52 protein-coding genes and 1 riboswitch (2 of these 53 cut by a window edge) are annotated in these 57,292 nt (G+C 66.0%); of the genes, 38 read left to right on the forward strand and 14 right to left on the reverse strand.

Annotated elements, in window-relative coordinates; translation table 11 throughout:
- Positions 1-1,157: the 3' portion of an MFS transporter gene (locus GD627_RS01690; protein ID WP_152271089.1), read on the forward strand. The gene continues 178 nt to the left of window position 1, outside the view; only the last 1,157 of its 1,335 coding nucleotides appear in the window; its start codon lies off the left edge, out of view; the stop codon is at positions 1,155-1,157.
- 56 nt (positions 1,158-1,213) lie between these two features.
- On the opposite strand, the gene ald is transcribed toward GD627_RS01690, so the two are convergent.
- Both ald and GD627_RS01700 read right to left on the reverse strand, forming a co-directional pair.
- Positions 1,214-2,332, reverse strand: coding sequence for an alanine dehydrogenase (ald, locus tag GD627_RS01695; protein ID WP_152271090.1), 1,119 nt, complete (start codon positions 2,330-2,332; stop codon positions 1,214-1,216).
- 91 nt (positions 2,333-2,423) lie between these two features.
- Positions 2,424-2,882: a helix-turn-helix domain-containing protein gene (locus tag GD627_RS01700; RefSeq protein WP_152271091.1), complete on the reverse strand. Its 459-nt coding sequence runs from the start codon at positions 2,880-2,882 to the stop codon at positions 2,424-2,426.
- Between the two features lie 158 nt (positions 2,883-3,040).
- Here GD627_RS01700 and GD627_RS01705 point away from each other — a divergent pair, with 158 nt between their 5' ends.
- Both GD627_RS01705 and GD627_RS01710 read left to right on the forward strand, forming a co-directional pair.
- Positions 3,041-4,186, forward strand: coding sequence for an alcohol dehydrogenase catalytic domain-containing protein (locus GD627_RS01705; RefSeq protein ID WP_152271092.1), 1,146 nt, complete (start codon positions 3,041-3,043; stop codon positions 4,184-4,186).
- Positions 4,183-5,199 (forward strand): alpha/beta hydrolase, encoded by a 1,017-nt coding sequence (locus GD627_RS01710; protein ID WP_152271093.1) that lies wholly within the window; start codon positions 4,183-4,185, stop codon positions 5,197-5,199. Before GD627_RS01705 ends, GD627_RS01710 begins: the two co-directional genes overlap by 4 nt.
- Here the strand turns inward: GD627_RS01710 and aceB are convergent.
- Both aceB and GD627_RS01720 read right to left on the reverse strand, forming a co-directional pair.
- Entirely contained in the window at positions 5,196-6,794 is a 1,599-nt protein-coding gene (aceB, locus tag GD627_RS01715; RefSeq protein ID WP_152271094.1) for a malate synthase A, read from the reverse strand. The genes GD627_RS01710 and aceB overlap by 4 nt on opposite strands.
- A 103-nt stretch (positions 6,795-6,897) precedes the next feature.
- Entirely contained in the window at positions 6,898-7,542 is a 645-nt protein-coding gene (locus GD627_RS01720; protein WP_152271095.1) for an RNA polymerase sigma factor, read from the reverse strand.
- Positions 7,543-7,896: 354 nt separating this feature from the next.
- On the opposite strand from GD627_RS01720, the gene GD627_RS01725 reads away from it, so the two are divergent.
- From GD627_RS01725 to GD627_RS01745, 5 genes are read left to right on the forward strand one after another with little or no spacing between them, the layout of a single operon-like run.
- Positions 7,897-8,358 carry an Asp23/Gls24 family envelope stress response protein gene (locus GD627_RS01725; RefSeq protein ID WP_152271714.1) on the forward strand — a complete coding sequence of 154 codons (462 nt, stop codon included), beginning with the start codon at positions 7,897-7,899 and terminating at the stop codon, positions 8,356-8,358.
- Positions 8,359-8,388: 30 nt separating this feature from the next.
- Positions 8,389-8,568: a hypothetical protein gene (locus tag GD627_RS01730; protein WP_146360130.1), complete on the forward strand. Its 180-nt coding sequence runs from the start codon at positions 8,389-8,391 to the stop codon at positions 8,566-8,568.
- Complete coding sequence (locus GD627_RS01735; RefSeq protein WP_152271096.1) at positions 8,565-8,966, forward strand: Asp23/Gls24 family envelope stress response protein; 402 nt, start codon at positions 8,565-8,567, stop codon at positions 8,964-8,966. The genes GD627_RS01730 and GD627_RS01735 overlap by 4 nt, the downstream gene beginning before the upstream one ends.
- Positions 8,963-9,577: a DUF6286 domain-containing protein gene (locus GD627_RS16925; RefSeq protein ID WP_152271097.1), complete on the forward strand. Its 615-nt coding sequence runs from the start codon at positions 8,963-8,965 to the stop codon at positions 9,575-9,577. The genes GD627_RS01735 and GD627_RS16925 overlap by 4 nt, the downstream gene beginning before the upstream one ends.
- 31 nt (positions 9,578-9,608) lie before the next feature.
- A complete protein-coding gene (locus GD627_RS01745; RefSeq protein ID WP_152271098.1) occupies positions 9,609-10,232 on the forward strand; it encodes a hypothetical protein in 624 nt (207 codons plus the stop codon).
- A gap of 6 nt (positions 10,233-10,238) precedes the next feature.
- Here the strand turns inward: GD627_RS01745 and cycA are convergent, their stop codons facing one another.
- Positions 10,239-11,717 carry a D-serine/D-alanine/glycine transporter gene (gene cycA / locus GD627_RS01750; protein ID WP_425481888.1) on the reverse strand — a complete coding sequence of 493 codons (1,479 nt, stop codon included), beginning with the start codon at positions 11,715-11,717 and terminating at the stop codon, positions 10,239-10,241.
- Positions 11,718-12,002: 285 nt separating this feature from the next.
- A riboswitch (glycine riboswitch) is annotated at positions 12,003-12,108 on the forward strand.
- A gap of 151 nt (positions 12,109-12,259) precedes the next feature.
- On the opposite strand from cycA, the gene gcvP reads away from it, so the two are divergent.
- The 7 genes from gcvP (at position 12,260) to GD627_RS01785 (ending at position 21,874) form a co-directional block, all read left to right on the forward strand.
- A complete protein-coding gene (gcvP, locus tag GD627_RS01755) occupies positions 12,260-15,109 on the forward strand; it encodes an aminomethyl-transferring glycine dehydrogenase (RefSeq protein WP_152271100.1) in 2,850 nt (949 codons plus the stop codon).
- A gap of 11 nt (positions 15,110-15,120) precedes the next feature.
- Positions 15,121-16,245, forward strand: coding sequence for a glycine cleavage system aminomethyltransferase GcvT (gene gcvT / locus GD627_RS01760; RefSeq protein WP_152271101.1), 1,125 nt, complete (start codon positions 15,121-15,123; stop codon positions 16,243-16,245).
- A 255-nt stretch (positions 16,246-16,500) separates the two neighbouring features.
- The gene (gcvH, locus tag GD627_RS01765; RefSeq protein ID WP_152271102.1) at positions 16,501-16,878 is read left to right on the forward strand and encodes a glycine cleavage system protein GcvH; all 378 of its coding nucleotides are present in this window, start codon (positions 16,501-16,503) and stop codon (positions 16,876-16,878) included.
- Positions 16,875-18,182, forward strand: a complete 1,308-nt coding sequence (gene glyA, locus GD627_RS01770) for a serine hydroxymethyltransferase (protein ID WP_281349952.1) — start codon at positions 16,875-16,877, stop codon at positions 18,180-18,182. Before gcvH ends, glyA begins: the two co-directional genes overlap by 4 nt.
- A 10-nt stretch (positions 18,183-18,192) precedes the next feature.
- Positions 18,193-19,608 (forward strand): L-serine ammonia-lyase, encoded by a 1,416-nt coding sequence (locus tag GD627_RS01775; RefSeq protein ID WP_152271104.1) that lies wholly within the window; start codon positions 18,193-18,195, stop codon positions 19,606-19,608.
- 130 nt (positions 19,609-19,738) lie between these two features.
- Entirely contained in the window at positions 19,739-21,289 is a 1,551-nt protein-coding gene (locus tag GD627_RS01780; RefSeq protein WP_152271105.1) for an alanine/glycine:cation symporter family protein, read from the forward strand.
- Between the two features lie 162 nt (positions 21,290-21,451).
- The gene (locus GD627_RS01785) at positions 21,452-21,874 is read left to right on the forward strand and encodes a ChaB family protein (RefSeq protein WP_152271106.1); all 423 of its coding nucleotides are present in this window, start codon (positions 21,452-21,454) and stop codon (positions 21,872-21,874) included.
- A gap of 10 nt (positions 21,875-21,884) precedes the next feature.
- Here the strand turns inward: GD627_RS01785 and GD627_RS01790 are convergent, their stop codons facing one another.
- Complete coding sequence (locus tag GD627_RS01790; protein WP_152271107.1) at positions 21,885-22,655, reverse strand: SDR family oxidoreductase; 771 nt, start codon at positions 22,653-22,655, stop codon at positions 21,885-21,887.
- A 219-nt stretch (positions 22,656-22,874) separates the two neighbouring features.
- On the opposite strand from GD627_RS01790, the gene ctaD reads away from it, so the two are divergent.
- The 6 genes from ctaD (at position 22,875) to GD627_RS01820 (ending at position 32,491) form a co-directional block, all read left to right on the forward strand.
- The gene (gene ctaD / locus GD627_RS01795) at positions 22,875-24,629 is read left to right on the forward strand and encodes an aa3-type cytochrome oxidase subunit I (protein WP_152271108.1); all 1,755 of its coding nucleotides are present in this window, start codon (positions 22,875-22,877) and stop codon (positions 24,627-24,629) included.
- A gap of 203 nt (positions 24,630-24,832) precedes the next feature.
- Positions 24,833-26,653, forward strand: a complete 1,821-nt coding sequence (locus GD627_RS01800) for an L-lactate permease (protein ID WP_152271109.1) — start codon at positions 24,833-24,835, stop codon at positions 26,651-26,653.
- 75 nt (positions 26,654-26,728) lie between these two features.
- A complete protein-coding gene (locus GD627_RS01805) occupies positions 26,729-28,120 on the forward strand; it encodes an FAD-binding oxidoreductase (protein WP_210250436.1) in 1,392 nt (463 codons plus the stop codon).
- Between the two features lie 115 nt (positions 28,121-28,235).
- Positions 28,236-29,213 carry an aldo/keto reductase gene (locus tag GD627_RS01810; protein WP_194265924.1) on the forward strand — a complete coding sequence of 326 codons (978 nt, stop codon included), beginning with the start codon at positions 28,236-28,238 and terminating at the stop codon, positions 29,211-29,213.
- Between the two features lie 54 nt (positions 29,214-29,267).
- Positions 29,268-29,936 carry a TetR/AcrR family transcriptional regulator gene (locus GD627_RS01815; protein WP_246165259.1) on the forward strand — a complete coding sequence of 223 codons (669 nt, stop codon included), beginning with the start codon at positions 29,268-29,270 and terminating at the stop codon, positions 29,934-29,936.
- A 35-nt stretch (positions 29,937-29,971) separates the two neighbouring features.
- Positions 29,972-32,491 (forward strand): MMPL family transporter, encoded by a 2,520-nt coding sequence (locus GD627_RS01820; protein WP_152271110.1) that lies wholly within the window; start codon positions 29,972-29,974, stop codon positions 32,489-32,491.
- 309 nt (positions 32,492-32,800) lie between these two features.
- Here the strand turns inward: GD627_RS01820 and GD627_RS01825 are convergent, their stop codons facing one another.
- Positions 32,801-34,051 (reverse strand): multidrug effflux MFS transporter, encoded by a 1,251-nt coding sequence (locus tag GD627_RS01825; protein ID WP_152271111.1) that lies wholly within the window; start codon positions 34,049-34,051, stop codon positions 32,801-32,803.
- A gap of 91 nt (positions 34,052-34,142) precedes the next feature.
- Between GD627_RS01825 and GD627_RS01830 the strand changes: the two genes are divergently transcribed.
- The 3 genes from GD627_RS01830 to GD627_RS01840 all read left to right on the forward strand — a co-directional run bounded on the left by GD627_RS01830 (position 34,143) and on the right by GD627_RS01840 (position 35,454).
- A complete protein-coding gene (locus GD627_RS01830) occupies positions 34,143-34,598 on the forward strand; it encodes a MarR family winged helix-turn-helix transcriptional regulator (RefSeq protein WP_152271112.1) in 456 nt (151 codons plus the stop codon).
- A gap of 51 nt (positions 34,599-34,649) precedes the next feature.
- Positions 34,650-35,009 (forward strand): VOC family protein, encoded by a 360-nt coding sequence (locus tag GD627_RS01835; protein ID WP_152271113.1) that lies wholly within the window; start codon positions 34,650-34,652, stop codon positions 35,007-35,009.
- A gap of 73 nt (positions 35,010-35,082) precedes the next feature.
- On the forward strand, positions 35,083-35,454 hold the full coding sequence (locus GD627_RS01840; protein WP_152271114.1) for a VOC family protein: 372 nt from the start codon (positions 35,083-35,085) through the stop codon (positions 35,452-35,454).
- On the opposite strand, the gene GD627_RS01845 is transcribed toward GD627_RS01840, so the two are convergent.
- On the reverse strand, positions 35,451-37,322 hold the full coding sequence (locus GD627_RS01845) for an ABC transporter ATP-binding protein (protein WP_152271115.1): 1,872 nt from the start codon (positions 37,320-37,322) through the stop codon (positions 35,451-35,453). The genes GD627_RS01840 and GD627_RS01845 overlap by 4 nt on opposite strands.
- 92 nt (positions 37,323-37,414) lie before the next feature.
- Here GD627_RS01845 and GD627_RS01850 point away from each other — a divergent pair, with 92 nt between their 5' ends.
- From GD627_RS01850 to GD627_RS01860, 3 genes are all read left to right on the forward strand, one after another.
- Entirely contained in the window at positions 37,415-37,876 is a 462-nt protein-coding gene (locus GD627_RS01850; RefSeq protein WP_152271116.1) for a MarR family winged helix-turn-helix transcriptional regulator, read from the forward strand.
- Between the two features lie 749 nt (positions 37,877-38,625).
- The gene (locus tag GD627_RS01855; protein ID WP_194265925.1) at positions 38,626-39,435 is read left to right on the forward strand and encodes an alpha/beta fold hydrolase; all 810 of its coding nucleotides are present in this window, start codon (positions 38,626-38,628) and stop codon (positions 39,433-39,435) included.
- Positions 39,428-41,044, forward strand: a complete 1,617-nt coding sequence (locus GD627_RS01860) for a PAS domain-containing sensor histidine kinase (protein WP_152271118.1) — start codon at positions 39,428-39,430, stop codon at positions 41,042-41,044. The genes GD627_RS01855 and GD627_RS01860 overlap by 8 nt, the downstream gene beginning before the upstream one ends.
- Here GD627_RS01860 and GD627_RS01865 read toward each other — a convergent pair.
- Both GD627_RS01865 and GD627_RS01870 read right to left on the reverse strand, forming a co-directional pair.
- Entirely contained in the window at positions 41,028-41,492 is a 465-nt protein-coding gene (locus GD627_RS01865) for a MarR family winged helix-turn-helix transcriptional regulator (protein ID WP_194265926.1), read from the reverse strand. The two genes, GD627_RS01860 and GD627_RS01865, sit on opposite strands and share 17 nt — an antisense overlap.
- A gap of 1 nt (position 41,493) precedes the next feature.
- Positions 41,494-43,224, reverse strand: coding sequence for an MDR family MFS transporter (locus tag GD627_RS01870; RefSeq protein ID WP_152271120.1), 1,731 nt, complete (start codon positions 43,222-43,224; stop codon positions 41,494-41,496).
- 212 nt (positions 43,225-43,436) lie between these two features.
- Between GD627_RS01870 and GD627_RS01875 the strand changes: the two genes are divergently transcribed.
- Entirely contained in the window at positions 43,437-44,816 is a 1,380-nt protein-coding gene (locus GD627_RS01875) for a DUF2254 domain-containing protein (RefSeq protein WP_152271121.1), read from the forward strand.
- Between the two features lie 48 nt (positions 44,817-44,864).
- On the opposite strand, the gene GD627_RS01880 is transcribed toward GD627_RS01875, so the two are convergent.
- Positions 44,865-45,620, reverse strand: a complete 756-nt coding sequence (locus GD627_RS01880) for a sulfite exporter TauE/SafE family protein (protein WP_152271122.1) — start codon at positions 45,618-45,620, stop codon at positions 44,865-44,867.
- Positions 45,621-45,690: 70 nt separating this feature from the next.
- Positions 45,691-46,227 (reverse strand): rhodanese-like domain-containing protein, encoded by a 537-nt coding sequence (locus GD627_RS01885; RefSeq protein WP_246165340.1) that lies wholly within the window; start codon positions 46,225-46,227, stop codon positions 45,691-45,693.
- A gap of 182 nt (positions 46,228-46,409) precedes the next feature.
- Here GD627_RS01885 and GD627_RS01890 point away from each other — a divergent pair, with 182 nt between their 5' ends.
- Entirely contained in the window at positions 46,410-46,667 is a 258-nt protein-coding gene (locus GD627_RS01890; protein WP_146360189.1) for a metal-sensitive transcriptional regulator, read from the forward strand.
- A 61-nt stretch (positions 46,668-46,728) separates the two neighbouring features.
- On the opposite strand, the gene GD627_RS01895 is transcribed toward GD627_RS01890, so the two are convergent.
- Positions 46,729-48,126: an MBL fold metallo-hydrolase gene (locus GD627_RS01895; protein WP_152271124.1), complete on the reverse strand. Its 1,398-nt coding sequence runs from the start codon at positions 48,124-48,126 to the stop codon at positions 46,729-46,731.
- A gap of 174 nt (positions 48,127-48,300) precedes the next feature.
- On the opposite strand from GD627_RS01895, the gene GD627_RS16720 reads away from it, so the two are divergent.
- Both GD627_RS16720 and GD627_RS01905 read left to right on the forward strand, forming a co-directional pair.
- A complete protein-coding gene (locus tag GD627_RS16720; RefSeq protein WP_152271125.1) occupies positions 48,301-48,492 on the forward strand; it encodes a hypothetical protein in 192 nt (63 codons plus the stop codon).
- A gap of 49 nt (positions 48,493-48,541) precedes the next feature.
- Positions 48,542-49,102 (forward strand): GNAT family N-acetyltransferase, encoded by a 561-nt coding sequence (locus tag GD627_RS01905; RefSeq protein ID WP_152271126.1) that lies wholly within the window; start codon positions 48,542-48,544, stop codon positions 49,100-49,102.
- A 53-nt stretch (positions 49,103-49,155) separates the two neighbouring features.
- Here the strand turns inward: GD627_RS01905 and GD627_RS01910 are convergent, their stop codons facing one another.
- Positions 49,156-49,566 carry a VOC family protein gene (locus GD627_RS01910; RefSeq protein ID WP_152271127.1) on the reverse strand — a complete coding sequence of 137 codons (411 nt, stop codon included), beginning with the start codon at positions 49,564-49,566 and terminating at the stop codon, positions 49,156-49,158.
- A gap of 80 nt (positions 49,567-49,646) precedes the next feature.
- On the opposite strand from GD627_RS01910, the gene GD627_RS01915 reads away from it, so the two are divergent.
- The 7 genes from GD627_RS01915 to kce all read left to right on the forward strand — a co-directional run.
- Positions 49,647-50,771, forward strand: a complete 1,125-nt coding sequence (locus GD627_RS01915; protein WP_152271128.1) for a serine hydrolase domain-containing protein — start codon at positions 49,647-49,649, stop codon at positions 50,769-50,771.
- A gap of 226 nt (positions 50,772-50,997) precedes the next feature.
- Positions 50,998-52,044, forward strand: a complete 1,047-nt coding sequence (locus GD627_RS01920) for a LacI family DNA-binding transcriptional regulator (RefSeq protein WP_152271718.1) — start codon at positions 50,998-51,000, stop codon at positions 52,042-52,044.
- Between the two features lie 55 nt (positions 52,045-52,099).
- Positions 52,100-52,990, forward strand: coding sequence for an SMP-30/gluconolactonase/LRE family protein (locus GD627_RS01925; protein WP_152271129.1), 891 nt, complete (start codon positions 52,100-52,102; stop codon positions 52,988-52,990).
- A 15-nt stretch (positions 52,991-53,005) separates the two neighbouring features.
- Positions 53,006-54,343 (forward strand): MFS transporter, encoded by a 1,338-nt coding sequence (locus tag GD627_RS01930; protein ID WP_152271130.1) that lies wholly within the window; start codon positions 53,006-53,008, stop codon positions 54,341-54,343.
- Positions 54,344-54,396: 53 nt separating this feature from the next.
- A complete protein-coding gene (locus GD627_RS01935; protein WP_152271131.1) occupies positions 54,397-55,692 on the forward strand; it encodes an MFS transporter in 1,296 nt (431 codons plus the stop codon).
- A 40-nt stretch (positions 55,693-55,732) separates the two neighbouring features.
- Entirely contained in the window at positions 55,733-56,512 is a 780-nt protein-coding gene (locus GD627_RS01940; protein ID WP_152271132.1) for an SDR family oxidoreductase, read from the forward strand.
- A gap of 29 nt (positions 56,513-56,541) precedes the next feature.
- Positions 56,542-57,292, forward strand: partial view of a 3,5-dioxohexanoate:acetyl-CoA acetone transferase gene (gene kce, locus GD627_RS01945; protein ID WP_152271133.1) — the 5' portion only. 182 nt of this gene lie beyond the right edge of the window; the window shows 751 of its 933 coding nt (coding positions 1-751); its start codon is at positions 56,542-56,544; its stop codon lies off the right edge, out of view.

Below are 57,292 nucleotides of genomic sequence, written 5' to 3' on the forward strand. Positions count from 1 at the left end.
GCGCCGCACTGGTGGGAATGGCAGTGGGATCCATTTTCGTTTCCACGGTTTCGGACATCATCGGGCGCCGGAAAACACTACTGATCGGTGTCTGCATTGTCGCGGCAGGCATGCTGGCCTCGTTCTTTGCCCCCGGCTACGGAGTCCTGGTGATCCTGCGCTTCCTGACGGGCGTGGCCATCGGAACGCTGCAGTCCACCATCAGCGTGTTTGCATCCGAGTTCTCCAATGCCAAGCGCCGCTCCACCGCCTTATCCATCGTCAGCATCGGCCAGCCTATCGGCGGAGTTCTGGGCGGACTGATCAGCGGCATCCTCATCAGTCACTACGGCTGGCGGTCGGCGTTCCTGTTCGGCGCCGTCGTCACTTTCCTGATGATCCCGCTGGTGATGAAGGCCTTCCCGGAATCGGTGGATTACCTGCTGGTGCGGCGGCCGTCCGGCGCGCTGACCCGCGTTAATCAGAGCCTGCGTGCCATCGGCCAGCCCACGGTGGACGTCCTGCCCGAAGACGTAGCCTCCTTTGAGGCCAAGTCCCGTTTTGCAGACATTCTGACGGGCTACAACGCCCGCCGGACCATCCTGCTCTCCCTGGCCTACTTCGTCCTGATGGGAAGCTTCTACTTTGCGAATTCCTGGACTCCGCGCCTGATTACCGCCAGCGGATTCACTGCGCAGGACGGGATCAATGCCGGAGTGTTGTTCAGTGTCGGGGCGATTACCGGCGGCGTCCTGCTGGGTCTGCTCGGTGCGCGCTTCCCCATGCGCAAGGTCCTGGCCGTGTTCTTTGTCATCGGCGCCGCCACCTTCGTGGTGTTTGCCAACTCGACCACGGGCTCGCTCGGCTGGGCCCTGTTTGCGGCGGCGCTGGTGGGCTTCGGCTCGAACGCACCGATCGCCGGCATGCTGGCGATCAGCCCCACTTATTATTCCAGCGAGGTCCGCGGCACTGCTCTGGGGCTGGTCATCGGTATGGGCCGCGTGGGTGCCATCATCTCGCCGATCCTGGCAGGAGCGCTGATCGACGGCGGCTGGACGGCCGGGGATCTGTACTTCCTGTTCGTGATTCCGATGGCCTTGGGTGCCGTCATCATCTCGCTGCTGGGCCAACCGGTCCTGCGCGGCGCCACCCCCAAGGCTTCGGCCCCGGCCCCGTAGCTCCTTCCCGGTCCGACGCCCGAAGGTGCCGGACCGGGAAGGAGCAGCCGAAAAGGCTAGGAATTCACCACCTCCGGCCAGTCCGAGGCCAGCTCCAGTCCGTGGGCGGCAGAGACCGAGGAATGGGTGACGCGGCCGCCGGCGATGTTGAGTCCGTGGGCGAGGTCCGTGTACTTCTCAAAGGCACCCGCCACGCCGAGGTCGGCCAGCGCCACCGCGTAGGGCAGCGTTACGTTGGTCAACGCATAGGTGGATGTGTTGGGCACCGCGCCGGGCATGTTGGCCACGCAGTAGAACAGGGAACCGTGCACGCGGAACGTGGGATCCTCGTGCGTGGTGGGATGGCTGTCCTCAAAGCAGCCGCCCTGGTCCACGGCAATGTCCACCAGGACGCTGCCCGGCTTCATCCGCGACACCATGTCATTGGTGACCAGTTTGGGGGCCCGGGCGCCGGGAATCAGGACGGATCCGATGACGAGGTCCGCGTCCATGACGGCCCGTTGGATTTCGAAGGAGTTGGACGCCACCGTCTTGATGCGGCCGGCGTACAGCGCATCCAGTTCACGCAGGCGGTCAATATTGATGTCCAGGACCGTGACGTCGGCATGGGTGCCGACGGCGGCTGCAGCCGCGTTGGTTCCGGCCACGCCTGCCCCAAGAACCACCACCTTCGCGGGGCGGACTCCCGGAACGCCTCCGAGCAGCAGTCCGGGGCCGCCGGCGGGAGCCATGAGGGACTGCGCACCCACCTGGACCGAGAGCCGCCCGGCCACTTCGGACATGGGTGCCAGCAGGGGGAGGGCACGGCCGCGCTGCACGGTTTCGTACGCGATAGCGGTGACGCCGCTGTCCAGCAGTGCGGCAGTCAGTTCCGGTTCCGCGGCAAGATGCAGGTACGTGAAGAGAATCAGACCCGGCCGGAAATGGCGGTATTCAGAAGCGATGGGCTCCTTGACCTTGAGGATCATTGCGGCCTGGGACCAGACGTCGTCGGCTGAATCCAGGATCTGCGCTCCTGCAGCGCTATATTCCGCGTCAGTAATATTCGAACCGGTGCCGGCACCGCTCTGTACCAGCACCTGATGGCCGTGGGAGCGCAGTTCATGCACGCCCGAAGCGGTTATGGCTACACGGAATTCATTGTTCTTGATTTCCTTGGGGATACCGATGATCACAGTATGGCTCCGTCAGTAGGGTCAGCCGGCGGGGTGTCCGCCGTCACAGCCCCAGCATAAAGCCCCGGCCGAAAGGAGCAGCCCGTCGGAGTCAGCCGTCGGTGGCTCGCCCGGTGTCTCCGGCGGCTTCACCCGCAGCTTTGGCCGTTTTCGCGGCCTGCTGCGATTCAAGCCAGGAGGAGATGTCTTCCATCCGGATGCGGCGATGCGACCCCCGGTACTGCACCGGGATGATCCCGGCATCCGTCAGGTTCCGCAGGTACGTGTGGGAGATGCCGGCCGCCGCGGCTGCCTGGGAAGTCGTCAACAGCGGTACCGGGCCGGCGGGAAACGGCGGATCCGCCGGGGCGGACAGTTTGGATGACACCGTCACCGGGTTCCCCTCCGCGAGGCGGGACAGCAGGTCCAGTACCGCATCGCGGGCGGTCTCGGGCAGGCGCAGGGCGGTGCCGTCCACGAAGACGGTGACATCACCCGCGGCCAGCGCCCGTTTCAGCGCAAGGGTGTCTTTGTCCGGCAGTGCAGGTACGGTCCTGGAACTCTCACTCATGGTCCTCATCTTGCCAAAGGAATGGCGGGCGGGAGGCCACCGGCGCGGTGGGAGCGGGGCGGAATGGAGGACGGTGCGGAACGGTCGTGGTGGAATAGGGCTGTCACGGCGAAAACGGGGACCCGTTTCCGGTCCGGCAGATACTCGAGGGAGAGCTCATGGGCACCGACAGCAGCAGGTCCATCCGGGGTGCAGTCCTGCAGACCATCGGCGCTCCGCGTCCCTATGCCCGCTCCCGGCCGGTGGTGGTCCGGGACCTGGAGCTTCAGCCGCCGGGGCCCGGGGAGATCCTGGTCCGCATTGAGGCTGCGGGGCTGTGCCACTCGGATCTGTCAGTGGTCAACGGGAGCCGGATGAGGCCGCTGCCCATGCTGCTGGGACATGAGGCCGCCGGCAAGGTGGAGGAACTGGGCGAGGGCGTTGAGGACCTAGCCGTCGGGCAGCGGGTGGTGATGGCCTTCCTCCCGCGCTGCGGCGAATGTGCGGGCTGCCGGACCGAGGGCAAAATGCCGTGCATCCCCGGGTCCGCAGCCAATAATGCCGGCACCCTGCTTGGCGGCGGCATGAGGCTGCGGGGCGCTGACGGCGAAGAAGTGAGGCACCACCTGGGCGTTTCCGGATTTGCCACCCATGCCGTGGTCAACCGGAAGTCGGTGGTGCCGGTGGATGACGACATTCCGCCGGAGGTGGCGGCGCTGCTGGGCTGTGCGGTGCTGACCGGAGGGGGCGCGGTGCTGAACCCGGCCCGGCCGGGCAAGGACGACGACGTCGCCATCGTCGGGCTCGGCGGCGTCGGCATGGCAGCGCTGCTCACGGCGCTCTCCCTCGACGTGCACAGCGTCATCGGCATCGACGCACTGCCGGGGAAGCTGGCCCGTGCCCGGGAGCTCGGAGCGGACGCGGTCTACACCCCGCAGGAAGCGCTCGACGCCGGCATCCGCCCCGCCCTGGTCATCGAAGCCGCGGGGCATCCCCGTGCGTTCGAAACGGCCGTGCGGATCACCGCCCCCGGCGGCACCACCGTCACGGTGGGGCTTCCCGCCCCGGACCAGACGGCTGAAATTGCCCCGCTGACACTCACGGCGGAGGCACGGACCATCGTGGGCAGCTACCTCGGCTCCGCCGTTCCCGCCCGCGATATCCCCGTCTATGCGCAGCTGTGGCGGGAGGGGAGGCTGCCGGTGGAAAAACTGGTCTCCTCCACCGTTGCCCTGGAGGATATCAACGCGGCCATGGATACCCTGGCGGACGGCCAGGCCATCCGCCAGGTCATCCGCTTCGATCCGGACGGCGCTTCCGTATGAGTGCAGCAGAGTCCGGGCGCCGGTGGCAGCCTGACATCTTGGGCGAGGGGTTCGAGCAGCTGACCCTGGATCTGCCCGACGGTGCCGTCGCCACCCTGGTCCGCTACACGCCGCCGGCGCCGGAGGCACCATCAGGTGCCCTGCGGGGCCATACGCCGGATGTCCTTTATGTGCACGGCTGGTCCGACTATTTTTTCCAGACCGAGCTGGCACGCTACTGGGCCGGGCAGGGTGCCCGGTTCTTCGCCGTTGACCTGCATAACTACGGGCGGAGCCTGCGTCCGGGGCAGGAACCCGGCTACGTCCGGGACCTCAGCGAGTACGACGAGGATCTGGCCGCTGCGCTGGACGCCATGGGGCAAAACGCCCCGGATGCCGGGCCGCTGATCCTGCTTGGGCACTCCACCGGCGGCTTAACGCTGGCCGTCTGGGCGCACCGCCACCCCGGCAGGGCGGCAGCCCTGATCCTGAACAGCCCCTGGCTGGAATTCCAGGCCACGGAATGGGCCCGCCGGGTCATTTCCCCGCTGGTCAGCCTGCAGGCCCAGCATCATCCGCGCAGGCCGTTGCCGCCGATAGATCCCGGGATCTACACCCGGACGGTTTCCGCTGCGTTCGGCGGGGAATGGCACTACAACGTCCAGTGGCGTCCCGTCCGGGGATTTCCGGTCACTCTCGCGTTCCTGCACGCCGTGTTCTCCGCCCAGGCCATGGTGGCCGCCGGCCTGCAGCTGCAGCTTCCGGTCCTGGTGCTGCTCTCGGACAACAGCTACCTGCATCCGCGCTGGTCGGAGGATGCGGAACGTTCCGACGTCGTCCTGGATGTGAACACAGTGGCCCAACGCGCCCTCTCCCTCGGATCCTCCGTGACCGTGGGCCGGATCCCGCATGCGATGCACGATGTGTTCCTGTCCGCACCCGAGGTCCGGCGCCGGGCCTACGAGGCGATGACCCGCTGGGGCCGGGGCTATCTGCAGCCCGGGCCCCAGCGCGGCCCGGCGCCCGCCCCTTAGTCGATCAGCTCGTAGGCCGGAAGGGTCAGGAAGTCCGTGTATTCCCGGGACAGGCTGATCTCCCCGATCAGGCGGCTGGCCGGCTCAAAGTAGCCGGTGAACATGTCCGCGGAGACCTCCTGGCGCAGGCGTTCCGTCTCCTCGGCCAGGAGCCGGCTGACGAGTTCCTCGGTGACGGTTTCGCCGGTGTCTTCCAGGACGACGTTGTTGCGCACCTGCTGCCAGACCTGGGAGCGTGAAATCTCTGCAGTCGCTGCGTCCTCCATGAGGTTGCGGATGGCTACGGCCCCGTTGCCGGAGAGCCAGACGGCCACATAGTTGACCGCAACATAGAGGTTGGACCGCAGTCCGGCCTCGGTAATGGAGCCTTCGGCGGTGCTGACATCCAGCAGGTCCGCAGCCGTCACGGACACGTCTTCGCGCTGCCGGTCCACCTGGTTGGGCCGGCTGCCCAGGACGGCGTCGAAGACATCGCGGCAGACCGGAACCAGATCCGGGTGGGCCACCCATGAACCGTCAAAACCGTCGCCGGCCTCGCGGGTCTTATCCGCCTTGACCTTCTCCAGTGCGCTCGCGGTGATCTCCGGTTCACGCCGGTTGGGGATGAAGGCGGCCATGCCGCCCATGGCGAAGGCGCCGCGGCGGTGGCAGGTCTTCACCAACAGCTCGGTGTACGCACGCATGAACGGCGCCGTCATCGAAACGTCGGCGCGGTCCGGCAGCAGGTAGTTCTTCCCGGCGTCGCGGAAGACCTTGATCATGCTGAACAGGTAGTCCCAGCGTCCTGCGTTCAGCCCGGAGGCGTGGTCCCGCAGCTCGTAGAGGATCTCTTCCATTTCGAACGCGGCCGGAATGGTCTCGATCAGGACTGTCGCCCGGACGGAGCCCTGCGGCACGCCCACATACTCTTCGGAGAAGGAGAAGACGTCATTCCACAGGCGGGCCTCGAGGTGGCTCTCCATCTTGGGCAGGTAGTAGTAGGGGCCCTGTCCGTTGTCCAGGAGATGTTTGGCATTGGCGAAGAAGTGCAGGCCGAAATCCACCAGCGCACCGACGGCGGGTTCCCCGTCGATCAGTACGTGTTTTTCGGGAAGGTGCCAGCCGCGCGGACGCATCACGACGACGGCGAGCGGCGCATCGGTGCGCAGCGTGTATTCCTTGCCCTCGGGCGAGGTGAAGGAAAGGTCGTTGCGCGCCGCGCGGTAGAGGTTCACCTGGGAATCCACAACATTGTGCCAGGTGGGCGTGCAGGCGTCTTCAAGGTCCGCCAGCCAGACCTTGGCACCCGAATTCAGGGCATTGATAGCCATTTTGGCCGGGGACGCCGGGCCGGTCATTTCCACGCGGCGATCCTGCAGCGCGGCCGGCGCCTCGGCGACCTTCCACTCCCCGCTGCGGATGTCCGCGGTTTCGGGCAGGAAATCCAGCCTGCCGGTGGAGGCCGCTTCCTGCCGGCGCACGGAGCGGGCGGCAAGGCGCTCGTCCCGGGTGCTTCGGAAACGCCGGTGGAGTTCTTCGATGAATTCCAGCGCCCCGGGCGTCAGGATCAGGTCTGCACCCTCGGCGGGTGCGGGATCGGTTATTTCAATGGCCATAATGGATCTCCCTCAGGCAATGCCGGTGGACAGCCGGAACGTGACGCCGGCTACTTCTTCCGTATCGTGGATATTATTGTCTAGCCAGTGGAATTACAAGGGATTACCGCCACTGCACCATGGCTGTGGAGAGGTGTTCGCGGGCCCTGGCCAGCCGGCCGCGCACTGCCGACGGGGTGATCCGCAGCGCGGCACCGATCTCCGCATAGCTCTGCCCATGGATCTCGCGGAGCAGCCAGCAGGCACGCTGATCGGCCGGAAGCAGGGCAAGCGCCCGGCGCAGGGCCTGCAGTTCCGCCGCCACCTCGGCCGTATGATGCGGATCCGACTCCCGGTCCGGATCCCGGGCGGTGACGGCCGCAATCGCATCCGCCAGCGGATCGGCCCCGGGCAGGACCTGGGGGTGGGAGGTGCGGTGCCGAAGCACATCCAGGCAGCGGTTGGTGGCCGTCCGGTAGACCCAGCCGCCGAATGCTTCTTCCCGGTTCAGGGTGGGAAGGACCCTCCAGCCGGCCGTCAGGGTGTCCTGGACAACGTCTTCGGCGTCCCCGCGGTCCCGGAGCATCCGGTAGGCAAGCCGGAAGAGCCTGCGCCGGTAGATGGCCACCAGGTATTCGAAGGCGGGGAGGTCCCCGTCCCGTGCCTGGGCAACTAGGGCGGCCTCGTCCACATGCCCATTCCCCGGCTGCGTGGGCCGGAGGGAATTCCTGCCGTTGTGCGCCGCCTGCGGCAGCTCGGATCCTGCCATGGTGTCCCTGTTCCGTCCGGCAGCGGCCGGACCTGCAGCGATCTTCCCAGAACCGGGGAAGAAGCGGAACAACAGCGGGCCGGACCGGAGGAATGTCAGCGGAACTTTCCGTTGTGGCGTGACGATCGCTGATCCGCACCGTCACTACCTGTGTAAGGGACGTACGCGCACCATCCGCAATGAACGCAGGAGATGATTTCCATGGTCGATCCATCAAAATCAGCGGGGGCAACGTCCGCTACGACCGATCCGCACGGAGCCCAGGGAATACAGGCCGGGCCGGGCGCCCAGGGGCAGGGCTCAAGCAAGGGGCAGGGCATGCCGCAGGGACAGGGTTCAGCCCAGGGGCAGGGCATGCCGCAGGGATCGCCGTCGGTTGACGCCGACCGCCGGGAGGGGCCGCTGCAGACGCCCCGGGGCGACACCACCATCGAAGAAAGCGTGGTGCAGAAGCTGGCCGGGATGGCGACCCGGGAGGTTCCGGGCGTCTACGCCATGGGCAATGCGGCCCGCCGTGCTTTCAGCTCCATGACGGAGCGCATTCCGGGCTCGCAGACCAACGTCAGCAACGGCGTCACCGTGGAAAAGGGCGAACGTCAGGCCGCGATCGACGTCAGCATCGTGGTGGAGTACGGCTTCTCCGTGGTGGAGGTGAGCCAGGGTATCCGGCGCAACGTCATCCGGTCCGTCGAAAACGCCACGGGCCTGGAGGTGCTCGAGGTGAACGTCAACGTCACCGACGTGCACCTGCCGGAGGAGAACGAAGACCAGGGCGGCGACCAGCCGGCGCCCAGCCCGGCAAAGAACCTGCAGTAAAGGCAGTACAACAACCAAGAGGAGGGTTCCATGTCTGGAACACAGTGGTGTCTGGCAGTAGGACTGGTCCTGGGAATCGTGCTGGCCTTCGGCGGCTGGCTGGCTTTCCTGATAACGGTCCTGTTTGGCCTGGTCGGGCTTCTGGTGGGGCTGGTGGCTGACGGAAAGGTGGAGGTCCCCGGAGTCTTCGGCAAAGCGACAAGCCGATGACCGCCCTTGTCCCGGCCCTGGGGCAGATCTGGGACGTCGAGGACCGGGGGGAGACCGTCCTGGCCCGGCGGGTATTGGAAAAGACAGCCAGCCAGGTGGCGCGGGATGAAACCTTTGCAGGCGGAACCTCCGGCGGGTTCATGGGTATCGGGAGCCGGGCTGACCTTTCGGCGCGTCCGGATGCCAGCGTGGAACTGGCGGGAAACATCGCCAGCCTGAAGGTCACGGTGGGGCTTCCGTATCCCATGCCGCTGCGGCAGGCCACCGAACAGCTGCGCCGCCGGATCAGCGAACGGGTGACCGAGTTGACCGGAGTCCAGGTGCGGCAGGTGGACATTACGGTGTCCTGGTTGAAACCGCCCCAGCCCGAGCTGCGCCGGCGAAGGAAACTGCAGTGAGTACGAACATCCGCCCGCCGGTGTCCATGCGGCGCCGGCCCAGTCGGTCCGTTCCCGCCACCATCACCGCGCTCCTGCTGCTGGCGCTGGGCGTGGCACTGGTCTGGGGCGGCGTCGTCCGCCTGGCGCAGGGCGGGTGGCCGGTGTTCGTGACGGAACCGGTACGCGTACTGGGCGAGACCGGATGGGACAGCGCCTGGGGCTGGACCGGGGCGGTTGTGCTGCTGCTTATCGGGGTGATTCTGCTGTTGTGCGGGATGATCCCCGGTGACTTCTCCGCGCTGCCGCTGCGGGCCAAGCCGGGAAAGCTGACGGGGACCTCCGGGTCGGCGGAAGCGGGGGATCTTTCAGCGGTCCGGGGCGGGGAGAACGTGGTGATGAGCCGGCGGGCAGTTGCCCGGCTGGCGGCATCCACCTGCGACCACATTGACGGAGTGGCGTCTGCCTCCGCGTCTGCTTCGTCCCGCAAGGTTCATCTGGACGTGACGACGGCGCTTCACGACGCCTCGGATGTGCAGCATTGGGTGGAGGACGGGGTGCGCTCACGTCTTGCCGCGACCGGACTTGATCCGGTGCCGGAGGTTACGGCATCGGTCCGGGTGCGGAATTGAACGCGCGGACCAGTAGGGAAGGCAGCCGGACATGAGACATCATTCGGGTAAAGCCAATCGAACGTGGCTGATCATTCTGGGGATCCTCTTCCTGGCTGCCGGAGCGCTGGCCGCGCTCATCGCCAGCGGGACGCTGGCCCGCATGGCAAGCGGCAGCCCGGGGCAATCGGACCAGGTCCTCATCGGCGGCCCGGGATTCCTGGCCTGGGAGTACGCGTCCTGGTGCATGCTGGTGGCTGGACTGATCCTGGGCATCCTGGGACTGTGGTGGCTTCTGGCCCAGGTTCCGCGTGCCCGGGCGGCCGGAATGTTCCGGCTTCAGGGGGACCCGGCCCACGGAGCCACCGTGTGCGATCCGCAGGTGCTGGCCGCCGCCGTCGCCCATGAGACCGACCAGCTGCCCGGCGTGGTGGGTTCCAGCGTCCGCCTGCGCGGTACGGCGGACGAACCGGACCTGGCGATGAAGGTGACGGTCAATTCCGACACTGACGTGCAGGGAGTGATTGCCCGGATCCAGCAGGAAGTGGTGCCGCACCTGGCCTCCAGCCTGGAGGTTCCGCTCAACACGTTTGGCCTGGAGATCGATGCCAGCAGCAAGGCCGGGGCCCCCGGGGGAGGCTCGGCGGTCAGTTCCCGGGGGACGGTGGTCTACTAGGAGTGGCTACGGCTGGGCTGCATTGAGCGCCGCGCGCTCGCGGGCGACGTCGTCGTGGTGGGCGGCCACCCGGGCCTGGTGCACGGGCGTGCGCCGCAGGACGGAGTAGATGATGCCCAGCAGGAGGAACCAGACGGGGGTCACGAGCAGCGCCTGCAGGGTGTCGGTCTGGGTGGTGAGCGTCCACAGGATGAACAGGAAGAATGCCAACACCACGTAAACCATGACGACGCCGCCCGGCAGCGGGAATTTCGATGCCCTGTGCAGCTGCGGCCGGCGCTTGCGGTACACGAGGTAGCTGATCAGGATGATGGACCAGACGAACATGAAGCACAGGGCCGAAATGGTGCTCACCAACGTGAAGGCCGCACTGACGGATTCGCCCGCGTAGAGCAGGGCCACGCCCCCGAGCAGGAACGTGCAGGAGAAGAACAGTGCGTTTTGCGGAACCTTCCGGCGGGAGAGGCGGCCGAAGGGCCGGGGGGCATCGCCGTCGTGCGCCAGGCCGAACACCATGCGCGAAGTGGAATATATCCCTGAGTTCGCAGACGACGCAGCGGAGGTCAGCACCACAAAGTTCACGATGGCGGCAGCGGTGCCGAGCCCTGCCAGGGTGAACATGCCCACGAACGGACTCTCATCGGCGGAAAATTCGTCCCAGGGGATCACTGCCATCAGGACTACGAGTGCGCCTACGTAGAAGAGCAGGATGCGGATGGGAATGGAGTTCACGGCCCGGGGCAGGTTCTTTTCCGGATCCTTGGTCTCCGCCGCAGTGGTGCCCACCAGTTCGATGCCGACGAAGGCGAACACGGCAATCTGGAAGCCGGCAACAAACCCCATGGGGCCGGTGGGGAAGAAGCCGCCGTGGTCCCAGAGGTTGCTGAAACCGGCGGTTACGCCGTCACCGTGCGTGAAGCCGGTGAAGATCATCACCAGTCCCACCACAATGAGCGTCAGGATGGCGACGATCTTGATCAGCGCGAACCAGAATTCGGTCTCACCGAAGGCCTTGACCGTCGGCAGGTTCAACGCGAGCAGAACCAGGATGCAGGCGAGGGCGGGTATCCACAGGGGAGCATTGCCCCACCAGAAGGTGACGTAGTGCGCAATCGCCACCACGTCCGCGATGCCGGTGACCACCCAGCAGAACCAGTAGGTCCAGCCGGTGAAAAACCCCGCCCAGGGACCCAGCAGGTCCGCGGAAAAGTCGGTGAAGGATTTGTAGTTGAGGTTGGAGAGCAGCAGTTCTCCCATGGCCCGCATCACGAAGAACAGCATGAAACCGATGATCGCGTAGACGAAGATCACCGACGGTCCCGCGGCGGAAATGGTTTTGCCGGAGCCCATGAACAGCCCGGTGCCGATAGCTCCGCCGATGGCGAGCAGCTGGATGTGGCGGCTGGACAGCGAGCGGGCAAGGGCGGGTTCTTCGGCGCTGCTCTTCGCTGGGGAATCAGTGCTGCCGCTGGGTGGGCGGGTCATGCGCTCAGACATTGGAATCTTTCTTATAGGCACCCGCCGGCAGCTCATCCGCCGTCCATCACCTATGCCGCCCCAAGAGGCAGCCCCGGGATGTTGGCGCTGCCGCCGACATTTCAGTTTGGAAGCCCCTGAGAGCCCCCGTCAAATCAGCCGGTGTGTGACGTTTCGGGTCACACGGTCCGTTCCGGCGCGGCACCGGCGTCCGCGCCCGGGCGTGTCAGGAGGTTGAGGCGGTACCGGGGGCAGGCTAAAGTTGGCTGTGTCACAACTGCATATATGCCTATATCAGCCGTGGCGGGAGAGTCCCGCCGGATGCGCATCAGCATCGGCGGGCGCCGTAGGAGCAAACCCTCCCCGGGAATCTCTCAGGCCCCCGTACCGCCACAGTGAGGCAACTCTGGAAAGCAGTTCCGGGCACGGCCCGGAACTCACCGACGGTGCAAGCGGAAGTACACCCGCGGAATCTCTCAGGTCCAATACAGAGCGGGGAGGAGCCGACGTTAGTTTGGCGTACCCCCCGTCTGCCTTTCCTGGAGCCTCACATGCCTGCAGAACCGTCTTCCCCTACTCTTGCCGCAGCTTTCGCTGACAGGCACATCGGTGCCCGCGGCGATGCCGTCGACGCCATGCTCAAGGCCGTTGGTTACGACTCCCTTGACGGGCTGGTGGACATGGCCGTTCCCGCCGCCATCCGGCAGGGCTTCCCCCTGGTCCTGGATCCCGCGAAGTCCGAAGAGGAAACCCTCGTTGCCCTGCGCCGGATAGCCGGCAAGAACAAAACCGCAGTGCAGATGATCGGCCAGGGCTATTACGGCACCCACACCCCGCCGGTGATCCTGCGCAACGTGGTGGAGGATCCGGCCTGGTACACGGCCTACACCCCGTATCAGCCCGAAATCTCCCAGGGGCGTCTCGAAGCACTCCTGAACTTCCAGACCATGGTCCAGGACCTCACGGCCCTGCCCATCGCCAACGCCTCCCTGCTGGATGAAGCCACCGCCGTGGCCGAAGCCGTACTGCTGATGCGCCGCTCCAACAAGGCCCACAGCAACGGCGCCGTGGTGCTGGACTCGGAAGCCTTCCCGCAGACCATAGCGGTAGTCCGCGGCCGGGCGAAGGCGCTCGGCTTCGAGGTCATCGTCGCCGATCTGGCCAACGGCCTGCCCGAGGGTGAGCTGGCCGGCGTCGTGCTGCAGCAGCCCGGCGCCTCCGGCGTCGTCCGCAACCAGGCGGAGCTGATTGCCGAGGCCAAGGAACGCGGGGCGCTGGTCACCGTGGCCGCGGACCTGCTGGCCCTGACCCTGATCACCCCTCCCGGGGAGCAGGGCGCCGACATTGCCGTCGGCTCGGTGCAGCGCTTCGGTGTTCCCCTGTTCTTCGGCGGCCCCCACGCCGCCTACATGGCCGTCCGCAAGGGCCTGGAACGGTCCCTTCCCGGCCGGCTTGTCGGCGTCTCCAAGGACTCCGCCGGCACCCCCGCCTACCGGCTGGCCCTGCAGACCCGCGAGCAGCACATCCGCCGGGAGAAGGCCACCTCCAACATCTGCACCGCGCAGGCACTGCTGGCGATTGTGGCCTCCATGTACGCCGTCTACCACGGCCCCGAAGGCCTGACGGCGATTGCCCGCCGCGCCCACGAGTCCGCCCGGTCCCTGGCCGCCGCCCTGCAGGCCGCCGGCGTCGAGCTCCTGCACCGGAGCTTCTTCGACACCGTCACCGCCCGGGTCCCCGGCCGCGCTGCAGAGATTATTGCCGCCGCCGAAGCGAAGGGCATCAACCTGCGCTCCATTGACGCGGACACCGTGGGGATCTCCGCTGATGAGACGACGACGCCGGACGTCATCGCCGAGGTGGCCGCCGCCTTCGGTGCGTCCCCGGTGGATTCGGTGGAAGGCTTCGACCTGCCCGCGGAACTGCTGCGTACCTCGGAATTCATGACGCACCCGGTGTTCTCCTCCTACCGCTCCGAAACCCAGATGCTGCGCTACCTGCGCCGCCTCTCGGACCGGGACCTGGCCCTGGACCGCACCATGATCCCGCTGGGCTCCTGCACCATGAAGCTCAACGCCACCGCCGAAATGCAGGCCATGACCTGGCCGGAGTTCGCCTCCATCCACCCGTTCGCTCCGGATTCCCAGACCGAGGGCTGGCGCGAACTGATCGCGGACCTGGAAGAAAAGCTCGCGGTCATCACCGGGTATGACACGGTCTCCATCCAGCCCAACGCCGGTTCGCAGGGCGAACTGGCCGGGCTGCTGGCCATCCGCGGCTACCACCACTCCCGCGGCGAGGACCAGCGCACCGTCTGCCTCATCCCGGCGTCCGCCCACGGCACCAACGCCGCCTCCGCCGTCCTGGCCGGCATGAAGGTAGTGGTGGTGGCTACCGCCGACGACGGCGCCATTGACCATGCGGACCTGCGCGCCAAGATCGACGCGCACCGCGAAAACCTCGCCGCCATCATGATCACCTACCCCTCCACCCACGGCGTGTTCGACGACGACGTCCGCGACGTCTGCGAAGCCGTCCACGAGGCCGGCGGCCAGGTCTACATTGACGGCGCCAACCTCAACGCCCTGGTGGGCCTGGCCCAGCCGGGCGAATTCGGCGGCGACGTGTCCCACCTGAACCTGCACAAGACCTTCTGCATCCCGCACGGCGGCGGCGGCCCCGGCGTCGGACCCGTGGCAGCCAAAGCGCACCTGGCACCGTTTATGCCCGGCGATGCCGCCACCTGGACCGACGGCGAGGACATCCCCGTCTCCGCGTCCCGGTTCGGCTCCGCCGGCGTGCTGCCCATTTCCTGGGCCTATGTCAGCCTCATGGGCGGCGAGGGCCTGACCAGCGCCACTAAGCACGCCCTGCTCGCCGCGAACTACGTGGCCGCCCGGCTGAACGAGTACTACCCGGTGCTCTACACCGGCAAGGGTGGACTCGTGGCGCACGAGTGCATCCTGGACCTGCGCGAACTGACCGCGAAGACCGGCGTCACCGCCGAAGACGTGGCCAAACGGCTGGTGGACTACGGCTTCCACGCCCCCACCCTCTCCTTCCCGGTGGCGGGCACCCTGATGGTGGAACCCACCGAGTCCGAGGACCTGGGCGAAATGGACCGGTTCATCGACGCGATGATCGCGATCCGTGCGGAAATCGACCAGGTAGCCGCCGGGGACTTCACCCTGGAGCAGAGCCCGCTGCGCAACGCCCCGCACACCGCCGTCGCGGTGGCCGGCAACGAGTGGGACCGCGCCTACCCGCGCGAACAGGCAGCATTCCCGCTGCGCAGCCTGCGGATGGACAAGTACTTCCCGCCGGTGGGCCGCATTGACGGCGCCGCCGGGGACCGGAACCTGATCTGCTCCTGCCCGCCCATCGAAGAGTTCGAAAACTAGGGGATACTCCAGTGACTGAGAAATACACCGCGCTCTACGAGGCGCACAAACAGCTGGGCGCTTCCTTCACGGACTTCGGCGGCTGGCAGATGCCGCTCAAATACAGCTCCGAGCTGGCCGAACATCGGGCCGTACGCAGCGCCGCCGGGTTGTTCGACCTCTCCCACATGGGCGAAGTGGAGGTCACCGGGCCCGACGCCGGCGCCTTCCTGGACTACGCCCTCGTAGGCAAGCTCTCCGCCGTGAAGCCGGGACGCGCCAAATACTCGCTGATCACCAACAACGACGGCGGGATCATTGATGACCTGATCAGCTACCGCCTCGCGGAGGACTCCTACCTGGTGGTCCCCAACGCCGGCAACGCGGACACCGTCGCCGCCGAGCTGGCCGCTCGGGCGGATGGCTTCGACGTCACCGTGAACAACGTATCCGCGGACACCTCGCTGGTGGCCGTCCAGGGACCGGCCGCGGAGGCCATCCTGCTGACCCTGGTCTCTGCGCAACAGCACGACGCCGTCACCGGCATGAAGTACTACGCGGCGGACACCGTGGAGATTACCGCCGGGGAGAAAACACTTCGCCTGCTGGTGGCCCGCACCGGCTACACCGGCGAGGACGGCTTCGAGATCTACGTCCCCAACGACGACGCCGCTGCCCTCTGGGACGCGCTGCTCGCCGCCGGCGCGGACTCGGGTCTGGTTCCGGCGGGCCTGGCCTGCCGCGACTCGCTCCGCCTGGAGGCCGGCATGCCGCTGTACGGCAACGAGCTCACCCTGGACACCGACCCCTACGCCGCGGGCCTCGGCCCGGTTGTTGCCCTGTCCAAGGAAGGCGACTTCGTGGGCCGTGCCGCCCTCGAAGCCCGCAAGGAATCCGGCCCGGCGCGCCGCCTGGTGGGCCTGAAAGGCTCCGGCCGCCGTTCGGCCCGCAGCCATTACCCGGTCCTGGACGGTGACACGGTTATCGGCGAAGTCACCTCGGGTGCTCCCAGCCCCACCCTCGGCTTCCCGATCGCCCTGGCCTACGTCGACGCCGCCTTCACCGAGCCCGGCACGACGCTCTCTGTCGACCTTCGCGGCAAGCCGGAGCAGTTCACCGTCGTCGCCCTGCCGTTCTACAAGCGCAGCAAGCAGTAACGCCAAAAACAAAAGGCGCTTTTGACGGCGGCGCGAGCTGTGGCAAGCGGTATTGTCTCGAGCGCGGCTCCCGCAAGTAGGTGGATGCTATGGGGCTGGAACGTGCGCGCGGTGCGGCATTCGTGTAGCCCCGCATCGCCGAGCGAGGAACGAGCGAGGTGTCTAAGGGGCGGCGAATGCCGCCCCGCCAGCGCCCGGAACCTAGACTTTGAACTAATGAACGACCCGACAGAGACTTTCGAAAGGCTATCCAAGATGAGCAAAGTAAACGCAGGACTCCGTTATTCCGCCGAACACGAGTGGGTCGACTCCTCCAGCCCCGTCAAGGTCGGCATTTCAGCAGTCGCAGCGGATGCCCTCGGCGACGTCGTCTACGTTGACCTGCCCGCCGTCGGCGACACGGTCACGGCCGGCGAAACCTGCGGCGAGGTGGAGTCCACCAAGTCCGTCTCGGACCTCTACGCCCCGGTTTCCGGCGAGATCGTGGAGATCAACCAGGAGGCCATCGACAACCCGGCGCTGTTGAACGAGGACCCGTACGGTGCCGGCTGGCTGTTTACCGTCAATGCCACGAGCGAGGGTGCACTGCTCAGCGCCGAGGAATACGCGGAAAAGAACGGCGGCGAGCTGTGAGCGATTACCTGAACGATTCCCTGGCGGAAATTGACCCCGAGGTCGCGGAGCAGATCGATAACGAGTTGCGGCGGCAGCAGCGGGGCCTGGAAATGATCGCCTCGGAGAACCACACCGCGGTTTCCGTGATGGAGGCCCAGGGCTCGGTACTGACCAATAAGTATGCCGAGGGCTACCCGGGGCGGCGCTACTACGGCGGCTGCGAATTCGTGGATGTCATTGAGCAGCTGGCCATCGACCGCGCCAAGTCCCTCTTCGGAGCGAACTTCGCCAACGTGCAGCCGCACTCCGGCGCGCAGGCCAACGCCTCCGTGATGCACGCGCTGATCCGGCCCGGCGACACCATCCTGGGCCTGTCCCTGGCCCACGGCGGACACCTGACGCACGGCATGAAGATCAACTTCTCCGGCCGGCTCTACAACGTGGTGCCCTACAACGTCTCCGAGACGGACCACCGCGTGGACATGGCCGAGGTCGAGGCCCTTGCCAAGGAACACCAGCCCAAACTGATCGTGGCCGGCTGGTCCGCCTACGCCCGCCAGCTCGACTTCGCCGAGTTCCGCCGCATCGCGGACGAGGTAGGCGCCTACCTCATGGTGGACATGGCCCACTTTGCCGGTCTCGTGGCCGCAGGCCTGCACCCCAGCCCCGTGCCGCACGCCCACGTGGTCACCACCACCACGCACAAGACCCTTGCCGGTCCGCGCGGCGGCATTATCCTCTCCAACGACGCCGACATTGCCAAGAAGATCAACTCCGCGGTGTTCCCCGGCCAGCAGGGCGGACCGCTGGAACACGTCATTGCCGGCAAGGCCACCGCCTTTAAGATTGCCGCCACCCCTGAGTTCAAGGAACGCCAGGAGCGCACGCTGGCGGGCGCCCGGATCCTTGCCGAACGGCTGCTGGCCGACGACGTCGCCGCAGCCGGCATCTCGGTCGTCTCCGGCGGCACGGACGTCCACCTGGTGCTGGTGGACCTGCGCAACGCAGCCCTCAACGGCCAGGAGGCCGAAGACCGGCTCGCGCAGATCGACATCACCGTGAACCGCAATGCGGTACCGTTTGATCCCCGGCCGCCCATGGTGACCTCCGGACTGCGGATCGGTACCCCTGCCCTCGCCACCCGCGGCTTCGGCGAAGACGCGTTCCGCGAGGTCGCGGATATCATTGCCCAGGCCCTCATTGCAGACGGGGACTCAGACCTGGCACCGCTGCGCGAGCGCGTCACCGCCCTCGCCCAGGCCCACCCGCTGTACCCGCAGGTGGAAAATCTCTCCGCCGCCCCTGCTGCGGCAAACCGTTAGGAAGTACCCCTTGGCCGTCGGCGTTTTTGATCTGTTTACCGTGGGCATTGGCCCATCGAGCTCCCATACCGTGGGCCCGATGCGTGCCGCTGCCGTTTTCGCGGCGGAGCTGGTCGACGCCGGCAGCCTGCCCGCCGTCGCCGGCCTCCGCGTGGACCTGTACGGGTCCCTCGCGGCAACCGGCCGCGGCCACGGCACCATGACCGCCGTGCTACTCGGGCTGGAAGGGTTCGCGCCCGAACTGATCCTGCCCGAGCAGGTGGAGCAGCGGCTGGCGGATATCGAGGCCACACGGAAACTGCAGTTGTGCGCCCAGATCCCCGGAGCCGTCGCCTGCCCGCTGGAATACGGCGAGGCAGACATCGTGCTGCACCCGCTGACAGTGCTGCCGCGGCACACCAACGGCATGAAATTCGCCGCCCTGGCCGCAGACGGCTCCGTCCTGCAGGAGGCCACCTTCTTCTCCGTGGGGGGCGGCTTTATCGTCCGCGAGGGCGAGGAGCGGGCCGCCGCCCTGGAACTGGAAGCCAGCAAGTCTGACCTGCCGTATCCGTTCCGCACCGCCGTCGAACTGCTGCAGCACTGCACCGCCGGCGGACTGAGCATCAGCGAGGTCATGCTGGCTAACGAGCGGGCTTCCCGCCCCGAAGCCGAAATCCGTGCAGGACTGCTGCACATCCGCGACGTCATGGAGGAGTGCAAGAACTCCGCCATCCGCCGCACCGGCCTGCTGCCCGGCGGACTCAAGGTCCGCCGTCGTGCTCCGGCCTGGCACACCCGGCTGCGCGCCGAGGACCCGAACCGTGACCCGAAGTTCTGGCAGGAATGGGTGAACCTTGTGGCGCTGGCCGTCAACGAGGAAAACGCGTCCGGCGGGCGGGTGGTCACTGCTCCCACCAACGGCGCCGCCGGCATCATCCCGGCCGTCATGTTCTACGCCACCCATTACGGCCCCGGCATGGAGAATGCGACGCAGGAACAGAAGGACGACGTCGTGGTGCGCTTCCTGCTCGCCGCCGCCGCCGTGGGGGTGCTGTACAAGGAACAGGCCTCCATCTCGGGAGCGGAGGTGGGCTGCCAGGGCGAGGTCGGATCGGCGTCGTCCATGGCCGCTGCGGGACTCGCCGAAATCCTTGGCGGCACCCCCGAACAGGTGGAAAACGCCGCAGAAATCGCCATGGAGCACAACCTGGGCCTGACCTGTGATCCGATCGGCGGGCTGGTGCAGGTCCCCTGCATCGAGCGCAATGCCATCGGTGCGGCGAAGGCCGTGAATGCCGCCAAGATGGCGCTCTGGGGGGACGGGGAGCACCGGGTCTCGCTGGACGAAGTCATCGTGACCATGCGGGAAACCGGCAGGGACATGAGCTCCAAGTATAAGGAAACCGCGCTCGGCGGGCTGGCCGTCAACGTGGTGGAGTGCTGACGGCCCGTCTCACGTACGGCATGTGATTTGTGCAATACCACTGGGTTAAGCGAGGCTATGTTGTCGCATTCGACAGCACGCTTACAGAAAACAGGGGTTCGATCCAGTGAACGCAGCACGGGCAGTTTCCATGGCACCGGCATCGGAGGACGGTGGGTTGCTCGGGTCCATTGATGCCGCGGTCAACTCCTTTTTTGAGCCAATCACCACGGTGTTTTCGGGAATCGTGTTCTTCCCGGTCAGCATCGGAGATTTCAGCTTCCCGGTTGTCGTCGCCTGGCTGATCCTGGCCGGCATCATCTTCACCATCTATTTCGGCTTCATCCAGTTCCGCGGACTGAAGGTGGCGGTGCAGGTGATCCGCGGCAAATTCTCCTCCAAGGATGATCCGGGAGAAGTGCCGCACTTCCAGGCCCTCACCTCCGCCCTGTCCGGCACCGTCGGACTCGGGAACATCGCCGGTGTCGGCGCGGCCATGGCCCTGGGCGGTCCCGGTGCAACCTTCTGGATGATCCTGGCCGGGCTGCTGGGCATGGCGTCAAAATTCGCGGAATGCACGCTCGGCGTGAAGTACCGCGAAGTGCATGAAGACGGTTCCATCAGCGGCGGCCCGTTCAAGTACCTGCCGGTGGCCTTTCGGCGGCTCGGCAGGTGGCCGGCGAAGATCCTCACGGGTATCTTCGCCGTGGCGATCCTGATCTTCGGCATTGCCGGCGGAAACATGTTCCAGGCCAACCAGACCTTTGCGCAGATCCAGAATGTCACCGGCGGGGATGACGGCCTTCTGGGCAGCGCGGGGGCGGCCCTGATCTTCGGCCTGGTCCTGGCTGTCCTGGTGGCCGTAGTGATCCTGGGCGGCATCAAATCGATCGGTGCCACCACCTCCAAGCTGGTTCCCGCCATGGGCGGTATCTACATCCTGGCGTGCCTGTTCGTGATTATCGTGAACTTCGAGAACGTGCCGGCGGCGTTCGGCGCCATCATCGAGGGCGCCTTCCGGCCCGAAGGCTTTGCGGGCGGCGTCATCGGCGTCATGATTGTCGGTTTCCAGCGCGCGTCCTTCTCGAACGAGGCGGGCGTCGGCTCTGCGGCGATCGCCCACTCGGCGGTCAAAACCCGCCGCCCGGTCAGCGAAGGCTTCGTGGCCCTCTTCGAACCGCTCGTGGATACGGTCCTTATCTGCACCATGACCGCCCTGGCCATCATCATGGCTTCCACGCCCAGCCTGCAGGCCGGCATCGACCAGGTCCAGGCCGGCGGAGACGCGCCCGACGGCGTCATCCTCACCTCGGATGCCTTCGCCACCGTCCTGCCGTGGTTCCCGATCGTGCTGTCCATCGCCGTCGCACTCTTCGCCTACTCCACGCTGATCACCTGGTCCTACTACGGCCTGAAGTCCTGGGAGTACCTCTTCGGCCGCGGCCGTCGCCGGGAGATCACCTACAAGGTCATCTTCCTGGCCTTCACCGTGGCCGGCTGCGTCCTGTCCTTCAGCCAGGTCATCAGCTTCGCGGACGCCGCGCTCTTTGTCTGCGCGTTCGTGAACCTGCTCGGCGTGTACCTGCTGCTGCCCGTAATCAAGAAGGAAATGAAGCAGTACCTGGCAGACCGCAGGAGCGGAAAGCTGGAGATGCTGGGCATTGACGACGACGACATCGAGGCCGCCGCCGCCACTGCCTAGCAGCTGCCGCCGGCCCGCACCGACTTGCCGGCTGCGGCAAAAGCTCCTTCGCCGTTCCCGGATACTGCCGGGAGCAGCGGAGGAGTTTTTTGCTTGAGCCCGCCCGCCAAGGGTGATAAACCCGCAGGTAAGCCGAAGCACCCGAGACGGAGAGGGACGCTAATGCCCAAGACCGGAAAGAAGAACCGCGCACTGAAGAACGAACTGCCGTCCACGCTGCAGCGCTCGGAGGCAAAAGCCCAGGACACCTTTGCCAAAACCTACGATTCCGCGGAGGAGGAATACGGCGACGGCGAACGGGCGGCCCGTACGGCCTACGCGTCCCTGAAACGCACCCACGAGAAGGTGGGCGACCATTGGGAGGAAAAGGAGCAGAGGGGTCCTTCGGATGCCAAGGCGGAAGAAGGCCGCAGCTCATCCAAGGAGACGGCCGGGGGAGTGGACGCCAACGCCTCCAAGGAGCATCTCTACGCCCTGGCGGCCAGGCTGGAAATCTCCGGGCGTTCCAAGATGACGAAGGGCGAGTTGGTCCAGGCGCTTCGGAAGGCCAGCGGGAAGCAGACCCGGAAGGCTCGGGAAACCTAGGGGCGGGGACCTAGCCGCGGCCGCCGAACGGCATGCCGGCCGCGGTGAGCACCAGGGAACGCACGTTGGCCGACGCTGGCGCAGAGGCCATGAACAGCACCGCGGCTGCAGCCTCTTCCGCGGGAAATGCGGGTTCCACGGCCCGGGTGCCGTCGGCCTGCAGCGCTCCCTGTCCGCCGCCGATGCCGGCGAGCAGTTCGGTGGCGGCATTGCCGATGTCGATCTGCCCGCAGCTGATACCGAAGGGGCGCCCGTCCAGGTCTATCGCTTTGGTCAGCCCGGTCACGGCGTGCTTGGTGGCCGTATACGCAGCCGACAGCGGACGGGGCGTGTGCGCCGACACGGACCCGTTGTTGATGATCCGGCCGCCCTGCGGGGATTGGGCCTTCATGTGCCGCACCGCAGCCGCCGAGCACAGCATGGTGCCGGTGACGTTCACCGCCAGGGTACGGTTCCAGTCCTCGATGCTCAGCTCGTCAATGCTGCCGACCGGGCCGAAGGTTCCGGCATTGTTGAACAGGACATCCACGCGCCCGAACGCGCCGATGGCCGCGGCGAACAGCCGTTCGACGTCGTCGGGCACCGTGACGTCCGCCGGCAGGACCAGCGCGTCAGCGGATCCGCCGGCTGTTTCCCGCAGTTCCGTTTCGCGCCGTCCAGCCAGGACTACCCGGAAGCCGGCTGCGAGAAAGGCGCGGGCGGTGGCGCGGCCAATCCCCGAGCCGGCCCCGGTAATCACGGCCGTCCTGGGTGTTTCGGGTGCAGGGGTGCGGTTGTCCATCCTTCGATTGTGCCTTGCCCTTTGCGCCTTCGGCACCGCGGGCGGCACGCCGGCAGCGGGCCGGAGAGCAGGCGGCGGTACCGCCGGTGAGCCCGCCACCCGGATTGTCCCCCACATATTGCGCCGTGGGGTCTGGCGGGGCGTCCGCCGCCGCCCTACGATACGAAGCACAGGTCGTTCCTGGCAGGGCAGTACCCTTCGGCGGATCGGGATAGTTCCATGTCGACAGTGAAATACACCGCGGAACCGGACGGAACATACGTTGCACCCCGGGTGGTGCCGGTGTCCAAGGGACGGATAGTCGTCCAATGGATCACCTCAACGGACCATAAAACCATCGGGTTCATGTACCTGATCGCGTCCTTCATCTTTTTCTGCTTTGCCGGCGTGATGGCATTGCTGATCCGTGCCGAGCTGTTTGAGCCGGGCATGCAGATCCTGCAGACCAGGGAGCAGTACAACCAGCTGTTCACGATGCACGGCACCGCGATGCTGCTGATGTTCGCCACGCCGCTGTTCGCCGGCTTTGCCAACGTGATGATGCCGCTGCAGATCGGAGCGCCGGATGTCGCGTTCCCCCGCCTGAATGCGCTCGCGTTCTGGTTCTTCCTGTTCGGCTCGACGCTGGCATTGTCCGGGTTCATCACCCCGCAGGGCACCGCGTCCTTCGGCTGGACGGCCTATACGCCCCTGTCCAGCGTGACCTTCAGTCCCGGACTCGGTGGAGATCTATGGGTCTTCGGGCTGGCGCTCTCCGGATTCGGCACCATTCTGGGCTCCGTCAACTTTGTCACCACCATCATCTGCCTGCGGGCCCCCGGCATGACCATGTGGCGGATGCCCATCTTCACCTGGAACACCCTGGTGACCTCCATCCTGGTCCTGATGGCGTTCCCGCCCCTGGCGGCAGCGCTCTTCGCCCTGGGCGCGGACCGCCGCTTCGGCGCCGAGATCTACAACCCTGAACGCGGCGGCTCCATCCTGTGGCAGCACCTGTTCTGGTTCTTCGGCCACCCCGAGGTCTACATCATCGCGCTGCCGTTCTTCGGCATCGTGTCCGAAATTTTTCCGGTGTTCAGCCGCAAATCCATCTTCGGCTACAAGGGCCTGGTCTTCGCCACCATCGCCATCGCCGCCCTGTCCGTGACGGTCTGGGCACACCACATGTACGTGACCGGCGCCGTCATGCTGCCCTTCTTCGCCTTCATGACGATGCTGATTGCGGTGCCCACGGGCGTGAAGTTCTTCAACTGGATCGGCACCCTGTGGCGCGGCTCCATCACGTTCGAGACGCCCATGCTGTGGAGCCTCGGCTTCCTCATCACGTTCCTGTTCGGCGGCCTGACCGGCATCATCCTGTCTTCGCCTCCGCTGGACTTCCACGTCTCGGACACCTACTTTGTGGTGGCGCACTTCCACTACGTCATCTTCGGCACCGTGGTCTTCGCAATGTTCGCCGGCTTCTACTTCTGGTGGCCCAAGTGGACCGGAAAGATGCTCAACGAACGCCTGGGCAAGATCCACTTCTGGCTGCTTTTCCTCGGCTTCCACACCACATTCCTCATCCAGCACTGGCTGGGCGTCCTGGGCATGCCGCGCCGCTACGCGGACTATCTGGTGGAGGACAACTTCACCGGGATGAATCAGCTGTCCACCATCGGGTCCGGCATCCTGGCCTTGTCGATGATTCCGTTCTTCTGGAACGTGTACATCACCTGGCGCCACGGCAAGAAGGTTGAAGTGGATGACCCCTGGGGCTTCGGCGGCTCGCTGGAATGGGCTACGTCCTGCCCGCCCCCGCGCCACAACTTCACCTCGCTGCCCAAGATCCGCTCGGAGCGTCCCGCCTTGGATCTCCACCATCCGGAGCTGATGGCGCGGGCCAATTCAAGTACGGATTCCCCCGCGGAAAAGTTTTTCGGTGCAGCGGATATGGGCAGTGAAGAACCGCGCAATCCGGACCCGCGGCAATAGATTTACCAAGCCAACGCGCATTCCGCCCCCCGCCGCGGTTCCCGGGCCATCATGGTCCGGGAACCGCGGCGGCATTTAACCGGTTCCGCCGGGCGGCTCGGGGTTTCCCCGAGTGGATGCGAACCGTTGACCCGGACAGGGTACGGGCCTAGGGTCAAACGCAGCATCATCGTGGATGTGGCAACAAAAACAAAGGAGTTTTTGTGACGACTGCTGCCTTTCAACAGCCGCTTGACCCGATTGCCGGTTCCCTGGCCCTTTCCGCCATCCTGGCCGCACTGCCGCTGCTGATCCTCTTTGTCCTGCTCGGGGTATTTCGAATGAAGGCCTATCAGGCGGCCCTGATCAGCCTCGCGCTGTCCATCATCCTCGCAGTGATCGGCTGGCAGATGCCGGTGGGGCAGGTCCTGTCGGCCACGGGTCTGGGCGCGTTCTACGCCATCTTTCCCATCCTCTGGATCCTGATCAATGCCTTGTGGATCTACAAACTCACCGTGGCAACACCCTGGTTCGAGGTCCTGGGCCGCACCATCCGCTCCATTTCCGATGATCTGCGCATCCTGTCCATCCTGATCGCCTTCTGCTTCGGCGCGCTGCTGGAATCCCTGGCAGGTTTCGGTGCGCCGGTGGCCATCGCGGCTGCCATGCTGATGGCAGCCGGAATGAAGCCGTTGAAATCCGCCATGGTGGCGCTGCTGGCCAACACTGCGCCGGTGGCCTTCGGCGCGATGGCCGCGCCCATCATTGCGCTGAACGGCGTCACCGGCATCCCGCTGCAGGAACTTGCCTCCATGACCGGACGGCAGACGCCGTTCATTGCCCTGGTGGTTCCGTTGATCCTGGTTTTCCTGGTGGACGGCAAGCGCGGCCTGCGGCAGACGTGGCCGGTGGCGCTGGTCGCCGGGGCCGCCTTCGGCCTGGCGCAGTTTGTCGCGTCGAACTACTTCATCGTGGAACTGACCGACGTTGTTGCCGCCGTGGTGACCGTGATCGCGGTGCTGCTGATGCTCCGTGTCTGGCAGCCGGCGGAGATTATCGGCATGACCGGGGAGACCCGGGAAAGCGAAAAGGCGGGGGAAGCTGCCTCCCTTACGGAAGCAGGATCCGCCGGAGCTGACAGTCGGACCGGAACGGACACCCTCACCGGATCCGGGCGCGGTACAGGGGCGGGGTCCGGAACGGGGCGGATGTCCGGAGGAGCCACAGCAGTGGGGGGCGGCGATGCTGAAAGGCCGGCCGGAGGCGCCGCCGGACCGGGCACCCCGCAGACGGGGCGGCCGCCGCGCCATGACGTCTGGATGGCCATTGCCCCCTACCTGGTGATCATTACCGTGTTCTCCATCGCCCAGATCCCCGCGGTCAAGACCTGGCTGACCAGCATCGGGAGCACCACCTTCCTGTGGCCGGGCCTGGATGTCACCGGATCCAACGGCAAGCCGGTAGCGGCCCAGACGCTGCGCTTTGACCACATCCGCGCCACCGGAACACTGCTGCTTTTCTCCGGAATCGTGACCATGGTGCTGTACCGGATCGCACCGCGCCGCGGTGTCCGCGTCTACGGGGAAACACTTATGCAGCTGCGCTGGACTATCCTGACGGTTTGCTCCGTGCTGGCACTGTCCTTTGTGATGAACCTGTCCGGGCAGACCACCACCCTCGGCGTTGCCCTGGCCTCCGCCGGCGGTTTCTTCGCGCTGCTCTCACCGCTGCTGGGCTGGATCGGGGTGGCCCTCACGGGTTCCGATACGTCGTCGAATTCCCTCTTCGGCGCCCTGCAGGTTGCTGCCGCGAATGAAACCGGGCTTTCGCCCACCCTGATGGCAGCGGCCAATTCCTCCGCCGGAGTGATGGGCAAGATGCTCTCGCTGCAGAACCTGGCTATCGCCTCCGCTGCCGTCGGGCTCGAAGGGGCGGAAGGGACGCTGCTGCGCAAACTCATCGGGTGGAGTCTTGGCCTGCTGGCGTTCATCACGGTGCTGATCTGGCTGCAGTCCACCTCGATCCTGGGGTGGATGGTCCCGTAGCCCCGAGCCGCCCTTCGTTTACCGGCGGCGCCCACGCGTCCCGAACTGCGTTTCCGAACTACAAGGAGAAATTCCGTGAGCACGCACTCCCTCGATCCCGTTTCCGCCGACGTCGCCGCCGCTCCGGAGCGTACCGTCCTCAGCGGTTTCCCCTCCGTCTCCTTCCTGGAGGCGGACCGGCAGCGGGTGAGTACCGACCGCTCCGGTTTCGTTCCGGACTCGCTGCCGGACGGTGTGGTGTTCGCCCGGACGCCGGACGACGTCGTCACCACCCTCCGGATGGCTTCGGAACACCGCATCCCGGTGGTTCCGCGCGGCGCCGGCACCGGCCTGGCGGCGGCGTCGTCCTCCCGTGCCGGTGAGCTGGTCCTGGATGTCTCGGGCATGAACCGGATCCTGCGCATCGACCCGCAGGAACAGCTGGCCGTGGTGGAACCCGGGGTGTTGAACGCGGACCTCAACGCTGCGGCCGCTGAATACGGACTGTTCTACGCTCCGGACCCGGCGAGCACGGCCATCTGCAGCATCGGAGGCAACATCGCCACCAATGCGGGAGGCATGCGCTGCGCCAAGTACGGCGTCACCCGGGAATCCGTGCTGGCCCTTCGGGTGATCCTGGCGGACGGCCGGGAACTGCGCACCGGGCGGGAAACCATCAAGGGCGTCAGCGGGTATGACCTCAATGCCCTGATGATCGGCTCGGAGGGGACCCTCGGCGTGGTGGTTGAAGCCACCCTCCGGCTGCGCCCGATGCCGGTGCACACCGCCACGGTGGCAGCGTTCTTCCCCGATGTCACCACGGCAGCCAGGGCCGCCTCCGCCGTCGTCGCCGCCCGGATCCAGCCCTCGGTGATGGAACTGATGGACGGGCCCACGCTGGAAGCCGTGGACATGGCCATGGGCACCGGTTACCGGTCCAAGGGCGGAGCGTTCCTGCTGGTGCAGACGGACGGGTTCGGAGCGTTCCTTGAGCAGGAAGTAGTGATGGATGTCCTGGAACCCCTGGGCAGCTGCGAGAAGGCCGTGGATGACGAGCACGCCGCCGCGCTGCTGACCGCGCGCCGGGAAGCCATCCCCTCACTGGAAAAGCTGGGGCGGGTATCCATCGGCGACATCGGTGTTCCCCGGGGCAGGCTGGCGGAAGTGGTGAGCGGGCTCGAAGAAATCTCGGCGCGCACCGGGGTCCGCATCTTCACCATTGCGCATGCCTCGGACGGGAACCTGCACCCGATGATCGTGCTGGACCCGGAGGATTCAGTGACCTCCGGTCCGGCGAAAGCGGCGCTGGGGGAAATGTTCCATCTTGCGCACAAGCTGGGCGGCACCTTGACCGGCGAGCACGGGATCGGGCTGCTGAAGCGGGACTGGCTGGAGGAGGAGGTGGGCAAGGTGTCCCTGGAAGTCATGAACACCATCCGGACCGCCCTGGATCCATTGGGCATCCTCAACCCGGGCAAAGGGCTCTAGGAGCATCCAGGCCCGTTCCCTCTGCCGCGGGAGGCCGTTCCCTCTTAACCTTGGGAAGTAGGCGTCCCCGGCCTTGGGGAGCGTACCCGCAGGACCAACAGAAGAGGAGCGTGCCGTGCGCACAACTACCCTGGGAACCGGCGGACCCGAGGTCGGCGTCATCGGTCTGGGCTGTATGGGCATGAGTTATGCCTATGACATGGAGGCGAAGCGTGACGACGAGACATCGATTTCGGTGATCCGCGGCGCCATTGAACTCGGTGCCACCCTCATCGACACCGCCGATGTGTACGGCCCGTACACGAACGAGGAACTGGTGGGCCGGGCGCTGAAGGACGGCTACCGGGAGCGGGCGGTCCTGTCCACCAAAGTGGGCCTGGAAATCAGCACAGAGTCCCCGGCTGCCGGAACCATGCCGGGGCTGGCGAAGAACGGTTCTCCGGACCATATCCGCACGTCCATTGACGCCAGCCTGCGCCGGCTGGGCACGGACCACGTGGATCTCTATATTCTGCACCGGGTGGATCCGAACGTGCCGCTGGAGGAATCCTGGGCTGCCATGGCGCAGACCGTCCGCGACGGGAAGGCCCGCGCCATCGGTATTTCGGAGGCGAGCGTGGAGCAGATTGAACTGGCCCGGTCGGTGCATCCGGTGACGGCCGTCCAATCCGAGCTCTCGCTGTGGACCCGGGACCGGCTGGCCGACGTCGTGCCCTACTGCGAGGAGCACGGCATGGCGTTCCTGCCCTTCTCGCCGCTGGGCCGCGGTTTCCTCACGGGCCGGTTCACTTCCTTCGACCAGCTGCCTGCCGACGATATGCGCCGCCGGCTTCCCCGCTTCCAGCAGGAGAACCTCAAGGCGAACCTCGCCATTGTGCAGCGGGTCCGCGAGGTTGCCGAGCGGATCGGTGCCACGCCGTCGCAGGTGGCGCTGGCGTGGGTAGCGGCGCAGGGGCGGCGGGTCATTCCGATCCCGGGCACCAAAACGCCGAAGTATCTGCGGGAGAATGCGGCCGCCGGAGACCTGATGCTCAGTGATGAGGACCTGGCAATGCTCAACAATGCACCGCAGCCGGAGGGCGGCCGATACTAAGGCACCTTTCGGAACCGTTTGCACCCAGTGCAATCAGGTACGTACTGTAGAAGCGTGCAGATCACTGTTCCCTCTGAAGACCGCCGCAAGGCGCTCAAGGACCGCCACCGGCAGGCCATTGTGGCAGCCGCAGCGGCGCTCATGCATGACCGCCAGACCACGGACTTCACCGTGGATGAGCTGGCCCAGCGCGCCGAGGTTTCCCGCCGCACGGTGTTCAATCACTTCGGGTCCGTCCGGGACATCGTTTCCGAGGTGTGCAGCGACGTCCTCAGTGCCGCAGTCGAACGCCTGATTGCCGTTCCCGTGTCCGACGTCGGACGCCCGGGCATGTTCGAGGAAATCGCCGAAACCTTCAGGACTGCGGATCTGGTGGCACCCATGGCCTACCTGACCCGGCTGCTCGGCAACGGGCCTATTCCGTTGCCGGCCCAGGCCTCGGCGCACCCCATCGCCCTGCGCGCATTCACCGAACTCAGTGAACGGCTCTCAGCCGCCATGCTTACCCGCTATCCCGAAGCCGATCGGCTCAGTGTGCACCTGCTCGTGGGTGCTCTGACCAGCGGGCTGGGCGTGCTGTATCACCACTGGCACTGCGCCACCGGCGCCGTGGATACCTCCGAGTCCCGCCGGATCTGGGCAGAACTGCTGGACGCGCTCCTGGAAAAGGTGCGCTCGGGCTATGTCCCCGGCCCTGCTTCCCCTCATTCACTCCACCCGTAGTTTCCACCCAATCCCATATAAGGACAGACCCCCAAATGGCTGAATTCCTCTACCGCCTCGGAGCCGCGGCCGCCCGCCGCGCGAAAACCGTGCTCGCGGCATGGATCGGAGTGCTTGTGGTTGCCGGAGCGGCGTTTATGCTCTTCGGCGGCACGCTTGCGACCGGCTTCTCCATCCCGGACACCCCCACCACCCAGGTCACCAACCACCTGCAGGAGAAACTCCCTGCGGCTTCCGGCGGCTCCGGCTCGGTGGTGGTCCAGACTGAGGACGGCTCCGCCTTCACGGATGACCAGAAACAGGAAATTTCCGCCGTGATCGCCGAGGCATCGAACATCGACGGCGTGGAAACCGTGGTGGACCCGTTTGCCACCGAGGCGGACCGTGCCGCACAGGCCCAGCAGCTTCAGGACGGCCAGGCACAGGTTGATGCGGGCCGCACCCAGATTGAGCAGGGGCGTGCCCAGCTCGAGAGCGGCCAGGCCCAGCTCGATGCAGCCCGGCAGCAGGCCGAAGCGGGCGGTGCTCCGGCTCAAATGCTGGCCCAGCTCGATGCCCAGCAGGCCACCCTGGACGCCAGCCGCGCTGAGCTGGACGCCAAGAGTGCCGAACTGGAAGCCGGCGCCGTGCAGGCCGAACAGGGCGCTGCCCTGCTGGAGATGGCCACCGAGATCCGTACCGTCTCCGAGGACGGCAGTGCGGCAGTGGTCAACGTCGTCTTCAGCGAGACCCAGATGGAGGTCGAACAGGAAACCAAGGACGCCCTGGTCGCGGCCTTTGACAACGAGACGGTCGACGGCGTCAAGGTGGACTTCTCCTCGGAGGTATCCGCCGGCGTCCCCAGCATCCTGGGTGTCGGCGAGGTCGTAGGCCTCGCGGTTGCCGCCGTCGTTCTGGTGGTAATGCTGGGCACCTTCATCGGTGCCGGCCTGCCGCTGGTGACCGCATTGATCGGTGTGGGCATTGGTGCCGCGGGCGCCCTGGCCTTCTCCGGCGTCGTCGAAATGGCGTCCGTCACCCCCATCCTCGGCGTGATGCTCGGCCTGGCCGTGGGCATCGACTACGCCCTGTTCATCGTCAACCGGCACCGCCGCCAGCTGAAGGCCGGCTATGCAGTGGAGGAATCCATTGCCCTGGCCAACGGCACCTCCGGCAACGCAGTGGTGTTTGCCGGAGCCACGGTATTCATCGCCCTGCTGGCCCTGAACATCACCGGCATCCCCTTCCTGGGCCTGATGGGCACCGTGGGTGCGGCCTGCGTCGCCATTGCCGTCATGGTCGCCACCACACTGACTCCGGCCCTGCTCAAGCTGGCCGGCATGCGGATCCTCAGCCGCAAGGAGCGCGCGGCACATGAGAAGGACCACGGTGCCTCCGCCTCGGCCGGCAAGCCGGAATCCATTCCGGTGAAGCAGATGTCCACGCTGCGCGCCGTGCTCACCGTAGTGCTGTCCATCGCGGGGCTGCTGGTCATCGCCATTCCGGCGCTGGACCTGCGCACCAACCTGCCCGACGGGTCCTCCGAGGCCCACGACACCACCCAGTACCGGGCCTATGAAGCCGTCTCGCAGAAGTTCGGAGAGGGCCAGAACGGCTCCCTGCTGGTGGTCGCGGACCTGCCCGGCAACCCGAACGAGGAAGAAGCCCTGGTGGCGCAGGGCGAGATCGCCCGGACGCTGTTCGACCAGGACAACGTGGCGGCCGTAGCCCCCATCGGCTCCTCCGAGGACCGCACCGTCACCGCCTTCCAGGTCATCCCGTCCGAAGGTCCCACCAGCGAGTCCACCCAGGAACTGGTGCACACACTGCGGGACCTGTCACCGATCGACACCGACAACGGTGACGTGGAGCTGGGCGTGGCCGGTACGGCCAGCGGCAACATCGACATTTCCGAAAAGCTCTCCGAAGCGCTCCCCGTCTACCTGGGCGTAGTGGTGGGTCTGTCGCTGCTGATCCTGATCCTGGTCTTCCGGTCCATCTTTGTTCCGGTGATCGCGACGCTGGGCTTCATTCTGTCCTACTTCGCGGCCATCGGCGGCGTGGTGGCCATCTACCAGTGGGGCTGGCTGTCCGGCGTCTTCGGCGTGGAGACCCCGGGCCCGGTGCTGAACTTCCTGCCGACCATCCTGGTGGGCATCCTGTTCGGCCTGGCCATGGACTACATGCTCTTCCTGGGCTCCGGCATGCGCGAGGCCTTCGTGCATGGTTCCCCGGCCCGCGTGGCCGTGATGCAGGGCTTCCGGAACGGCCGCTCCGTGGTGACCGCTGCCGCGATCATCATGGTCTCCGTGTTCGGCGGGTTCATCTTCTCGCACAGCACCATGATCCGGCCCATCGGCTTCGCCCTGGCCTTCGGTGTCCTGGTGGACGCCTTTGTGGTGCGGATGCTGCTCATCCCGGCCCTGATGCACCTGGCCGGAGACAAGGCCTGGTGGCTGCCGAAGTGGCTGGACAAGATCCTGCCGGACGTCGACGTCGAGGGTGCGTCCCTGGAGCGGCGCCACCCGCACGCCGAGGATAACCACGCCGAGGTGGAGGAACCGGTCCGAAGCTAGCTTCCGGACATCCCCGCCAGTGGCAAACGGGCCGCCCTTCCTTCGCAGGAGGGCGGCCCGTTTCATTCCCGGTCGGGGCCGGAGGAATACCCGCTGTCCAATTCGGAATCTTGAGCCGGGCCAGATGCCTACGGATGCCGACGACGGACGCCGTCAGCGCGATGGCAAGGAGCGTCCACATGACGATCAGGAATTCCCCGGTGAGTCTCATGGCGGACAAGTTATCCCCGGGGGTGCCAACATACAACAGCTCCCCGGGCCGGGGAGGATGAAATCCGGCTTCCGGGGAGCAGCGTATTCCTGCCGGGCCTAGACCGACGGGGCCTGGGCTTCCGCAGAGGTGGTCCTGCGGGTCAGGAGCAGATAGGACGCAGCGGCGAGAACCAGGAAGCCGATCATGGCCACGCCCATCGGCACACCGGTCTCCTCACCCCAGAGGCCCACCAGCGGCGAGACGAGGGCGGCCAGCAGGAACTGCAGGGAACCCAGGAAGGCAGAACCCGTGCCGGCATGGTGGCCGGCTTCTTCCAGCGCCAGCACCGTGGCGTTGCCGAAGACCATGCCCATGGAGCCCTGGAACACGGCGAACAGCACCAGTGTGGGGACCATCGGGGTGCCGTTGGTGACCGAGATGAGCATGCCTGCGGCTGCCAGGAGCCCCGCCGCCAGGCCGATGGAGATCATGGTGCGGTAGGGGGCCTTGCCGGCGAGGGCTGCGGCGACGGCGCTCACGAGGGTGATGGCTACCGCGTTCATGGCGAAGATCAGCGAGAAACGGGTCTCGGACAGGCCGAGGATGTTCTGCACCACGAACGGCGAGGCGGCAATGTACGCGAAGAGGCCGGCGAAGGCGAAGCAGAAGGTCAGGAGGTAGCCGGTGTAATTGCGGTTGCGCAGGACAATGCCCGCCACCTGGAACGTGGTTTTGAGGCCGCCGCGGTTGCGGTCTTCGTCCTGCAAGGTCTCCCGAACGCCGAACAATGCGCCCAGGAACATCAGCAGCACCAGGATGGCCAGGACCCAGAACACGGTCCGCCAGCTGCCTGCGGACAGAATGGCGCCGCCGGCGAGCGGGCCGATGACCGGGGCGATGACGCTGATCATGGTCAGGACGCCCAGCAGCTTCGCGGCGGCCGGGCCGCGGGAGGTGTCGGAGACAATGGCGCGGGCCAGCACAATGCCGGCGGCACCGCCCAGGCCCTGCAGGAAGCGGGCTGCGGTGAGGATTTCCACGTTCGGCGCGACGGCGCAGATCACCGTCGCCACCAGGGCCACAAAGGAGCCGATCAGCAGGGGACGGCGGCGTCCAACGCCGTCGGAGAGCGGGCCGATCAGCAGCTGGCCCAAAGCCAGGCCCACCAGGAATGCGGTCATGGTGAGCTGGATGCCCGTGGCCGTGGTGTCCAGGTCTTCGGCCATATGCGGGAAGGCCGGCAGGTACATGTCGATGGACAGGGGGGCCACTGCGGTCAGCAGGGCCAGAATACCCGTCAGCATGGCCCCGGCGGGCCGCTTAACCGGCGGCTTGGCGGGTGGAGCGGAGAGCGAAGTGCTCGTCATGAATAAACCTTCTTCTAAGACCGTAAGAGTGCCGAGCGAGCATAGCATATGTAAACATATATATGTCAAGATATGCGTTAGGATGGTGGGCATGAGCAACGACGGCGTGCCCGCGGCACAGCGTGAACTGGCGGACCTGTTGCGGGACTTGTCGTGGAACGTCCACCGCAAGGCGCCGGACATCACCGGCATGGATCCGCTTCCGGCCACTGATCTGGCCGTGCTCAAGCACGTACTCGATGCTCCGGGCCTGACCGTGACCGAACTGGCGCGGGTGATGGGGTTGAAGCAGAGCAACGCCAGTGCCGCAGTGCGGAACCTGACCGAGCGGGGTTTGCTTACCCGTTCCAGCAGCCCCACGGACCGTCGGGTCAGCCATCTGGAGCCCACGGAGGAAGCCCGCGCACAGAACGAGAGCATCGCCGCCGCCTGGGCCGGGCCCATCCGCGCCGGTATCGCGCAGTTGGACGAAGAGCAGCGGGAGGCACTGGAAGCGGCCGGTGACGCGTTGGCCGCCCTCAGCCGCCTGCTTCAGGTCCGGGGCTGACCACACAAAACCCCCGTGACGAACGGCTGCGGTTGCCCTACTCTTCCTGCCATGGCTATTGCACGCGTTCCCAACACTGTTATCGACTGCCCGGATCCTGCAGCACTCGCGGGCTTCTACGGCGCCCTCCTCGACTGGAAGGTGAAGGTGGATGACCACGGCTGGGCCGATATCACGGACACCACCGGCCAGCGGTTCGCGTTCCAGCGAGTGGAGAATTACACACCGCCCGCGTGGCCGGACCAGAACGTTCCCCAGCAAATGCACATCGACATGGACGTGGATGACCTGGATGAGGGGGAAGCGGCGGTGCTCCTGCTTGGGGCCACCAAGCATCCGCACCAGCCGGGCACCAGCTTCCGGGTGTTCCTGGACCCTGCCGGCCATCCGTTCTGCCTCTGCCAGTCCTAGCCGCACTCCCTCGCCGTCCACGGAGTCCGAGGAGCCATTGTGTCCGGCATTAAAGCGCCCTAGGCTTCCGGCCATGGCTATCGCGCGCAATCCCACCACTGTCCTCGACTGCCCGGACCCAGTTGCCCTCGCCACCTTCTACGGTGCCCTCCTTGAGTGGAAGGTGAACCTCCACGAGGATCAGCCCTACGGCAACTGGACAGATGTCTCCGACGTCACCGGGCGGCGCTACTGCTTCCAGCACGTGGAGAATTACACTCCGCCGGTCTGGCCGGACCAGGATGTTCCCCAGCAAATGCACATCGACGTTGATGTGGATGACCTGGATGAGGCGGAAGCGGCGGTGCTGGCCCTCGGTGCAACCAAGCACGCGTACCAGCCGGGCGAAACCTTCCGGGTCTTCCTGGATCCGGCGGGCCACCCGTTCTGCCTCTGCCGGGACTAACGCACTGCTGCAGGCATGCCATCCTCTGCGGCTGCAGTGTGCGCGGCCAGGCGGGCGAAGGCCCCGCCGGCGGCTTTCAGCTCGGCAGGTGTGCCGCGCTCGATGACGCGGCCGGCGTCGAGCACCACCACCTGGTCCGCGTTTTCGACGGTGGACAGCCGGTGTGCGATGGTCAGGGTGGTCCGCCCGGCGGACAGGTGCTCAAGCGCGGCCTGAACCTGGGCCTCGGTGGTGTTGTCCAGCGCCGAGGTGGCTTCATCCAGCACCAACACAGGCGGATTGCGCAGGATGGTCCGCGCAATCGCCAGGCGCTGCTGCTCGCCGCCGGAGAAACGGTGACCGCGCGCGCCCACCATGGTGTCCAGTCCCTCGGGCAGGGAACCGACGGTGTCGGCCATCTGTGCAGCAGCGAGTGCGGACCACAGACGCCCGTCGCCCGCCTCCGGATCGGCCAGCAGCAGGTTCTCGCGGATGGTCGCGTGGATCAGGTAGGTCTCCTGCGAGACGACGCCGACAATCCGGGCCAGGTCCTCGGGTGCCAGGTCGCGTACATCCACCCCGTCAATGCTCACGCGCCCCGACCCGGTGTCATTGAGCCGCGGCAGCAGGGACGCGAGGGTGCTCTTGCCGGAGCCGGTGGGGCCGACGACGGCGGTGGCGGTGCCTGCGGGCAGCGCCAGATCGATGCCGTGGAGGACTTCGGTGCCGTCGTCGTACGCAAAGTGCACGTTCTCGAACCGCACGTCGCCGCGGACGGCAGCCGGGTCCAGGCGGACCGGATTGGCGGCCGGGCGGATTTCCGGCTCGAGGTCCAGGTATTCGAAGATCCGGCTGAAGAAGGCCAGCGCGGTCACCCACTGCACGCCAATGTTCAGCAGGCCCATGACCGGCCGGAAGATGCCGGCCTGCAGCCCGGTGAAGGCCACCAGGGTGCCGATGGTCATGCCGCCGCTGGTGGCCGGGAATCCGGCGGCCAGGTAAATGACGGCCGGGATGGCTGCAAAGACAATCTGCATGGTCGCCATCCGCCACCGGCCGGCCAACTGGCTGCGCAGCTCCAGCCCCACCAGGGTTTCGGAGCGGGCGCGGAACCGTTCCGCGTCGCGCGGGACGGTGCCCAGTGTTTTGGCCAGCCGGACGCCCGAAACTGAAAGCCCCTCCTCCACCTGGGTATGCAGGGCGGCGAGTTCACGCTGGCGTTCATCGGTGACATCGCGCCGGATGATTGCCACGCGGCGGGAGAGCCAGATGGCGGGCGGCAGGACAACCAGTGAAATGAGGGTGAGCCCGGGGGACAGTGCCACCATGGCCACGGCGGTGGCGACCGCCGTCGTGAGGTTCGATGCGACGCCCGTAGCGGTGGTGGTGACCACGGACTGCATGCCGGAGATGTCATGCGTGAGCCGCGACTGCACCTCTCCCCCGCGGGTGCGGGTGAAAAAGCCCAATGACTGGGCCTGCAGATGCGTAAACAACCGGACCCGCAGGGTGTGCATCACGCGCTGGCCCATACCGGTGGCCATCCAGGTCTGGACGACGCCGATGGCGGCGGTCAGTGCCGCCACACCCACCATCGATGCCGTGAGGAACAGCAGCAGGCGGGTGTTGCCGTGGGGCAGCGCATCATCAATCACCGCCCGGACCAGGAACGGCTGGGCCAGGCCGACCACGGATGAGGCGGTGATCAGCAGAACGACGACGGCGATGGTCCCCTTGTGCGGGGCGAACAGCGCGGCGATGCGCCGCAGCTGAACCGGATGCCGGTTCAGCTGTTTTTGGTCGGCGGGATTCAGTTTCGCGGGGCCGCGGCCGCCGCCTGGTCCTCTGCCGCTTCCGGGGCCCTGAGGGGCCGCGTCGGGAATAGCCATGGTTCCTCCTGTGCTGCCCGAGATGCGAATCGGCAGCTATTGCAGAGGTTACCTCATTATGTGGCTACCTGCGAAATGGGTACACTGTAGGCATGACGACGACCGATCCCGCAGCCCTCGGGGAACTGATGCATACCGCGTTCCGTGGACTGCGGAAACGCTGGATGCAGCAGTTGGCCCCCTATGAGCTGACCCCGCACCAGTTCCGGGCGATGGGTGCCGTGGCGCGGGCCGGGCACCAGGGCAGTGCGTCCGGCCCGGGATGCGGGACCGGGCTCCGGCTGAAGGAACTGGCTCAGCGGCTGAATATTGCGCCGAGGTCCGCCACGGAGGTGGTGGACCAGTTGGAAGCCAAGGGTTTGGTGGAGCGCCGGACCCATCCGGCGGACCGGCGTGCCATGCTGCTGACCCTGACCGAAGCGGGGGAGCGCCTGCGGGAGGCGGTGCTTTCAGACCGGTCGCGCGAGGCCGGCGAGTACTTCTCCGTCCTGCCGGACGAGGACAGGGCGGAGCTGGCGCGGATCCTCGGGGACCTGGCTGCAGAGCGGGAGTGACGCGCCGCAGCCAGCGGCTCAAACAGGAGCGGCCCTTGAGCCGATCCTGACCGGATCTTGAGGACGGCTTGAGGCTGGGCTGAGGCCGGCTTGAGGGGGTCATGCGACGATCGGGGGCCGTGGGAAGTAGAGACCTCACGGATTAGCGGTGCCGCTACGGTGTCGCGCAGGAAGGGCTCCGCCTGAGAAACGCAGCCCTTCCTGCAAAGCCCGTTTCCAGGGCCGGGGCGCTGTCTCCCCTGGTATTTCGGATGACCCGCAGCGGAATTCCCGATGCATGCAAACGGATTGATTTCTTTCCCGGTGCCATGCTCTGTTAGATTGCCCCCGGGGAATCAATGGAATTTCTTGCGCACAGCCTCTGCCGGCCCTCTCACCGGCGGTATTTAGTCTCAACCTAAGGTCTCTACATATATGCGTACCGAAACTCGCATTTCACCTACCTCAGGCAGCTTCGGAGCCGGCCTGGGCCGGCCGCCCTCCCTCGGTTCTGCAGGACTATTCGCCGCCGGAGCGGAGCAAAAGACTCAGCCCACCGCCGTTTGCCGTTGAGCTGACCGGGGACCCGCTGACACCGGCGGGCACCCATCCGCGGCCTTTGCCGCAGCACCCTTTTCCTCATGGGCGATAGCCCTTTTACGGCGCGCCGCGCAGAGACGCTGCGTCGTCTCGCCCGGCTAACGCCTCGGCTTTATGCGAATACCGAAGATCAGTGGCCGGAACATACCGAAAGCAGGTGCAGGATGAATGTGCAGACAGTAATTCAGCGCAACAACGTCCGAACGCTGGGGCCCATTGACGGACCGGTTCTGGTGTTGGTGCAGGGCTTCGGATGTGACCAGATCATTTGGAACCGGATCCTGCCGTACTTGACGGACAGTTTCCGAGTGGTGCTGTTTGACCACGTGGGCACGGGCGGAGCGGACCCGGAGGCCTACGACGCGGCCAGATATGCCTCATTGGACGGGTATATGGGAGACCTGGCCGAGATCGTGGAGGCACTGGACCTGCGCGATGCCACCGTGGTGGGGCACAGCGTCGCCGGCATGATGGCACTGGCAGCGTCCGTGAATAACCCCCGGATAGCGCGGCTGGTGCTGCTGTGCACCTCGGCCTGCTACTTGAATGACGAAGAATACGTTGGTGGATTCCGGTCCGAAGACATCGAGAGTCTCCTGAATACGGTGGCCTCCAATTATCCGCTGTGGGTAAGCCGGATTGCCCCGGCGATCGCCGGCGAGAATGGGGACGCTGCGATAACCGATGAACTTGAGGAGAATATCTGCCGGCTGAACCCCTCATATGTCCATGACTTCCTGCAAATGTCCTTCCGCACGGATATCCGGCAGCTGCTGCCCCGGGTGCAGGTGCCGACGCTGATCCTGAATGCCCAGAGCGACCCGCTGACGCCGGAATCGGCGACGGCATTCCTGCACCGGAACCTCCCGCAGAGCACCCGCGTTGATCTGCGGACCCGGGGAACCATGCCGCACCTGAGCTCGCCCGGGGAAACGGCTGAGGCCATCGTCCAGTACTTGTCGGCGGTTACCCATGCCTAACGTTTCCGCGGAAAACCAGAGCGGGGAAGGGGACACCCCGCCGTCGACTTATGAGGCGCACTTCCATGCAGCTGCCTCGGGATATCTCGTCCTCTCCATGGACGGTACGATCCTCGATGTTAACCGCACATTAGCCGGCTGGACGGGGCATTTGCGGGAAGGGCTGCTGGGCACCAACATTGTTGAGCTGATGCCGTTGGCTGACCGCGTGCTTTTCGCTTCCTACGCCGTCCCGCAGCTGGCCATAGCGGGATGCTTCACCGAAATGGCAGTGGATCTGCTTTGCGCGGACGGGAGCCGGATAGCGGTTCTCCTCTCCGGTGTCCGCTCCGCCGGTTCCGACCCCGGTTCCGGCCTGGACCGGATTTCCGTCTTCAACGCTTCGAAGCGGACGCTTCATGAGCGTGAGCTTGTGGAAGCGCTGAGGAAGGCAGAAGCCGCGGAAGCCGCCCGGGCGGCAGCGGAGGAGGAACTTCGGCAAAAGCAGAAAGCCCTGGAGGAAAAGGACCGCGTCCTGCAGGCCAGCCTCGCGCTGAGCCGGGAACGCGAAGCCTTGTTGAACACGGTGGTGAATGCCGTGGACGTGGGCCTGCTGGTGGTGGATACCGAGGGCCAGGTGGTGCTAACCAACGCCCACCTGATGTCGGCCTGGCAGAAGGTCATGGGAAATGTGGCCCTGAGCGGGGAACATCTGACGTTCGGCCCGGACCGCGTCACGCTCCTCTCTGAGGATGAGAATCCGGTCCGGCGGGCCGTGGCGGGGGAGTCCTTCTCAAACCAGCTGGTTTGGTTCGGAGCCCCCGGCGACGCAAACCAGCTGGCCCTCAACGTCTCGGCCAGGCCGATCAGGGCAGACGGGGTATTCTCCGGATCGGTGATCGCCTACACGGATGTCAGTGCGCTGGTCCATGCCCTCTCGGCGCAGGAAGAGTTCGTGGCCAACGTTTCCCATGAACTGCGCACCCCGCTGACGTCAATCATGGGCTACCTCGACCTCGCGCTGGACGAGGAGGACCTGCCCCCCGCGGTGAGCGGTGCACTCAAGGTCGCGGTCCGCAACTCGGAACGGCTGCTTTCCCTCGTCTCAGATCTGCTCTCCGTTGCGTCCGGATCCAAGAAGATGGAAGTCCGGCCGGTGAACGTGGCGGAAATCGTGCGGGCCGGCCTCACCTCGGTTGGACCGAAGGCGAAGGCCAACGCGGTGGATCTGGTGCCGGAGATTCCCTCCGAGCTGGTCGCGAAGGCCGATCCCCAGCGCCTGGCACAGGTTGTGGATAACCTGCTGTCCAACGCAGTGAAATATTCACCGGACGGGGGGATCGTGCGGGTCCGGTTGTGGCGGGAGGGCCAAGACGTCCGGCTTCAGGTCAGCGATACCGGAATGGGCATGAGCGCGGAGGAGCAGGAGAAGGTTTTCACCAAGTTCTTCCGCTCCCGCCGGGCAGTCGCTTCGGCAGTTCCCGGTGTCGGACTGGGTCTGGTGATAACCAAGAACATTGTTGAATCCCACGGAGGAACGCTGACCTTCAACAGCAGCCCCGGGCAGGGAAGCGAGTTCACGGTATCCCTGCCCGGGGCTGCGCGGGAGGCAGTCAGCCCCGCTCATTGAGTTTGTGCAGCAGGTCCGAGAGGTTCCGAAGCTCTGCCGGAGTCCAGTTTCCCAACCGCTCCCGCAGCCGGGTCCGCTTGGCTGTATGGGCTCCTTCGAAGCGGGCGCGGCCCTCGGCGGTCAAATCCAGCAACTGGACCCGACCGTCGGAGGGATCGGTCCGGCGGACCACCAGGCCCAGGGCTTCCAGCTGCGACACCGTTCGGCTGAGCAGCGCCTTATCCACCTGAAGGGCCTCGGCGACGCTGCCCTGCTGGCACTCGCCTCCCCGGTGCAGCGTCATGAGGACTGTGAACCCCAGCGGCTGCAGGGCGGGATGGACGGCTACGGCGGCGGTTTTGACGGACCGCCGGGCGGCAGCCAGCATCACGGAGAACTGGTGTTCCACCTCCCCGACCGCGGATTCGAAGGTGGTGTCCTCAAACTCCCCGGACGTCGGCGCCGGCACGCTAACCGTTGTCCTTTCCGGAGGGAACATCCCTTCCGGACGGAACCTCGGGACTCTGCCCGGCAGCTTCTTCGGATACAGCGGCCACCGTTTCCGCGCCGCCGGCAGGGGCCGCGGCGGATTCCTCCGCCTGCATCTTCTCGTGCCGCGTCATGCTGCCCAGCGGCAGGTTCGGCAGGAACAGCACAGCCAGCAGCGTCAGGAGCCCCAGCGGTGCGGCGACGAGGAAGATGTGCGCCACGGAGGAGCCGTACACGGATTCCACTATGAGGCGCACCGATTCCGGCAGCGAGTTCACATTCGGAATCGTGCCGGAGGCCAGGGAGGCAGCCGCGTCCTGGCCCTCCGCGCCGAGGGCGGTAATGGCGGCCAGCAGCTCGCCCTGTTTCTCCGCCAGCCGGTCGGTCACCTGGGTGGCCAGCACCGCGCCGAGCGCCGAAACACCGACGGTGCCGCCGATGGTGCGGAAGAAGTTGATGCTAGAGCTGGCGACGCCCAGGTCCCGGGTGGGAACGTCGTTCTGCACTACGAGCACCAGGTTCTGCATGACCATACCCACGCCGGCGCCCAACAGGAACATGTACAGGGAGACCAGCCAGAAGGCGGTGTCGTATTCAATGGTGCCCATCAGGACCAGGCCCACGGTCAGCAGCACCGATCCGATCACCACGTAGGCCTTCCACTTCCCGCTCTTGGTGATCCACCTGCCCACGAGAGTGGAGATGATCAGCAGGCCGGCCATCATCGGAATGGTCATCAGCCCGGACATAGTTGCGGACGCGCCGCGGGCCAGCTGCATGTACTGGGACAGGAACACCGTGGTGCCGAACATGGCAACGCCGACGGAGAGGGAACCGATCACCGAGAACGTGAAGGTCCGGTTGCGGAACAGGGTCAGCGGGATCAGCGGTTCGGGCGCCTTCAGCTCAACGAACACGAACGCGGCCAGGCCCAGCAGCGAACCTCCCACCATCCACGCGGTGGCGGCGCTGGCCCAGCCGAAGTCGGAACCGACCAGGGAGACCCAGATGAGCAGGCAGGACACGGAGGCCGAGAGCAGCACGATGCCGGCGTAATCGATCTGCACGGTGCGCTTCTTCAGCGGCGGCAGGTGCAGGGTCTTCTGGATCATGAACAGGGCGACGGCCGCCAGCGGCACCGCCACGTAGAAGTTCCAGCGCCAGTTGACGGTGTCCGTGATGACGCCGCCGATCAGCGGACCACCCACTGTGGACAGGGCCATGACGGCACCGAACAGGCCCATGTAGCGGCCGCGTTCACGCGGGGAAATGATGTCCGCCATCACAATCTGGGTCAGGGCGCCGAGGCCGCCGGCACCAATGCCCTGGATCACGCGCATGGCAATCAGCCAGTCGGTGTTGTGGGCGAAACCGGCCGCGGCACTGGCCACAATGAAGATGATCAGGGCCAGCTGGATCAGGACCTTGCGGTTGAGCAGATCAGCGAGCTTGCCCCAGACGGGGGTGGACACCGCTGTGGCCAGCAGGGTGGCGGTGACCACCCAGGTGAAGGCGGCCTGGTCGCCGTCGAGATCGGAAATGATCACCGGCAGCGAGGTGCTGACCACCGTGTTGGCCAGCATAGAGACGAACATTCCCAGCAACAGGCCGGTCAGGGCCTGGAGGACGGCACGGTGCTTGCGTTTGGCTTCCTCCCGCACCTCGGCTCGAGTGGTCGGGGAAACGCCCTGCCGGGCAGGGGAAACGGACATGCGGAACTCCAAATAGCTGACTTAGGTCAATGGTTGATATATATCAACGTTACGTCCGCGTTTTGCGCCGTCCCGCCGATATGGTCCCGCCCGTGATGCATCTCATGTGGATGGGTGGCAGGGTTGACGATTCACTGCCCGATTTGAGGCACAGGGTGCCAACCCGGGGACAATGAAAGCTAGCTGACCATCCGCTTTCCGAGGGGCCCCCGATGAGCAACACCGTGCGAGATCCGTCCACCTTTCCGCCTCACCCGGGCCCCGAGCCGCGGTTCCGGATGTCCAGGGATGCGCTGCGGGCCTCGCTGTGGTTCTGGCCCACCTGCGCGTCCCTGGCGGCGGTGCTCCTGACCCTGCTGCTGCTGCAGGTCCGCCCGGATGAGGACGCCGCCTGGGCGCGGTGGATCTGGCCCACCGGCGTCGAGGCTGCCAGCAGCCTGCTCCAAACTGTCGCAACAAGCGTCATGACCGCTGCTACGGTGACCTTCTCGCTGACCGTGGTGGCCCTGCAGTTGGCCTCACAGCAGTTCTCGCCGCGGCTGCTGCGCGACTTCGCCCGTGATGCCCGCACCCAGATTGTCCTGGGCGTGCTGCTGGGAACCTTCCTGGTCAGCATCACCGGACTGCACGGGATGCATCCGGACCGTCCGGTCCCGGTGCTGGTGGTGGGTCTGGTCTATGTGCTGGGAATTGCCAGCGGCGTGGTGCTGCTGTTCTTTATTGGACATATCGCCCGCTCGCTGCGGGTGGACACCATGATGCTCAACGCGCACCAGGGCTGCCTGGCCGTGCTGCGGGACACCTACCCGGAATCCGGGACCGGCGAGGTGCAGCACTTCCCGAAGCCCGACGGCGGCACTCCCGTACCGGCCGGGCGCAGCGGGATCATCCAGGCGGTGCACGCGAAACCCCTGGTCCGGATGCTGCAGCAGCTGGGGCTGACCATGCGGATTGAGGTGCAGCCGGGCGACCACGTGACCATCGGAACGCCGGTGGCCCGTGTCTGGAGTGACGACGGCGGCACGGTGCCGCTGGGCACAGTCGGTGAGGCCCTGTCCGATGCCGTGGACATCGGCTATGAACGCACGTCGGAGCAGGATGTCGCGCTGGGTCTGCGCCAGCTGACCGACATTGCGGTCAAAGCGATTTCCCCTAGCATCAACGATCCGATTACAGCGGCACATTCGCTCGGATACTGTGCTGACCTGCTGGTGGATATCTCCCGCCGGCGGCTTGGGCCGGAAGGGGAGGTTGACGACGACGGCGTGCTGCGCCTGGTCACGGTGGGCCGCGACTACCGTTACTTCATGGATCTGGTCTGCAGCCCGGTCCGCCGTTTTGCGCGGTCGGAGCCCATTGTGCTCACCGCCGTGCAGCGGCTGCTGCGCGACTGCGCCGCCAACGCCGTGAATGATGCCCAGCGTGAGGAAATCCGCCGGCAATCCTCCCTGGTGCTGGAGGACACCTCCCGGGATATGGCAGCGGCCGACGAACGCGAGGTCCGCGACATGGCCCGGCGGGTGGAGGAGGCAGTGGCGGGGGACATCGCCACGGCTTTCACGGACCGGGCCGGGGAAACCCGGTCTGTGTGAAACACCAAAAGGGCCGGCCGTACCCGGCCGGCCCTTTTATCAGACGGATCAGGGCAGCAGCTCCTGGGCCAGGACAAAGAGGCCCATGACCAGGACAAAGATGCCGAACCCGCGCCGCAGTGCAGCTTCCGGAATCCGTCCGGCGAGCCGGGCGCCGATGAGGGAGCCGAGGATGGCGGTCACGGTGACCGCTGCAATCAGCGGCCAGTCCAGGGACACGGTGGTGAGGTAGCCGCCAAGGCCCGCGAAGGACTTCATGGCGATCACCACCAGCGAGGTGCCTACGGCCACCGGCATGGACAATCCGCCCAGCAGCGCGAGTGCCGGGACCACCAGGAAGCCGCCGCCGGCGCCCACCAGGCCGGTGACCAGTCCAACCACCAGGCCCTCGATGATCACCTTGCCAACGCGGAGTTCACCGTCGCCTCCGGGCGTGACCTTTTTACGTCCGCGGATCATGGCCATCGAGGTGGCGACCATCATGAGGGCAAACGCGATCATCAGGATGGTTCCGGGAATCCGCCCGCCGAGGAGCCCGCCGCCGAACGCACCCACCATGCCGGCGGCTCCGAAGAGCAGGCCGGTCCGCCATTTCACCCGTCCCTTGCGGGCATGGCCGACGGCGCTGACGGCCGAGGTGGCGCCGACCACGAAGAGGGACGAGGCGATGGCCTCGCGGGGGCTCATCCCGGCCACGTAGGTCAGGATCGGAACGGTGAGGATGGACCCGCCGCCGCCGAGCAGGCCGAGCGAAAGCCCGATCAGCACGGAGAGCAGCAGGGTTGCCGCGAGGGACACGGTCATGGTGGGCAGTCCTTAGGTTGGTGCGGTGGCGATGGCCCGCCGGGAAACGGGCCGCCGGACGGAGGGAGGCCTAGCGGGCAGCCGGAAGCTGGCTGATGGCTGACTGGGCGGTCGGCTCAGCAGCGGTCCGGTTCCACGGCATCTTTGACAGTGCCTGGCCCATGGCGCAGGTGTTGGTGGCGGCAGAGAAGGTCAGGCCGACGCCGATGGCACCGGCGAGGAGCCGCACCTTGGGGGAGACGAACCGGCCTCCGGCCAGGCCTGTGACCATGAGGCTTCCGGCCGCCATGCGGACCTGGCGTTCCAGCGACCAGCGCTGGGCGCCGCGGACCACGTCGCCGCCGGCCGCGGCGAAGGCGGGCACGCCGCCGGTAAGGACCAGTGCGCCGTCGACGCCGGCGCCGGCCAGATGCCCTCGGGCCTGTTCGGCGCGGACGCCGGACTGGCAGACAAGCACCACCCGGCTGCCGAGGCGCTCGGCCAGCCGGCCGGTGTGCTCGGAGAGCAGGGGAAGCGGCACGTTGTAGGAGCCGCGGATGTGCAGGGATTCGAATTCGGCGGCCGAGCGGACGTCGATGATGACCAGATCTTCAGTGTTGCCGGCCATTTCCACCAGCTCGGCGGCGTCGAGTTCGGATACGGAGGGAAGTGCGGAGGCCATGGGGTCTCATTTCTTATGGTTGTGTTGCTGTTGTGGTGCTTTGGTTTTTGTGCGGTTTGGGGCGCCAGTCACCGTGTCCAATAAACCCCCGGGGGTATACTGGGCGGAGAATCTACTGAGGAGTGTCCATGCAGCTCGATAACACCGAACTTGCCCCCGTGGTTAACCGGCTCAAGCGTGCCCAGGGTCAGCTGGCCGCCGTCACCCGGATGCTCGAGGAGGGCCGGGACTGCAAGGACATCGTCACGCAGCTCGCCGCCGTCTCCAAGGCCTTGGATAAGGCCGGATTCGCGATTATCGCTGCGGGACTGGAACAGTGTCTGATGAGTGAGGACGGCTCCATGGATAAGAAGGACCTGGAAAAGCTTTTCCTCTCCCTGGCCTGACGGGCGCGGTGAAGGGGGTGCTCCGCGATGCGGGGCACCCCCTTTTTTTGTATGCCCGGACTTAGGCGGGCTGTCCGGCTTTCCACTGAGACCAGCCGGCGTAGCTGCCAACAAGTTCGACGACGTCGAAGCCGGCCCGGCGCAGTGCGCTGGCGGCCACGGAGTTGCGCACCCCGCTCTGGCAGTAGGTCACAATGGTGCCGTCGGCGGGCAGCTGGTCCTGGTTCCACAGCACCCGGCCGGCGCTGAGCTGAGCCGATCCGGGGATGTGTCCGGCGCTGTGCTCGGTCTTGTTGCGGACATCCAGCACCAGTGCGGCGTCGAAGTTCTCCAGGTCCTCAGGGTTGATCCGCTGCGGCATACTCGTCGGCAGTCCGTCCAGGCTGGTGGTGTAGCCGGCTACCTTGTCGATGCCCACGCGGACCAGATGGTCCCGCATGTCGCGGGCGGCGGCGGCGTCGTTGGCCAGCAGCACCAGCGGGCGCTCGTCCGTTTCGGGATCCACGGCCCAGGCGCCGAAGCTGGCGGTCTTCTTGCCGGCCGGGATGTTCACGGATCCGGTCACGGTACCCTCGTGCACTGCCTTGTGCGGGCGGGTGTCCACGAAGGTGATGCTGTCCTGCTCGAGACCGCGGACGACGTCGTCGGCGGACAGTTCTTCCAGCTCGGGGCGCTCGCCCATGACGGCAGGGCCCTGCCGGTTTTCACGCTTCATCCGGCCGAAGTAGGCGTGGGCGTCGGGCTGGCCGTTGAGCAGCTCGTCCACAAAGCCCTGCTCGTCGCCGGCTTCAAGGTACGGACCCCACCAGGCGTAAAGCCGTTCGTAGCCCACAGTGGTGGACGGCAACGCGCCGAGGGCCTTGCCGCAGGCGCTGCCCGAACCGTGGCCCGGGTAGACGGCAACATGGTCCGGCAGGGTAACAAACTTCTCCTGCAGGCTGCGGAAGATCTGCTTGGCGCCCTCGAAACGGGTGTCCACGCCGCCGGCAGCCTCGTCCAGCAGGTCCGGGCGGCCCAGATCGCCGGAGAAGACGAAGTCGCCTGAGAGCAGGTAGCCGGGGTCCTTGCTGAAAGCGCCGTCGGTGATCAGGAAGGACAGGTGTTCCGGCGTGTGGCCGGGGGTGTGTACGGCCTTGAGCGTGATGTTGCCGACGCTGATGGCATCACCGTCATGCAGGCGCTCCGCCGCGAAGCGGTACTGCCAGTCCTCTCCGCCTTCGCCGGAAACGTACATTTCGGCGCCGGTGGCAGCGGCCAGTTCCCGCGTGCCGGAGAGGTAGTCGGCGTGGATATGGGTTTCCGTCACCGCCACGATACGCATGCCGTTGGCAGCGGCGAATTCCAGATAGGTGCTGATGTCCCGGCGGGCGTCCACCACCACTGCCTCGCCCTTGCGCTGGCAGCCGATGAAATAGCTCGCCTGGGCCAGGTCCTCGTCATAGATGCGTTCGAGCAGCATGTTGTCTCCTTTTGGTTGCGGGTGGACACCCCCGGGGGTATCTGATCTGCCTCAACGGTAATACCCATGGGGGTATAGCTGCAACCAGCCGGACGTGTCTTTGCATACCCCGGGGGGTACCTGTCAGGATGATGGAACAAAGACTTTCCCCGATCCGAAACGGAGTTCGAACAAATGTGCAGGGCAGCTACATGCAGGAAGTGTGGAAAGACCACCTGGGCAGGATGCGGCAACCACGTGGACCAGGTGATGCGGAACGTGCCTAAGGGTGAGCGCTGCACCTGCAGTGCAAGTGCCGGCAAGCCCGCCGTCGGTGCCCAGCCTGCCGGCGCCGGCTGGCTCGGAAAGCTGTTCGGCCGCAAGTAGTGGCCGGGGCCTCCGGGACACGGAGGCCTCGTCGTGGCAGGCTGGGCCCATGGAAACCAGTTCCGGCATTTCCCCGTGGCCCGCGGCCGCGCCCGCCGGCGGAAGCATCCGGTTGCGTGCCTTCCGGGACGAAGACGCCGGGATGGCGATGGATCTGGCCCAGGACACCTACATCCCTACGGTCGGCAGCCTTCCGGCGCGGGCAACCCACGAGCAGGCGCTGGACTGGCTGGAACGCCAGCGGCATATGCACGTGCGGGGGAGCGGCTACTCGTTTGCCATTGCCGACGCCGCCACGGGCCGCGCCGTCGGGCAGATTGGCCTGTGGGGGTGGGAACTGCAGCAGGGCCGCACCCAGGCGGGCTACGCCGTGGTGCCGGGCGCCCGGGGAGCGGGTCTGGCTGCCCAGGCGCTCTCGGCGCTGCTGGAATTCACCTGGAGTATTCCGGAGGTGCACCGCGTGGAGCTGTATATCGAACCATGGAACGCCGCGTCCTTCCGCAGCGCAGAACATGCCGGATTCGAGCGTGAGGGACTGCTGCGCAGCTACATGGAAATCTCCGGGCAGCGCCGGGACATGCTGATTTACGCCGCAGTCAGGGGGCTATAACCTGCGGTGCCGGCGCAGCCGGAAGGTCCGCCAGGCCGCGTACACGCGGCCGCTCATTCTTTCTCCTCCGGCACCGGTTCATATCCGATCAGCCAATGCAGCCCGTATTGGTCAATGACCTGCCCGTCCGAGGCTCCCCACGGCTTGGGCCCGAGCGGGTCCACAATCCGGCCGCCTACGGAGAGGAGGTCAAACCACTCGTGCAGGCGTGCCGGTTCAGCGGTTCCGAGCAGCGAGAGCATCAGGCCCTGAAGCTGGATACTCTGCTCATGCAGGGCGGCGTCTGCGCCGGACAGGGTCACAACGCCGTTGAGGGCTCCGTGTGCAATGGCGTTGGGTGCACCCCCGCTGCCAAAATCCGCATTGGTGTGCAGCGACAGGTCGCCGCCGAACACCCCTGCGTAGAAGGAGAGGGCTTCGCGCGCTGTTCCCGGGAAAAGCAGATAAACCGTGGGCGCCGTCATGCCGCACAGCATACATAGCCGGGCCGTCGGCAGGACCCGTGCCCGTTGACTCCCCGTCACCGCCGGCGGAAAGTGGAGGCATGCCAGGTATCGGCGCACCGCTGTGGGACATGCTGTCCGAGACCGTTGAGTCCGGCTGGTGCCCCGGGCTGGTGGCCGGGGTCCGGATTGGCGGGCAGACGGAGTTTTTTGCCGCCGGTTCGCTGGATTTCGGGCGGTCCGAGCCGATGGCGGAGGACACGCCGTTCCGTATCTCCTCGCTGAGCAAACTCTTCGGCGGCGCCCTTGCGTTGAGCCTGGTGGCGGATGGAACGCTGGATCTGGATGAGGACGTTTCCCGCCTATTGCCGGCGCTCGGGCACCTGCGCGTGCTTGCGACGCCGGATGCGCCGCTCACCGTCTCCGTTCCCACCCGCGGTCCCATCACCCTGCGCCACCTGCTGACCTTCACTGCGGGACTCGGCATCGATTTCGCTCCTACCCCCTACGCCGCGGCCACTCGTGACCTGCTGTGGGGACCCAACCCGCCGGAGGTGACCCCGGAGGAGTATGTGGAGCGGGTGTCCCGGCTGCCGTTGGCTCATCAGCCGGGGGATCTCTGGATGTACCACTCGTGCGCGGACCTGCTCTCGGTGGTGGTGGCGAAGGCTGCGGGTGCGTCAGTAGGGGAATTGGTGGAGGAACGGATCAGTAAGCCGTTCGGGTTGGCCGGTACCGGCTTCCCCACAGGTGAGGAGTTGTTCCCCACCGTCTATGAAGCGGTGGACGGCGAACTGCGGGAAGCGGTTTCCTACCGGGATGCGCTCGCCTCCCCGCCGCTGTTTCAATCCCTGGCCGGCGGGCTGGTGTCCACCGTGCCCGACTATTTGAGCTTTCTGGCCCAACTGGCGGACGACGCCGTGCTGCCGGCCGGGCTGCGGGAGCAGATGACGGAGAACCAGCTCACGTCCCCGCAGCGGGAAGGCCTCGCCGAGATGGTCGGCCCGGATGAATCATGGGGGTTCATGACCGCCGTGCAGACCGGGCCCGGGGCCTCCTGGTCCGAACCGGGGATGTGGGGATGGGCCGGCGGTTCCGGCACCAGCGCCGCGGTGTATCCAAACGGCGATATCGGGGTCATTTTCACGCAGCGGTTCATGGCGGGTCCGCAGGATGACTTCGGCTTTTTCTGGAAGCCGTTCGGGGCCCTGCGACAAAGTCCGTAGGGGCATTTTCACCCCTAAACCATTAACCGCCCTTAAGTGCAGCCACGCTGATTCCGGGCTTCTGTAGGTTTTCGTAGGCCGGGAACCAAGGGATGGATCCGCGCATAACAACTTAACGTTGCTTAATATTTGCGGCGTACCCTCTAATAGACCCAGTGGCGCTCATCACACTGGTGACCGCAGAACCGCGAAAGGGGGAGCCGTGTCCGGTGAGACCACTGTCCCGGTGCAGTCCGCGGTTCCGAAGCGGACGGCTAAAGTCTCCGCAGCCGCCGTCGCCCGAGCCTGCGGAGTCTCTCCCGCCACGGTCAGCTACGTCATGAACGGCCGCCCCGGTGTTTCCGTCGAAACCCGCCGAGAGGTGCTGAAAACTGCGACCGAACTAGGCTTTCGTCCGACCGGAGCCGGTGACTTAGCAACGCTCACACGTGTGGTGGGACTGATCCTCCCCAATATCGTCAACCAGATGTACACGGGCTGGGCCGAGCACATCATTACCGTCACGGCAGCCGAGGGTTTCGAGGTGTTCGTCGCCACCACCCAGGACGATGCCGAATCCCTGGCCCAGGTCGCATCGACTTTCGCGGCCCGCAACGTGGACGGGGTCATCATTGCGGCCGCGCTCCGGGAAGATTCCCGCGCGCTGCGCACGCTGCGGCAAAAACGCATCCCCTACGTCTATCTTTCACGCCGCTCGGAGCATATTCCGGGTGACTTTGTGGGAATAGACGATGACGCAGCAGCCAGCCAGTTGATGGCTCATGTTCTCAGCCACGGTTACAGCGAAATTGCCACGGTTATCGGCCCCCGCTTTTCCACCGCATCCCTTGCCCGGGAACAGGCATTCGTCCGCACGGCGGCCGCGTCAGGGGTAATCATTTCCGGGGACCGGAAGATCAGCACCAGGCTCAATTCCCACGGCGGACTGGTTGCCGCCGAAAAACTGCTCGGCTCGGCTGATCCGCCTCAGGCGATCGTTTGCGGCTCGGACGAGATTGCCATCGGGGTAATGGAACACGCACTCTCCCTGGGCCTGCGCATCCCGGCCGACGTCGCCGTCGTCGGAAGCGATGGGCTGCCGCATAGCCGCTCGAGACTGATCGGCATGACAACCATTGTGCAGCCGGTCAAGAAGATGGCGGAACGCGCCTTTGAACTACTGCTGAACCAGATCACCAGCCCCCGTACAACCTACGCGCACGCGGTCTGCGCCCACCGTATCCACCTAGGCACCAGCTGCGGCTGCCCGCCGCCGGACCCGCCTGCAGCCTGACCTCCGCTCGCCAGCCAACTCCTCACTTCCCCCCTGCCAGAAGGGCCATACAGCCATGCTCCAATCACCCCGCATAGAGGTGCTGCTCGACATTAAAACCACCCTGGGCGAAGGTCCGGTCTGGGATGGGGAATCCCAGCGGCTGCATTGGATCGACAGTGCGGACGGGCGGATTTTCCGGTCCACGCATGACGGCCGGGAGCTGCGCTCGTGGGAGGTCGGCGAACCCATCGGTTCCATGGCAGTGTCCCGTGACGGCAGCTTCTTCTTGGCTGCCCTGAAGAGCGGGCTGCACCGGATCGACGTCGCCACCGGCGAGCAGGAACTCCTGGTGGACCCCGAACCGGACCTGCCGAACAACCGGCTCAATGACGGCAAGGTGGACCGCCAGGGACGGTTTGTCTTCGGCTCCATGGACACTCTGGAGGAACAGGCCAGCGGACGGCTGTACAGCTACACCCCGGAAGGGCAGCTGAACACCCTCGACGACGGCATTGTGGTCTCCAACGGCCCCTGCTTCAGCCCAGACGGACGCACGCTTTACTTCAGCGACACCTGGACCGGACTCATTTGGGCCTATGACTACGATCCGGGCACCGGTCAGGCGTCCAACCGGCGGACCTTTGCTTCCGTTGACACCAGCTCCGGCGGAGCAGCTGACGGTGCCACCGTGGATGCCGACGGCTACCTCTGGCAGGCATTGGTCTACGGCGGAAAAATCATCCGCTATGCGCCGGACGGTGCGGTTGACCGGGTCATCGATACACCGGTCCTGAAGGTCACCAGCCTCGCCTTCGGCGGACCGGACCTGGACACCCTGTTCGTCACGTCCATGGCCAAACCGCCGCTGCCCCGCTTCCCCGCCGACGGCCAGCAGCGCGGATCCCTCTTCGCCGTGTCCGGACTGGGCGTCCGCGGACTGGCCGAGCCCCGCTTCGGCGCCTGAGCAGAAAGCCCCCAAATGTCTTCTAACCCGAGCTCCCGCCTGTCCCTGAAGTCCGTCCACAAGTACTCCTGGGTGTCCCTGCTGGTGTGTTGGCTGATCTGGATCCTGAACGCCTATGACCGGGAAATCATCCTGCGTTTGGGTCCGACCATCTCCGAGACCTTCAACCTCTCCGCCGAAGCCTGGGGCGGCATCGCCTCCGTGGTGATGCTGGCGCTGGCCGTCATGGCCATTCCCGGATCCGCCATGAGCGACAAATACGGCAGCGGCTGGAAGCGCGCACGCTTCCAGGTGCCGCTCGTCATCGGCTACGCCGCGCTGTCCTTCATTTCCGGCTTCAAGTTCATCAGCCACAACATCGCCGCCTTCGTGGCGCTGCGGGTTGGCGTCAACCTCGGCGCAGGCTGGGCCGAGCCGGTAGGCGTCAGCAACACCGCTGAATGGTGGCCGAAGGAACGCCGCGGATTCGCGCTGGGTGCCCACCACACCGGCTACCCCATCGGATCCCTGCTCTCCGGGCTCCTGGCCGCCGTGGTGATCTCGGTCTTTGGCCCGGAAAACTGGTCCTACGCCCTGTTCCTGGCCCTGTTCATCGCCATTCCGCTGATGCTGTTCTGGGGCAAGTACTCCACCCCGGACAAAATCGAGACCCTCTATGCGGACATCAAAGCCAAGGGCCTCACACCGCCCGAACTAGCCGATCCCCAGGTTGCCCGCCCCAAGGGCCTGCTGAAGAAAACCCTGCGCGTGCGCAGCATCCCCCTGACGGCGGGCACCACCATGTTCACGCAGATTGTGTACATGGGCATCAACACGGTCCTGCCTGCCTACCTGTTCAACGTCGTCGGCCTTTCCCTTGCAGAGTCCGCCGGCCTGAGCGTGGTCTTTGCCGTGACCGGCATCCTGGGCCAGATCATCTGGCCGACACTGTCGGACATCATCGGCCGCAAAATCACCATTGTCATCTGCGGCGTGTGGATGGCTGCTTCCGTGGCTACCTTCTACTTCGCCACCACCTCCCTGCTGGTGGTCATCATCCAGCTCGCGTTCGGCCTGGTGGCCAACGCCGTGTGGCCCATCTACTACGCGGCAGCCTCGGACGCAGCTCCGGAAGGGGCCACCTCCACCGCCAACGGCATTGTCACCACGGCCATGTTCATCGGCGGCGGCATCGCCCCCGTTCTCATGGGACAGCTGATCGCGCTGGGCGGCGGCTGGGAAGAACGCGCCGGTTATGTCCTCTGCTTCCTGGTCATGGCCGGGCTTGCCCTGCTCGGCGTCGTCCTTCAGCTCTTCGCCCGCAGTGATTCGGGTACTTCCCACCAGAAAACGCAGGAGCCGGCAGCACCATGAGCCACGGTCCCGCACCCCATTCCTCTCAACCCTCCACCACGAAAGGCACGGCAATGAGGCCGCAAGCCGTCATCAATAAGCTCATCTTCCGGCGGGTCATGCCGCTCCTGATCGCTGCCTACGTCATGGCGTTCCTGGACCGGACCAACATCGGCATGGCCAAGGACCGGATGGAGATTGACCTCGGAATATCCGCCACGGCCTACGGCATTGGTGCCGGGCTGTTCTTCCTGACCTATGCCCTCTCGGAAATCCCGTCCAACCTGATCATGCATAAGGTCGGGGCACGCTTCTGGATCATGCGGATCATGATTACCTGGGGCATCCTGTCCGCCTGCATGGCCCTGGTCCAGGGTGAATGGTCCTTCTACATCCTGCGCATGCTCCTGGGCATAGCGGAGGCGGGGCTCTTCCCCGGTGTCATTTACTTCCTGACCCAGTGGTTTGTGGTCAAGGACCGGGCCAAGGCGAACGGCATGTTCCTGCTCGGCGTCTCCCTGGCCAATATCATCGGTGCACCCCTGGGCGGCGCTCTCCTGACCCTGGACGGTCTCGGCGGGCTGCACGGCTGGCAGTGGATGTTCATTATCGAAGGCCTGCCGGCCTGCGTATTGGCTTTCTTCGTCTGGAAATACCTGCCGGACAAGCCCACCGATGCCAAGTTCCTCACCCGTGCAGAGGCTGAAGACCTTGAGGCCCGGATCCTGGCCGAAGAACAGGCGGGCGCCGAGGCGTCCGGTAACTCCAAACTGCGCCACGTGCTCAAGGACAAACAGATCCTGCTGGTGGTCGGCATTTACTTCGCGCACCAGATTGCCGTCTACGCACTGAGCTTCTTCCTCCCTTCAATCATCGGCAGCTACGGTGAACTGGGCTCCATCCAGATTGGGCTGCTGACCTCCGTTCCGTGGATCTTCTCCGCGATCGGCGCCCTGCTGTTGCCCCGCCTGGCCACCAATGCCTCGCGCTCGCGCCTCATCGCCACCTGCACGATGGTTGGCATTGTCGCAGGCTTCACCCTCGGTGCCGTGGGCGGACCGATCCTCGGGATGATCGGTTTCTGCCTGGCTGCCTTCAACTTCTTCGCCCTGCAGCCCATCCTTTTCACCTACCCGGCCACCCGGCTTTCCGGCGCCGCATTGGCCGGCGGAATCGCCTTCGTCAACAGCGTGGGCCTGCTGGGCGGCTTCCTCGGCCCCTACATTATGGGCTTCATGGAGGACGTCACCGGTTCGAAGGTCTCCGGCCTCTGGTTCATTGTGGCCATGTGCGCCATCGGCGCGGTACTCACCCGCGCGCTCAAGCGCGGAGCGGAAGACCCGGCCAAAGCCGCAGTTGCCGCGCACTAAAAACCATCCCCACACCATCCACCACAAAGGAGCATGACCCGTGGATTCCACAGGACTCGACTACACCGGCCGCAAGGTTCTCGTCACCGCCGGGGCCGCAGGCATCGGCCTGGCCATCGCCACCCGCTTCAAGGAACTCGGCGCCGCCGTCTTCGTCACGGACATCAATCAGGCAGCCGTTGACGCCGCCCGCACAGCCGGATTCTCCGCCGCCGTAAGCGACGTCTCCGACGAAGGCCAGGTCCGCACCCTCATGGGTACCGTCGCCGCGGAACTGGGCGGACTGGATGTACTGGTCAACAACGCCGGCATTGCCGGCCCCACCGGCCCCATCGAAACCCTCGACGCCGGCGCGTGGAAAACCACGTTCGACGTCAACGTGCACGGCCAGTTCTACTGCATCAAGCATGCCCTGCCGCTGCTGCGCCAGGCTGAGCAGGCCGCCATTGTGAACCTCTCCTCGGCGGCGGGCCGCCTCGGCATGGCCGGCCGCAGCCCCTACTCGGCATCCAAATGGGCGGTCGTGGGGCTGACCAAAACCCTGGCCATCGAACTCGGCGAGGAAGGCATCCGGGTCAACGCCATCTGCCCGGGCGCCGTCGACGGACCCCGCATCGGCGCCGTCATCGACGCCAAGGCCGCCATGCTGGGCCGCCCGGTGGAGGAAGTCTCCGACCTCTACCACCGGCAGTCCTCCCTGAACCGCCTGGTCCAGGCCGAAGACATCGCCAACATGGCCGTGTTCCTGGCCGGCAATCTGGCCCGCAACGTCAACGGCCAGGCGATGGCCGTCGACGGCAACACCGAGAAGCTTTACTAACCGCTGCTCCACCAGCAAAAGGACCCCTCATGGCCACTAAGCGCAAAGTCATCATCACCTCCGCCGTCACCGGAGCCATCCACACCCCCTCCATGTCTCCGCACCTGCCGGTTACCCCGGACGAAATTGCCGAAGCGGCGATCGGTGCAGCCCGGGCCGGTGCCGCGATTGTTCACATGCACGCCCGCGACCCCAAGGACGGCCGTCCGTCCCAGGAGCCTAAACACTTCGAGCCCATCCTGACCAAGCTCAAGGCCAACACGGACGCGGTCATCAACATCACCACGGGCGGTTCCCCGCACATGACCGTGGAGGAGCGCATGCTGCCCGCCTCTACCTTCAAACCGGAACTGGCCTCCCTGAACATGGGCTCAATGAACTTCGGCCTCTACCCGATGCTCGAGAGGTTCTCCGAATTCCAGCACGAATGGGAACGCGAAGGGCTGGAAAAATCGCGGGACCTGGTCTTCAAGAACACCTTTGCCGACATTGAGAACATCCTTACGATCGGCAACGCCAACGGCACCCGGTTCGAATTCGAGTGCTACGACATTTCGCACCTGAACAATCTGGCGCACTTCCATGCCCGGGGTCTGGCACGCGGGCCGCTCTTTGTGCAGTCGGTCTTCGGGCTGCTCGGCGGAATCGGCGGCCATCCCGAGGACCTGATGCACATGCGCCGGACCGCCGACCGGCTGCTCGGCGACAACTACCAATGGTCAATCCTCGGTGCCGGCAAGAACCAGATGCCGCTTGCCACCATCGGCGCAGCCATGGGCT

Source organism: Arthrobacter yangruifuii, from assembly GCF_009192775.1.
Lineage (GTDB): Bacteria > Actinomycetota > Actinomycetes > Actinomycetales > Micrococcaceae > Arthrobacter_B > Arthrobacter_B yangruifuii.

Coding starts and splice junctions, on each gene's coding strand:
- GD627_RS01925 (WP_152271129.1), top strand. CDS start 52,100: ATGCTCCAATCACCCCGCATAGAGGTGCTGCTCGACATTAAAACCACC.
- GD627_RS01935 (WP_152271131.1), top strand. CDS start 54,397: ATGAGGCCGCAAGCCGTCATCAATAAGCTCATCTTCCGGCGGGTCATG.
- GD627_RS01915 (WP_152271128.1), top strand. CDS start 49,647: ATGCCAGGTATCGGCGCACCGCTGTGGGACATGCTGTCCGAGACCGTT.
- GD627_RS01930 (WP_152271130.1), top strand. CDS start 53,006: ATGTCTTCTAACCCGAGCTCCCGCCTGTCCCTGAAGTCCGTCCACAAG.
- GD627_RS01720 (WP_152271095.1), bottom strand. CDS start 7,542: ATGGCAGGATCCGAGCTGCCGCAGGCGGCGCACAACGGCAGGAATTCC.
- GD627_RS01825 (WP_152271111.1), bottom strand. CDS start 34,051: ATGACGAGCACTTCGCTCTCCGCTCCACCCGCCAAGCCGCCGGTTAAG.
- GD627_RS01845 (WP_152271115.1), bottom strand. CDS start 37,322: ATGGCTATTCCCGACGCGGCCCCTCAGGGCCCCGGAAGCGGCAGAGGA.
- GD627_RS01820 (WP_152271110.1), top strand. CDS start 29,972: ATGGCTGAATTCCTCTACCGCCTCGGAGCCGCGGCCGCCCGCCGCGCG.
- GD627_RS01735 (WP_152271096.1), top strand. CDS start 8,565: ATGACCGCCCTTGTCCCGGCCCTGGGGCAGATCTGGGACGTCGAGGAC.
- aceB (WP_152271094.1), bottom strand. CDS start 6,794: ATGGCCATTGAAATAACCGATCCCGCACCCGCCGAGGGTGCAGACCTG.
- gcvP (WP_152271100.1), top strand. CDS start 12,260: ATGCCTGCAGAACCGTCTTCCCCTACTCTTGCCGCAGCTTTCGCTGAC.
- GD627_RS01880 (WP_152271122.1), bottom strand. CDS start 45,620: ATGACCGTGTCCCTCGCGGCAACCCTGCTGCTCTCCGTGCTGATCGGG.
- GD627_RS01710 (WP_152271093.1), top strand. CDS start 4,183: ATGAGTGCAGCAGAGTCCGGGCGCCGGTGGCAGCCTGACATCTTGGGC.
- gcvH (WP_152271102.1), top strand. CDS start 16,501: ATGAGCAAAGTAAACGCAGGACTCCGTTATTCCGCCGAACACGAGTGG.
- GD627_RS01790 (WP_152271107.1), bottom strand. CDS start 22,655: ATGGACAACCGCACCCCTGCACCCGAAACACCCAGGACGGCCGTGATT.
- GD627_RS01905 (WP_152271126.1), top strand. CDS start 48,542: ATGGAAACCAGTTCCGGCATTTCCCCGTGGCCCGCGGCCGCGCCCGCC.
- GD627_RS01785 (WP_152271106.1), top strand. CDS start 21,452: ATGCCCAAGACCGGAAAGAAGAACCGCGCACTGAAGAACGAACTGCCG.
- GD627_RS01725 (WP_152271714.1), top strand. CDS start 7,897: ATGCCGCAGGGATCGCCGTCGGTTGACGCCGACCGCCGGGAGGGGCCG.
- GD627_RS01835 (WP_152271113.1), top strand. CDS start 34,650: ATGGCTATTGCACGCGTTCCCAACACTGTTATCGACTGCCCGGATCCT.
- GD627_RS16720 (WP_152271125.1), top strand. CDS start 48,301: ATGTGCAGGGCAGCTACATGCAGGAAGTGTGGAAAGACCACCTGGGCA.
- GD627_RS01885 (WP_246165340.1), bottom strand. CDS start 46,227: ATGGCCGGCAACACTGAAGATCTGGTCATCATCGACGTCCGCTCGGCC.
- cycA (WP_425481888.1), bottom strand. CDS start 11,717: ATGACCCGCCCACCCAGCGGCAGCACTGATTCCCCAGCGAAGAGCAGC.
- GD627_RS01860 (WP_152271118.1), top strand. CDS start 39,428: ATGCCTAACGTTTCCGCGGAAAACCAGAGCGGGGAAGGGGACACCCCG.
- GD627_RS01730 (WP_146360130.1), top strand. CDS start 8,389: ATGTCTGGAACACAGTGGTGTCTGGCAGTAGGACTGGTCCTGGGAATC.
- GD627_RS01700 (WP_152271091.1), bottom strand. CDS start 2,882: ATGAGTGAGAGTTCCAGGACCGTACCTGCACTGCCGGACAAAGACACC.
- GD627_RS01850 (WP_152271116.1), top strand. CDS start 37,415: ATGACGACGACCGATCCCGCAGCCCTCGGGGAACTGATGCATACCGCG.
- GD627_RS01840 (WP_152271114.1), top strand. CDS start 35,083: ATGGCTATCGCGCGCAATCCCACCACTGTCCTCGACTGCCCGGACCCA.
- GD627_RS01890 (WP_146360189.1), top strand. CDS start 46,410: ATGCAGCTCGATAACACCGAACTTGCCCCCGTGGTTAACCGGCTCAAG.
- GD627_RS01830 (WP_152271112.1), top strand. CDS start 34,143: ATGAGCAACGACGGCGTGCCCGCGGCACAGCGTGAACTGGCGGACCTG.
- GD627_RS01745 (WP_152271098.1), top strand. CDS start 9,609: ATGAGACATCATTCGGGTAAAGCCAATCGAACGTGGCTGATCATTCTG.
- GD627_RS01780 (WP_152271105.1), top strand. CDS start 19,739: ATGGCACCGGCATCGGAGGACGGTGGGTTGCTCGGGTCCATTGATGCC.
- GD627_RS01875 (WP_152271121.1), top strand. CDS start 43,437: ATGAGCAACACCGTGCGAGATCCGTCCACCTTTCCGCCTCACCCGGGC.
- GD627_RS01895 (WP_152271124.1), bottom strand. CDS start 48,126: ATGCTGCTCGAACGCATCTATGACGAGGACCTGGCCCAGGCGAGCTAT.
- ctaD (WP_152271108.1), top strand. CDS start 22,875: ATGTCGACAGTGAAATACACCGCGGAACCGGACGGAACATACGTTGCA.
- GD627_RS01910 (WP_152271127.1), bottom strand. CDS start 49,566: ATGACGGCGCCCACGGTTTATCTGCTTTTCCCGGGAACAGCGCGCGAA.
- GD627_RS01870 (WP_152271120.1), bottom strand. CDS start 43,224: ATGTCCGTTTCCCCTGCCCGGCAGGGCGTTTCCCCGACCACTCGAGCC.
- GD627_RS01705 (WP_152271092.1), top strand. CDS start 3,041: ATGGGCACCGACAGCAGCAGGTCCATCCGGGGTGCAGTCCTGCAGACC.